The sequence below is a fragment of the Arthrobacter sp. Z1-9 genome (assembly GCF_054792695.1).
In genome coordinates, this window is record NZ_CP096456.1 from 1252162 (window position 1) to 1309832 (window position 57671).

Annotated in this window: 50 protein-coding genes and 2 pseudogenes (2 of these 52 only partly in view); 26 read left to right on the forward strand and 26 right to left on the reverse strand. The window is 65.4% G+C overall.

Annotated features, from left to right (window positions below; translation table 11 throughout):
- The 5 genes and pseudogenes from M1D93_RS05760 to M1D93_RS05780 all read left to right on the forward strand — a co-directional run.
- On the forward strand, positions 1-822 hold the 3' portion of the coding sequence (locus M1D93_RS05760; protein WP_461174195.1) for an aldo/keto reductase. 168 nt of this gene lie to the left of the window's left edge; 822 of the gene's 990 nt are visible here — the last part of the coding sequence; its start codon lies beyond the left edge, outside the window; the stop codon is at positions 820-822.
- Positions 823-876: 54 nt separating this feature from the next.
- Complete coding sequence (locus M1D93_RS05765; RefSeq protein WP_461174196.1) at positions 877-1653, forward strand: HpcH/HpaI aldolase family protein; 777 nt, start codon at positions 877-879, stop codon at positions 1651-1653.
- A 3-nt stretch (positions 1654-1656) separates the two neighbouring features.
- Positions 1657-2898: a sialidase family protein gene (locus M1D93_RS05770; RefSeq protein ID WP_461174197.1), complete on the forward strand. Its 1242-nt coding sequence runs from the start codon at positions 1657-1659 to the stop codon at positions 2896-2898.
- Positions 2895-3575, forward strand: coding sequence for an SDR family NAD(P)-dependent oxidoreductase (locus M1D93_RS05775; RefSeq protein WP_461174198.1), 681 nt, complete (start codon positions 2895-2897; stop codon positions 3573-3575). The genes M1D93_RS05770 and M1D93_RS05775 overlap by 4 nt, the downstream gene beginning before the upstream one ends.
- Before the next feature lie 300 nt (positions 3576-3875).
- Positions 3876-4822 (forward strand): annotated as a pseudogene (locus tag M1D93_RS05780) (IS110 family transposase).
- A gap of 164 nt (positions 4823-4986) precedes the next feature.
- On the opposite strand, the gene M1D93_RS05785 reads toward M1D93_RS05780, so the two are convergent.
- The 5 genes from M1D93_RS05785 to M1D93_RS05805 all read right to left on the reverse strand — a co-directional run bounded on the left by M1D93_RS05785 (position 4987) and on the right by M1D93_RS05805 (position 11439).
- Complete coding sequence (locus M1D93_RS05785) at positions 4987-6429, reverse strand: SLC13 family permease (protein ID WP_461174199.1); 1443 nt, start codon at positions 6427-6429, stop codon at positions 4987-4989.
- Between the two features lie 264 nt (positions 6430-6693).
- Positions 6694-7077 carry a universal stress protein gene (locus tag M1D93_RS05790; protein ID WP_461174200.1) on the reverse strand — a complete coding sequence of 128 codons (384 nt, stop codon included), beginning with the start codon at positions 7075-7077 and terminating at the stop codon, positions 6694-6696.
- Between the two features lie 41 nt (positions 7078-7118).
- Complete coding sequence (locus tag M1D93_RS05795; RefSeq protein WP_461174201.1) at positions 7119-9089, reverse strand: tripartite tricarboxylate transporter permease; 1971 nt, start codon at positions 9087-9089, stop codon at positions 7119-7121.
- Between the two features lie 8 nt (positions 9090-9097).
- Complete coding sequence (locus M1D93_RS05800) at positions 9098-10291, reverse strand: type 2 periplasmic-binding domain-containing protein (protein ID WP_461174202.1); 1194 nt, start codon at positions 10289-10291, stop codon at positions 9098-9100.
- A gap of 68 nt (positions 10292-10359) precedes the next feature.
- Positions 10360-11439 carry a PrpF domain-containing protein gene (locus M1D93_RS05805; protein WP_461174203.1) on the reverse strand — a complete coding sequence of 360 codons (1080 nt, stop codon included), beginning with the start codon at positions 11437-11439 and terminating at the stop codon, positions 10360-10362.
- A 276-nt stretch (positions 11440-11715) separates the two neighbouring features.
- Between M1D93_RS05805 and M1D93_RS05810 the strand changes: the two genes are divergently transcribed.
- Positions 11716-12630: a LysR substrate-binding domain-containing protein gene (locus tag M1D93_RS05810; protein WP_461174204.1), complete on the forward strand. Its 915-nt coding sequence runs from the start codon at positions 11716-11718 to the stop codon at positions 12628-12630.
- Positions 12631-12877: 247 nt separating this feature from the next.
- Here the strand turns inward: M1D93_RS05810 and M1D93_RS05815 are convergent, their stop codons facing one another.
- Positions 12878-14623 carry a S8 family serine peptidase gene (locus M1D93_RS05815; protein WP_461174205.1) on the reverse strand — a complete coding sequence of 582 codons (1746 nt, stop codon included), beginning with the start codon at positions 14621-14623 and terminating at the stop codon, positions 12878-12880.
- Positions 14624-15724: 1101 nt separating this feature from the next.
- Positions 15725-15892 (reverse strand): hypothetical protein, encoded by a 168-nt coding sequence (locus tag M1D93_RS05820; RefSeq protein ID WP_461174206.1) that lies wholly within the window; start codon positions 15890-15892, stop codon positions 15725-15727.
- On the opposite strand from M1D93_RS05820, the gene M1D93_RS05825 reads away from it, so the two are divergent.
- Together M1D93_RS05825 and M1D93_RS05830 are read left to right on the forward strand one after the other, a co-directional pair.
- A complete protein-coding gene (locus M1D93_RS05825) occupies positions 15891-16736 on the forward strand; it encodes a metallophosphoesterase family protein (protein WP_461174207.1) in 846 nt (281 codons plus the stop codon). The two genes, M1D93_RS05820 and M1D93_RS05825, sit on opposite strands and share 2 nt — an antisense overlap.
- A 451-nt stretch (positions 16737-17187) precedes the next feature.
- Entirely contained in the window at positions 17188-18444 is a 1257-nt protein-coding gene (locus M1D93_RS05830) for a S8 family serine peptidase (protein ID WP_461174208.1), read from the forward strand.
- A 138-nt stretch (positions 18445-18582) separates the two neighbouring features.
- Here M1D93_RS05830 and M1D93_RS05835 read toward each other — a convergent pair whose 3' ends face one another.
- The 7 genes from M1D93_RS05835 to M1D93_RS05865 form a co-directional block, all read right to left on the reverse strand.
- Positions 18583-19035, reverse strand: coding sequence for a DUF4383 domain-containing protein (locus tag M1D93_RS05835; protein ID WP_461174209.1), 453 nt, complete (start codon positions 19033-19035; stop codon positions 18583-18585).
- A gap of 176 nt (positions 19036-19211) precedes the next feature.
- Positions 19212-20333 (reverse strand): hypothetical protein, encoded by a 1122-nt coding sequence (locus M1D93_RS05840; RefSeq protein WP_461174210.1) that lies wholly within the window; start codon positions 20331-20333, stop codon positions 19212-19214.
- 80 nt (positions 20334-20413) lie between these two features.
- Complete coding sequence (locus tag M1D93_RS05845; protein WP_461174211.1) at positions 20414-21754, reverse strand: Wadjet anti-phage system protein JetD domain-containing protein; 1341 nt, start codon at positions 21752-21754, stop codon at positions 20414-20416.
- A complete protein-coding gene (locus M1D93_RS05850; protein WP_461174212.1) occupies positions 21747-25172 on the reverse strand; it encodes an ATP-binding protein in 3426 nt (1141 codons plus the stop codon). The genes M1D93_RS05845 and M1D93_RS05850 overlap by 8 nt, the downstream gene beginning before the upstream one ends.
- Positions 25169-25819, reverse strand: a complete 651-nt coding sequence (locus M1D93_RS05855; protein ID WP_461174213.1) for a DUF4194 domain-containing protein — start codon at positions 25817-25819, stop codon at positions 25169-25171. Before M1D93_RS05855 ends, M1D93_RS05850 begins: the two co-directional genes overlap by 4 nt.
- Positions 25816-27258, reverse strand: a complete 1443-nt coding sequence (locus tag M1D93_RS05860) for a DUF3375 domain-containing protein (RefSeq protein WP_461174214.1) — start codon at positions 27256-27258, stop codon at positions 25816-25818. Before M1D93_RS05860 ends, M1D93_RS05855 begins: the two co-directional genes overlap by 4 nt.
- Before the next feature lie 120 nt (positions 27259-27378).
- The gene (locus M1D93_RS05865; protein ID WP_461174215.1) at positions 27379-28233 is read right to left on the reverse strand and encodes an alpha/beta fold hydrolase; all 855 of its coding nucleotides are present in this window, start codon (positions 28231-28233) and stop codon (positions 27379-27381) included.
- Positions 28234-28558: 325 nt separating this feature from the next.
- Between M1D93_RS05865 and M1D93_RS05870 the strand changes: the two genes are divergently transcribed.
- Positions 28559-28762: a cold-shock protein gene (locus M1D93_RS05870; protein WP_066274236.1), complete on the forward strand. Its 204-nt coding sequence runs from the start codon at positions 28559-28561 to the stop codon at positions 28760-28762.
- Positions 28763-29038: 276 nt separating this feature from the next.
- Here M1D93_RS05870 and M1D93_RS05875 read toward each other — a convergent pair whose 3' ends face one another.
- The gene (locus M1D93_RS05875) at positions 29039-29773 is read right to left on the reverse strand and encodes a FadR/GntR family transcriptional regulator (RefSeq protein WP_461174216.1); all 735 of its coding nucleotides are present in this window, start codon (positions 29771-29773) and stop codon (positions 29039-29041) included.
- A gap of 189 nt (positions 29774-29962) precedes the next feature.
- On the opposite strand from M1D93_RS05875, the gene M1D93_RS05880 reads away from it, so the two are divergent.
- The 3 genes from M1D93_RS05880 (at position 29963) to M1D93_RS05890 (ending at position 32728) form a co-directional block, all read left to right on the forward strand.
- A complete protein-coding gene (locus M1D93_RS05880) occupies positions 29963-30499 on the forward strand; it encodes a gluconokinase (protein ID WP_461174217.1) in 537 nt (178 codons plus the stop codon).
- Positions 30500-30549: 50 nt separating this feature from the next.
- Positions 30550-31953: a GntP family permease gene (locus M1D93_RS05885; protein WP_461174218.1), complete on the forward strand. Its 1404-nt coding sequence runs from the start codon at positions 30550-30552 to the stop codon at positions 31951-31953.
- A 130-nt stretch (positions 31954-32083) separates the two neighbouring features.
- Positions 32084-32728 carry a LysE family translocator gene (locus M1D93_RS05890; RefSeq protein WP_461174219.1) on the forward strand — a complete coding sequence of 215 codons (645 nt, stop codon included), beginning with the start codon at positions 32084-32086 and terminating at the stop codon, positions 32726-32728.
- Between the two features lie 12 nt (positions 32729-32740).
- On the opposite strand, the gene M1D93_RS05895 is transcribed toward M1D93_RS05890, so the two are convergent.
- A complete protein-coding gene (locus M1D93_RS05895; protein WP_461174220.1) occupies positions 32741-33124 on the reverse strand; it encodes a TfoX/Sxy family protein in 384 nt (127 codons plus the stop codon).
- 144 nt (positions 33125-33268) lie between these two features.
- Between M1D93_RS05895 and M1D93_RS05900 the strand changes: the two genes are divergently transcribed.
- Complete coding sequence (locus tag M1D93_RS05900; protein ID WP_461174221.1) at positions 33269-34093, forward strand: SDR family NAD(P)-dependent oxidoreductase; 825 nt, start codon at positions 33269-33271, stop codon at positions 34091-34093.
- A 10-nt stretch (positions 34094-34103) separates the two neighbouring features.
- On the opposite strand, the gene M1D93_RS05905 is transcribed toward M1D93_RS05900, so the two are convergent.
- A complete protein-coding gene (locus tag M1D93_RS05905; RefSeq protein WP_461174222.1) occupies positions 34104-34523 on the reverse strand; it encodes a hypothetical protein in 420 nt (139 codons plus the stop codon).
- 430 nt (positions 34524-34953) lie between these two features.
- Positions 34954-36369, reverse strand: coding sequence for an aminotransferase-like domain-containing protein (locus tag M1D93_RS05910; RefSeq protein ID WP_461174223.1), 1416 nt, complete (start codon positions 36367-36369; stop codon positions 34954-34956).
- Here M1D93_RS05910 and M1D93_RS05915 point away from each other — a divergent pair.
- The 4 genes from M1D93_RS05915 to M1D93_RS05930 all read left to right on the forward strand — a co-directional run bounded on the left by M1D93_RS05915 (position 36368) and on the right by M1D93_RS05930 (position 40576).
- Complete coding sequence (locus tag M1D93_RS05915; protein WP_461174224.1) at positions 36368-37300, forward strand: DMT family transporter; 933 nt, start codon at positions 36368-36370, stop codon at positions 37298-37300. The two genes, M1D93_RS05910 and M1D93_RS05915, sit on opposite strands and share 2 nt — an antisense overlap.
- Before the next feature lie 17 nt (positions 37301-37317).
- A complete protein-coding gene (locus tag M1D93_RS05920) occupies positions 37318-37938 on the forward strand; it encodes an FMN-binding negative transcriptional regulator (protein WP_461174225.1) in 621 nt (206 codons plus the stop codon).
- A gap of 255 nt (positions 37939-38193) precedes the next feature.
- Complete coding sequence (locus tag M1D93_RS05925; RefSeq protein ID WP_461174226.1) at positions 38194-39633, forward strand: amino acid permease; 1440 nt, start codon at positions 38194-38196, stop codon at positions 39631-39633.
- 181 nt (positions 39634-39814) lie between these two features.
- Complete coding sequence (locus M1D93_RS05930) at positions 39815-40576, forward strand: IclR family transcriptional regulator (protein WP_461174940.1); 762 nt, start codon at positions 39815-39817, stop codon at positions 40574-40576.
- Here M1D93_RS05930 and M1D93_RS05935 read toward each other — a convergent pair.
- The 3 genes from M1D93_RS05935 to M1D93_RS05945 form a co-directional block, all read right to left on the reverse strand.
- A complete protein-coding gene (locus tag M1D93_RS05935) occupies positions 40573-41340 on the reverse strand; it encodes an IclR family transcriptional regulator (RefSeq protein WP_461174227.1) in 768 nt (255 codons plus the stop codon). The genes M1D93_RS05930 and M1D93_RS05935 overlap by 4 nt on opposite strands.
- 180 nt (positions 41341-41520) lie before the next feature.
- The gene (locus M1D93_RS05940) at positions 41521-42273 is read right to left on the reverse strand and encodes a cyclase family protein (RefSeq protein ID WP_461174228.1); all 753 of its coding nucleotides are present in this window, start codon (positions 42271-42273) and stop codon (positions 41521-41523) included.
- Complete coding sequence (locus tag M1D93_RS05945) at positions 42270-42713, reverse strand: hypothetical protein (RefSeq protein ID WP_461174229.1); 444 nt, start codon at positions 42711-42713, stop codon at positions 42270-42272. Before M1D93_RS05945 ends, M1D93_RS05940 begins: the two co-directional genes overlap by 4 nt.
- Before the next feature lie 99 nt (positions 42714-42812).
- Here M1D93_RS05945 and mmuM point away from each other — a divergent pair, with 99 nt between their 5' ends.
- Positions 42813-43787, forward strand: a complete 975-nt coding sequence (gene mmuM / locus M1D93_RS05950) for a homocysteine S-methyltransferase (protein ID WP_461174941.1) — start codon at positions 42813-42815, stop codon at positions 43785-43787.
- Here mmuM and M1D93_RS05955 read toward each other — a convergent pair.
- Complete coding sequence (locus M1D93_RS05955) at positions 43784-44335, reverse strand: dihydrofolate reductase family protein (RefSeq protein WP_461174230.1); 552 nt, start codon at positions 44333-44335, stop codon at positions 43784-43786. The genes mmuM and M1D93_RS05955 overlap by 4 nt on opposite strands.
- 242 nt (positions 44336-44577) lie before the next feature.
- Here M1D93_RS05955 and M1D93_RS05960 point away from each other — a divergent pair, with 242 nt between their 5' ends.
- Positions 44578-45021, forward strand: a complete 444-nt coding sequence (locus tag M1D93_RS05960) for a hypothetical protein (protein WP_461174231.1) — start codon at positions 44578-44580, stop codon at positions 45019-45021.
- 23 nt (positions 45022-45044) lie between these two features.
- Here the strand turns inward: M1D93_RS05960 and M1D93_RS05965 are convergent, their stop codons facing one another.
- Positions 45045-47198, reverse strand: coding sequence for a putative bifunctional diguanylate cyclase/phosphodiesterase (locus M1D93_RS05965; protein ID WP_461174232.1), 2154 nt, complete (start codon positions 47196-47198; stop codon positions 45045-45047).
- Between the two features lie 173 nt (positions 47199-47371).
- Positions 47372-47641, reverse strand: a complete 270-nt coding sequence (locus M1D93_RS05970) for a GlsB/YeaQ/YmgE family stress response membrane protein (protein WP_461174233.1) — start codon at positions 47639-47641, stop codon at positions 47372-47374.
- Positions 47642-47877: 236 nt separating this feature from the next.
- Between M1D93_RS05970 and M1D93_RS05975 the strand changes: the two genes are divergently transcribed.
- Positions 47878-48744 carry an HAD hydrolase family protein gene (locus tag M1D93_RS05975; protein WP_461174234.1) on the forward strand — a complete coding sequence of 289 codons (867 nt, stop codon included), beginning with the start codon at positions 47878-47880 and terminating at the stop codon, positions 48742-48744.
- 208 nt (positions 48745-48952) lie between these two features.
- On the opposite strand, the pseudogene M1D93_RS05980 reads toward M1D93_RS05975, so the two are convergent.
- Positions 48953-49549: pseudogene (locus M1D93_RS05980) on the reverse strand (glycosyltransferase); the annotation flags it as partial.
- Between the two features lie 239 nt (positions 49550-49788).
- Between M1D93_RS05980 and M1D93_RS05985 the strand changes: the two are divergent.
- The 6 genes from M1D93_RS05985 (at position 49789) to M1D93_RS06010 (ending at position 57280) form a co-directional block, all read left to right on the forward strand.
- Entirely contained in the window at positions 49789-51339 is a 1551-nt protein-coding gene (locus M1D93_RS05985; protein WP_461174235.1) for a sugar ABC transporter ATP-binding protein, read from the forward strand.
- A complete protein-coding gene (locus M1D93_RS05990; protein WP_461174236.1) occupies positions 51336-52385 on the forward strand; it encodes an ABC transporter permease in 1050 nt (349 codons plus the stop codon). Before M1D93_RS05985 ends, M1D93_RS05990 begins: the two co-directional genes overlap by 4 nt.
- The gene (locus tag M1D93_RS05995) at positions 52378-53505 is read left to right on the forward strand and encodes an ABC transporter permease (protein WP_461174237.1); all 1128 of its coding nucleotides are present in this window, start codon (positions 52378-52380) and stop codon (positions 53503-53505) included. The genes M1D93_RS05990 and M1D93_RS05995 overlap by 8 nt, the downstream gene beginning before the upstream one ends.
- A 63-nt stretch (positions 53506-53568) precedes the next feature.
- Positions 53569-54627, forward strand: a complete 1059-nt coding sequence (gene rhaS, locus M1D93_RS06000) for a rhamnose ABC transporter substrate-binding protein (protein WP_461174238.1) — start codon at positions 53569-53571, stop codon at positions 54625-54627.
- 92 nt (positions 54628-54719) lie between these two features.
- Complete coding sequence (locus tag M1D93_RS06005; protein WP_461174239.1) at positions 54720-56180, forward strand: arabinose isomerase; 1461 nt, start codon at positions 54720-54722, stop codon at positions 56178-56180.
- A 221-nt stretch (positions 56181-56401) separates the two neighbouring features.
- Positions 56402-57280 (forward strand): DUF2382 domain-containing protein, encoded by an 879-nt coding sequence (locus tag M1D93_RS06010; protein ID WP_461174240.1) that lies wholly within the window; start codon positions 56402-56404, stop codon positions 57278-57280.
- Between the two features lie 285 nt (positions 57281-57565).
- Here M1D93_RS06010 and M1D93_RS06015 read toward each other — a convergent pair whose 3' ends face one another.
- Positions 57566-57671, reverse strand: partial view of a DUF4383 domain-containing protein gene (locus M1D93_RS06015; protein ID WP_461174241.1) — the final stretch only. Its footprint extends 356 nt past the window's final position; 106 of the gene's 462 nt are visible here — the last part of the coding sequence; its start codon lies beyond the right edge, outside the window; its stop codon occupies positions 57566-57568.

Sequence of the window (57671 nt, forward strand, 5' to 3'; positions counted from 1 at the left end):
TACGTGGGCGGTGTGACCGAGGAGATGCTTGCGCGGCTTCTGAAGGGAAAGCGCGACGGCGTCATTCTGGCTTCCAAGGCCGGCATGCCGCATGCCGACGCCGGCTCCAATTCGCCGCTTTCGCCTGCGGGGTTGCGCGCCAGCGTCGAGGGGAGCCTGCGCAGGCTGGGCACGGACAGCATCGACCTGTTCTACCTGCACCAGCCGGACCGGGCCACACCGCTTTCTGACACCTTGTCCACGGTGGCCGAGCTGGTTTCGGAGGGGAAGATCGGCGCGCTGGGCGTGTCCAACTTCGCCGCCTGGCAGATCGCCGACGTCATCCACACGGCGCGGGAAGTGGGGGCGCCGCAGCCCGTCGTCGCGCAGCAGCTGTACAACCTGGTGGCGCGCCGGCTGGAGGAGGAATATCTCGAATTCGCCGCCACCCACAACGTGCACACCATGGTCTACAACCCGCTGGGCGGCGGCCTGCTCACCGGCAAGCACAGCTTCGAGGCCAAACCCACCGAGGGCCGCTACGGCGACTCGAAGCTCGCTGCCATGTACACGCAGCGGTACTGGGACAAGCAACTGTTCGACGCGATCGGTGAGCTGTCCCGCATTGCCTCTGATTTTGGGGTTTCCTTGGCGGAGCTGTCGCTGCGCTGGCTCGCCTACCGTGACGGCGTGGGGTCCATGCTCCTGGGCGGGTCCAAGGTGGAGCAACTGCGCGCCAACATCGCCGCCGTGGCCAACGGACCGCTGCCGGCCGACGTCGTGGAAGCCTGCGACGCCGTGGGCACTTCGCTGCGGGGACCGATGCCCGCCTACAACCGCTGACCTCTTTCCTTACTGACTGAACCCTTTGCTGAACCGACTGACTGAAGGACTCTGATGACCTCCGAACTGGCCACCGAATTCGCCCGCAAGATCCGCGCCCGTGAGCAGGCGGTGGGCTACTGGGCAGTGCTGGACGCGCCCGTGGCCACTGAACGCATCGGCCGGCTCGGGTACGACTACGTCGCACTCGACGCGCAGCACGGACTGCTCGGCTACTCGGGCGTGCTCAACGGGCTGATGGCCATCGACGCCGGGCACACCGCCGTCGGCATGGTCCGGGTGGAGGCCAACGACTTTACCGCTATCGGCAAGGCACTCGACGCCGGCGCCGTGGGAGTCATCGTCCCGCTCATCAACAACGCCGCAGACGCTGCCGCCGCCGTGGCCGCCGCCAAGTACCCGCCCCTGGGCGGCCGCTCCTACGGGCCCATGCGCTCCGCCCTGCGGATCGGCCCCAAGCCGGCCGACGCCAACGCCACCACCTTGGTGTTCGCCATGATCGAGACGCCGGAGGGGCTGGCCAACGTCAAGGAAATCTGCGCCACTCCGGGCCTGGACGGCATCTACGTCGGACCGTCTGACCTGTCGATCGCCGTGGGCGGGGCGTTCCCCGGGGATCCCGCCGTCGACGCCGAATTCAACGCCGCACTGGAGGCCATTGCCGAGGCCGCCGCCTCCGCCGGGATCGCTGCAGGCATCCACACTCCTGCCGGCACTGTGGCCAACCAGCGGCTGGACCAGGGCTACACGTTCGCCACCATCGCTTCCGATCTGACGCACCTGGAACAGATTGCGAAGTCCCACCTCGACGCTGCCACCACCAAGGACTGAATCATGCAGAACACCACGACAGACGCCTACAGCACCATCACACCGGACGGCCAGGTAAAGCGGGCCGACGGCGCCGACTACGCCTACCTGCCGGCCCCCACCGTCCAAAGCCACGCCGCCAACCTGCTCACCCTGCCCGACGGCCGGCTCGGCTGCGTCTGGTTCGGCGGCACCCAGGAAGGCGTGCCGGACATCTCCATCTGGTTCTCCGCGCTGGAACCGGGCAGCAGCCAGTGGTCCGAGCCGCAGCAGCTCTCCAACGACTCCACGCGCTCCGAGCAGAACCCCATCCTGTTCACGGCCCCGGACCAGACGCTCTGGCTGCTGTACACCGCGCAGAAGGCGGGCAACCAGGACACCGCCGAGGTCCGCCGTCGTGTTTCCACGGACAGCGGCCGCACCTGGGGCGAGGTGGAAACGCTGTTCTCGGCCAACGAAACCGGTGGCGTGTTTGTGCGCCAGCTGCCGATGGTGCTGCCGTCCGGCCGGCTGATGGTGCCCATTTTCCGCTGCATCACCGTGCCGGGGGAGAAGTGGGTGGGCAACAGCGACGACAGCGCCGTGATGATCTCCGACGACGCCGGCGCCACCTGGACCGAGAAGGTCCTGCCGGGCAGCCTGGGCTGCGTCCACATGAACATCCAGCCCGTGGCCGACGGTTCGCTGCTGGCGCTGTTCCGCAGCCGCTGGGCGGACTCAATCTACGAGTCCCGCTCCACCGACGACGGCTCCACCTGGAGCGAGCCGGTCCCCACCGAGCTTCCCAACAACAACTCCTCCATCCAATTCACCGCGCTCGCCGACGGACGCCTGGCCCTTGTGTACAACCACAGCCGGGCGGAGGAGAACACCGAACGCCGGCTGTCCCTCTATGACGAAATTGACGACGACGGCCTGGCCGAGGAGCAGGGGCAGGTCGCCGAACCGGATGCTGCTGCCGTTGCTGATGACGGTTCGCGCAAGGCGTTCTGGGGGACACCGCGCTCGCCGATGACACTGGCCATCTCCGAGGACTCGGGCCGGTCATGGCCCATCCGCCGGAACCTGGACGTGGGGGACGGGTACTGCCTGTCCAACAACTCCCGCGACGGGCTCAACCGCGAGTACTCCTACCCGTCCATCCACCAGGGCCCCGACGGTTCCTTGAACATCGCGTACACGTACTTCCGGCAGGCCATCAAGTTCGTACGGGTGGACCCGCAGTGGGCTTACGACGGCACCACCACTCCTGGCGGGGACGAATGACCGGAGCAAAACACGCCGTTGTCACCGGCACGAGCTCGGGTATCGGCAAGGCGATCGCTGAACGCCTGCTCGCCGACGGGTGGCGGGTGACCGGGCTGAGCCGGAGCGAGTCGTCCCTGGACGGAAAGTTCGAGTGGCTGCAGGCTGATCTTTCACAACCGGAATTGTTGGATGGCGTTGTTGAGGCCATTGCGCCGGCCGACGCCCTGGTGCACGCCGCCGGCTTCCAGCGGACCGCGCCGCTGGGGGAGCTGGATCCCGCGGCCTTCGCCGGAATGTTCGCTGTGCACGTGGCAGCGGTCTCCATGCTGGCCAATGCTTTGGTGCCGTCCATGCCCGACGGCGGCCGGATCGTCCTGCTGGGCAGCCGCACCTCCACGGGGTCGCCGGGCAAGAGCCAGTACGCGGCCACCAAGGCTGCGCTAATGGGGCTGGGCCGGACCTGGGCGCAGGAGCTCGCGCCGCGGGGGATTACGGTCAACGTGCTGTCGCCGGGTCCGACCGACACCCCGATGCTGAATGATCCAGGCCGGGCAGCAACCCCGGTGCGGATGCCGGCTCTCGGTGCCCTGGTGGATCCGGAGGACGTGGCCGCGCTGGCCGCATTTTTGGTGGGACCCCACGGCAAGTCGATTACGGGCCAGAACTACGTGATCTGCGGAGGCGCCTCCCTCTAGCCCAACGCCCCACGGGACGCTCTCTCACTTGACGCGGCTTTTCTCAGGACGCTCGTTACCTTTTTCGTAGCCCGTTTCCTGTTGCAGGATGTGGGTGTGCTGGCCTGCCGGTCCCGGGCATGATTTCGACGCTCTGTTGATCGATGATCCTGAGAGTGTTGTCACCTGGGGCTGGTAGGTGCCGGGGAGACCGCTGATAGGGGCAGGACAGTCTGGGAACGTCGTGCGTAACGTGGGTGCCGGGCCCTGACACCTTGGTGGGCCAGTACGTGAGTTAGGGGCTACGACTGGAGGTGCCAGGTGATCGGAAACCACGACGACGTTGACGTGTTCATTGGTGTGGATGTTGGCAAGGGTGAGCATCATGCTGTTGCCCTGGACCGGGCCGGGAAGAGGCTGCTGGACCGGGCCCTGCCCAATGACGAGGCCCGGATCCGGGAGATCCTTGCCGAGCTTGAACACCGTGGCAGGATCCTGGTCGTGGTCGATCAGCCAGCGACGATCGGTGCACTCCCGGTTGCCGTGGCCCAGGCCGCTGGGACCCTGATCGGCTATCTTCCGGGTTTGGCGATGCGCAGGATCGCTGACCTGCACCCCGGGGAAGCGAAGACGGACGCGCGGGATGCGTTCATCATCGCCGACGCCGCCCGCACCATGCCCCATACCTTGCGCTCGGTCCAGCTCGTTGATGCCCAGCTCGCAGAGTTGAGCATGCTGTGCGGTTTCGATGACGATCTGGCCAAGCAGGCCACCGCCACCTCGAACCGGATCCGCGGGCTGCTAACCCAGATCCACCCTGCGTTGGAGCGTGTCCTGGGCCCTCGGCTGGATCATGCCGCGGTCCTGGATCTGCTGCGGACCTGGCCCACGCCCGAAGCGCTCCGCCACGCCGGCCGGCGCCGGACGCGAACCGGCTGACCAAACTCGCGCCCCGGATGGGTGAACGCCTCGCCGAGGACATCATCGAAGCACTGGGCAAACAATCAGGGACATGGCGTTCAGGGACCTCCATCCGCGGTGACCGCGCCTCCCGAAGAGGCAACAAAGTCCTTAAACGCACCCTCTACCTATCCGCGTTCGCAGCCCTGAAAGACCCGATCTCCCGCGCCTACTACGACCGCAAACGAGCCGAAGGAAAACGCCACAACCAAGCTCTCATAGCCCTCGCCCGACGCCGCTGCGACACCCTCTACGCCATGCTCCGCGACGGCACCCTCTACCAGGCAAAATCACCCGCAGCAGCTTGACGAAAAACATAGGGACACTCTCACTTGACGCGGCTTTTCCCGGAACGCCCCATCACCTCCGACAGGCGGAAACTACGAACACAAGTCCGACGGCGAACGGCTGGCACCAAAGCCAGCCCGCCCGCCGTCGGACGCCCCAACCCTGCGGGGATGCAAGATGAGGGTTACATGATGCCCGTGGGCACCAGCAGCGCCCATGCAAGAACCGGGGCGGCCAGGACAATGGCCCCGGCGTAGAACATAAGCTGCCGATACACGCGCTGCCTGTCTGCTTCCGGTGCGTTGGCCACTACCAGCGCGCCGTCGGTGGAGAAGGGGGAAACGTCGACGACGGTCGCGGCGATGGCCAGGGCGGCTACGGTTCCGGAGGCGCTGAGGCTGCTGGTGGCAAGAAGGGGTCCGGCGAGCGGGATAAAGGCGGTGAGCAGCGCCGTGGAGGAAGCGAAGGCAGAGCCGATGCCGATCACGTAGCAGAGAACGAGGGCGATGAGCAGCGGAGCGCCGAGGGCAAGGGCCTGCTCGGCGAGCGTGTCGATGACGCCCACATGCTGGAGCAGCGACACGTAGGTGATCATGCCGGCCACCAGCAAAACTGTGGACCAGGAGATGCCGCCGATGAAGGTCTGGTGCTCCTTGATATTGATCAGCGCCAGCAGGAGCCCGGCGGAGAGGGCGACGAAGCCGATGGGCATGTGGAAGCCCAGGGTGCACACGAGCATGGTCAGGATCAGCACCAGGGTGAGGATCTGCTGCCCGTGGGGGCGGGTGGTCTTCGAAATATCCAGGTCAATGAGCTGACCGGTTCCGCCCTCGCGCAGCCGCCCCAGCAGGGCGAAGACAACGATGGTGAGGACGGACAGGATGAAGTTGACGGCGAAGCTGGCGACGAACAGCCCGCCCTGGGAAATGGGGAACCCGTTCTCCTCGGCGATGTTGTGCACCAGGACGCCGGCCACGGACAGCGGCGAGAAGCCACCGGCGTGGGCTCCGTTGATGATGAATGCGCCCATCACCACGGGGTGGATGCGGGATTCGTAGGCGAATCCGATGGCCGCCGGCGCGAGAAGCGCGACGGCGGCGGGCGAGAAAGTGCCCAACGACGTCAGTGCGGCGGCCAGCAGGAAGAACACCCAGGGCAGCACCATGGTCTTGCCTCTGACCAGGCGCACACAGGACTGGACGATGATGTCGATGGTGCCGTTCTTCTGGGCCATGCTGAAGAAGTAGGTGACACCGATGATGGTCAGCACAATGCTGGCGGGGAAGTCCGCGAGGATCTCCCGGTCGGTCATTCCGAGCATGAAGTATCCGACACCGAAGGATGCCACCAGGCCCATCACGCCGATGTTCAGCGGCCATTTGGTGGCGATGATGAACATCAGTACGAGGATCACGAGCGGGATGATCTGGGTGGCGGTCAAGGTCGGCTCCGAGGTCGTGGCGGCCGCCGGGGTGAAGAGGCTCCCTCCCAGCACGACGGCGGCCAGGCTCAAGATCACAAAAGCGGCCACCGCAATGAGTAGGATACGGCGGCGCGGACTGCGCCGGGGGGATTGCTTCGTGGTCCCGGCTTCGGAAGCCGTGGTGCGTTGTGCTGTCTCAGTCATGGGTTTCCTCGGGAGTTCAGGTGGTGGCGCCGGTTTCGGGCGCCGGTATACCGTGGCGCCGTCGCTGCGCAGGAAGGGGGCACGGATGTTTGGGAAGGAGGCAGGGGGACCGCGGGGGTTCCCCTGCCTCCTTCTTGTGCGTGGTCCCGTCCCGCGCCCGTCCTTCGGGGTTCCTGTTGCGATGGAATGCGGGGTTGGGCACGCCTGCCGGCCGAGACCGGCAGCCACAGCGGGGACCAGGTCAGATCCGGTCCCGCTGGGTGGCTAGTTGAGCCGGTCCGGGCGGACTGCCAGGACCGGGCAGGTGGCGTCAAGCAGGATGCGCTGCACAGTGCTTCCCAGGATGAGTTTTCCCACCATGGAGCGGTGCCGCAGGCCGACGACGATCATGGCAACGTTCCGGTCCTGCGCGATCTGGATCACCGCATCGCCGGGGTCCGAAAGGATGGAGGACTCGATGGACAGCTCCCGCCCCGCCGCCTGCAGCTGGTTTTCAATGTCCCGCATTTCTGCCGGCTCCAGGCCGTGATGGCCGCGGCCGACGTGGACGATCAGGAGGTCCGAGGTCCGAAGGACTGCTTCATTGATGCCCTGGGTGAGGGCTTCGCGGCCCTCGGGCGAGGGGAGGTAGGCAACGAGAACCGTCATGGTTTTGCTTCTTTCCTGTGGTGTTTGAGGGCGCGGAACGCCTAGACAAGGGTGTTCAGCCAGCCCTGCGGCAGGTCGATGGGAAGGAGCGACGGGAGCGCGAGAAGTACGACGTACAGCGCCACTGTGTAAATCAGTGCCACCTTGAGGCGCGCCCTGGCGACGATGAGCAGGAACGCCGGGATAAAGACCGTCACGGCAATCAGGTAGCCGAAGGCAGCCGTGAGAGCGAGGAACCCTGTCATCCAGAGGAAGGTCTTCATGGCGAAGCCGGCATCCAGTGTCCAGCCGGCCGAGGCTGTCCTGGCGCGGAGCCGTGTCCTGAGCTCCGTGAAGAGCAGGATCCCCGAGAAGACCAGGCCGCCGATGCTCACCAGCTGCGGCACCAGGCGTGCCTCCGGTGAGAATGACGCGGAGGAAATCAGTGCAGCGGCAAAGGCGACGGCGAAGATTCCGGCTGCGGCGAGGGACCAGGTGGAGTTCTTCAGCGGGCTCTCGTCATCTTCCGGGCGCTCGTTGCGGTGGCCGTCGTCGAAGTTGGTGTTCCTGCGGGCGCGGACGAACTTGATGAAGGCCCAGACGATGGGCAGGACCAGGATCGCAAGGAAGACCAGCACACCGGGCCGTGCCATCCAGTCCAGCCCGTTGTACAGGCTGTCCGTCAGGAAGTAGTAGCGCTCCAGCGGGATGGCCAGAACGAATCCGATCAGGAACGGTGCCCGGGGGAACCCGGTGGACTTCAGCAGCCAGCCGAAGACGCCGAGGATGATCATGACCCAGAGGTCCCCAAGCTGGCCGCCCTCCTGGAAGGATCCGAGGAGCATCACGGCCACGAGGCCCGCAGCCAGGACGGCGAAGGGAACCTTGGTGAGCTTGGCGAGCTGCTTGACGCTGAGGAAGCAGAACAGGGCGCCAAGGATCGAAGCGATCGCAAACGACCACACAATCAGGTACATCAGGTCCAGGTGCTCGGTGATGATGGAGGGGCCCGGCTGGATGCCGTAGGTGAGCAGCATGCCCAGAAGCATCGCCGAGGGGACGCCGCCGGGGATGCCGAACAGCAGGGTGGGGATGAGGTCGCCGGCTTCCACGGAGTTGTTGGCGCTTTCCGGGCCCACGATGCCGCGGGGGTCGCCCTTGCCAAACTGCCGCTTGTCCTTTGCCGTGGCCACTGCCTGTCCGTAGGCCAGCCAGGTTCCCGCGGTGGCGCCGACGCCTGGCAGGACCCCTGCCCAGATGCCGATGAGGGCGCCGCGGATCACCTGGGTCCAATGCGACAGCCATTCACGGATGCCCTTGCCCCAGCCGCCGCCGAGGGTGATGTTTTCCGTCTGGCCGCGCCGCTGGCTGGCGCGGGAGGCGATTTCGGCCAAGCCGAAGATGCCCAGGGCCACGGCCACCAGTGAGAGGCCATCGCCCAGGAACAGGCTGCCGAAAGTGAACCTCTCCTCGGCCGTCGTTGGCGAAGTGCCCACCATGCCGAGTACCAGGCCAAGCAGGCCCGCCGAGACGCCCTTGATGATGTTGCCGCGGGAGAGGACGGCAGCGAGGGCGACGCCGAGCACTGTCAGCATAAACAGTTCCGGGCTTGCGAAGGACAGCACCAGGGGACGGGCCAGCGGGATGGCGAGCGTCAGGCCGACGGCACCGATGATGCCGCCGGCCATGGAGGACAGGAAGGCCAGCGTCAGTGCCCTGGCGGCCTGGCCCTTCTTGGCCATGGAATAGCCGTCCAGCATCGTCACGCTGGCCGAGGCTGAACCGGGGGCGCCCAGCAGGACAGCCGAGACCGTATCTGAGGTATGGACGACGGCGAGGGCACCGATGAGGAGCGCCAGGGCCTGGGGTGGTTCCATGCCGAAGGTAATGGGCAGCAGGATGGCGACGGCGCCGGTGCCGCCCAGGCCGGGAATGAGGCCCATGATCAGGCCTGCGACGGTGCCGATCAGGAGCATGAGGAGCAGGGACGGGTCAGCGAGTGATGCCAGCGCTGCCATAGCGGAGTCAAGCATGATGGTCCTTATTCAACGTGGATGTTGTATTTGGTCTCCAGCAGTTCCTTGACGTAGGACCTGACGGAGTTGCTGACGGTGTAGGCGTCCCGCACGCGGTCAGCCATACCGGCGTCCGCTACGAGGGGGTAGCCGCCGAGGACTTTGGCGGCCTTGGTTTGGAATTCCTTGTCGGTACCGAGCTTCTCGCTTGATTCACGCAGCAGCGTCACGGCTTTCTCGGGCGTCTCCTGCGGGACCCAGAGCCCTTTTTGGTAGGTATAGGTCAGCCCGAGCAGCGTCTTGTAGGCCTCGAACTTCTCACCCGACGGCTTACTGCCGTGCAGTTGCTCGTAGGCTTCGGCGACCGTGGGGACGTCCGGGAAGTTGGGGTCCCGGACCACGTCCCCTGATGCGTCCAGCTGCCCGAAGGACATCAGGACAGTTGCTTTGCCTTCTTTGGCTATGCCTGCGACTGCGGAGCTGTAAGCGGAGGTGGTCTGGTAGTCCAGGTCGATTTCGCCGCGCTGGAGTGCCAGGTTGACCGGGCCGCGCCCTTCGAAGCCGAAGGTGGACGTCACGTCAGCCTCCAACAGGTCGAAGGCGACCAGGGTGGTGATGTCCAGGCCTGTGGCGCTGATGCCGCCGAATTCGAGGGGCTTGTCCCTGTTGACGAGGTCGCCGACACCGTTGACGCCTGCTTCGGTGCGGGCGTAGATAACGCCGCCGGTGCCGTTGACCACCACCGGTTTGAGGTCCTCAAACGAGTACTTCACCGCGGAGCGGCCCAGGACCCAGGGCACCACGGTGGAAGCAGTTCCCACCAGGATTTCCGTGCCGTCGGTCTTCGCCGAGCGGGCGAACTTGTTGGTGCCGGAGATTCCCTCGCCGCCGGGTTCGTTGACGGGGGCGAAGCCGGGACGGCCCGGGATGTAGTTGGTCAGCTCGGTACCGATGAAGCGCGCCCAGGTGTCGGTGCCGCCGCCTGAGGCCAGGGGAATCAGGAATTCAAGGGTTTCACCGCTGAAGTTCCCGTCCTCGGTGCTGGACGGCGGGTTGAGGAGGCCTTCGCCCAGGACGGTGGTGGCCAGGCCCAGTACGGCGAAGGAAGCGACTGCTCCCAGCACGGTCCGGCGGCTGTGTTGCGGCGGATCAGGCAATTCGGTAGCCGCTGCTTCTTCGAAGCCCAGGGGAGGCTCCAGGGAAGACTTTTGACTCGTCATTGAGGTGTCCTTCGGTTGTGCCGTTCCGGTGTACGGGTGTCACCGGAGCGGCGTGCTGTGGTTTGGCGCTACCAGGTGTCCGGCAGCAGGAGTTCTGCATCGGCAAGCCGGCGGGCACTGCGGAGGGCGCCGACAACGGGGGTTCCTTCCCTGGTCTCAGACCAGGTCTGGACCAGGCCTGCAGGCGTCCGCATGGTGACCCCGGAGGCGACGTCGCCGCTGATCAGGTCCGCCACGACAGTGCCCTGGTACTGGGCCGCCATGGTCAGGGCAACACTCCCCGTGATGGCGAGGGCCGGGTGCAGCCGGCCCATCGAGAGCATCCTGACCACCACGTCGGCGTCGTCGTCCTCATCCGCTTTGGCAACCAGGGCCAGTTTGGGGATTGCGCGCTCGGCGTCCGCGCGGCTTTCCGCCAGGCCCATGCGCACGGCGGCGTCCCTCCGGACATCGTCAAGATGCACCAGCAGATCTGCCCGGCCGTCGATTTCCGCTGCCGTCTCGTGCCCGGTCAGGCCAACGGCTTCAGCCTCCAGCACGATCACCGGTGCGCCGGCGTCGATAAGGGTTGCGGTTACCAGGCGTCCGTCAAAGGTCACCTTGTCCACCGGGTCCCCGGTAGGGAAGAGCCGGCCCGTCGTCCTGCCGGCAGGGTCAAAAAAGCCCATTCCCACCGCAAGGCCGGGGAAGGGAACGCCAGGAATCATCTGGTCTCCGGAGTCGGCAAGTACACCGCCGGGGGTGGAGACCTTCTGCAGGATGAGCTGGTTGGTGTTGGTATTCAGTGCCCGGACGGCGGTACTGTCCTGGCCGGCGGTCACCCAGCCGCGCTGGATGGCATAGGGTGCGACGACGGCGGAACAGTTGCCGCAGTTGCTGCCCCAGTCCACGCGCTGTTCCTCGATGCCCACCTGGGCGAACGTGTAATCCACATCCGCTTCGTCCGAGTTCGAGGGGGAAAGGATGACGGCTTTGCTCGTGGTGGAGGTACCGCCGCCGACGCCATCGATCTGGCGGTTGTCCGGGCTTCCGAACAGACGCAGGAGAACCTCATCCACGGTCTTTCCTGGAACCTGCAGGTTGTCCCATTCGAAGACCCAGCACTTGCTGGTGCCTCCGCGCATCCACGCGGCAGGGATCTTTAACATTTGCTTCCACACCTTTCCCGGAGGCTCATCGGGGGTTACTTGCCACCTCGGATAACCCAGTGTGATGCCGCTCGCAGATGAATTACAAACGCCAAAAAATGCACCAGTATGCACTTTTACTTCAGATGCTCATGCGAATTTGGAGCAGTTCGCGGCGCTTGTGTGGCAAGGGGGTGAATTGCGCCGGTGCGGCAACTCGGGAATCATGCCGCATCTGAAGTCCAGTGCATAGAATTGTGAGGGGGGTTGAAGGAAAACTTCAGGGAGGAGCAGGCTGTGCTGAACGTCAGAAGGCTGGAACTGCTGTTGGATGTGGTGGAACTTGGTTCCATCACGGCCGCGGCGGACAAGCACGTCTATTCGCCGTCGGGTGTTTCGCAGCAGCTCCGGCGGCTCGAGGCGGAGGTGGGGCAGCCGCTCCTGCAGCGTACGGCCCGGGGGATGGTGCCCACCGATGCCGGTCATGTCCTCACAGCCCACACGCGCAGGATCCTCCGGCAGATGGCGGCGGCCGAAGCGGATCTGGCCGAAATTGCGGGCCTCAACCGGGGGAGCCTCACCATGGGGACTTTTCCCACTCTGGGTGGATCATTCCTCCCGCTGGTGATCAGCAGGTTCAAGGCCCAGTACCCGGCCATAAACCTGCACGTGCGCAGCAGCCGTTTCAACGACCTGATTGAAATGCTGGAAAACGGGCAGGTGGGGATGTCCCTGCTGTGGGATTACGAATGGAACCGGATCAGCCCCGAAAACTTCGCCCTCACCACGGTCTTTGAAGATGCCACAGCCCTCATCGTGGGCAAGGACCACAGGCTTGCCCGGCGCAAACAGGTGGACATGGCGGACCTGGCCAACGAGGAATGGATTGTCCGGGAGGAGGAACACCCCGTGGTCGAGGTCCTGCATCGCAGCGCCCAGTCTGCAGGTTTCTCGCCCCGAATCTCATTCCACGCCAACGACTACCAGGAAGCCCAGGCCATGGTCAGTGTTGGATTGGGCGTTGCCCTTGCCCCGCGGACGGCTGTGGTGAACAAACACCCGGGCGTCAGCATCGTCTCCCTGGGCCCCAGTGCCCCCTCGCGGCGGGTCCTGCTGGCCCACCGGCATGACAGGGTCCGCGCTGCCGCTGAAATTGCCTTCCAGGCCACGCTCCTTGAGGTAGCGAAAGACAGCAGCGTCGACTTCCGATGACAGGCGCCGCAGGTGATCCTACGGACGTCGGAAAAGTCCGGCGGCGTCGCGAACCTCCGCCCGACGCTCACCGCGCGTCCAAGGCCGGCACGGTCCGCTCAACCTAGTGGCCCAGCGGTGCGAACTCCGGCTGTGCGAGGGCGGAATCAGGGCGTATTCGAGTTGGCACCCGGGCACAGGACGACTTGGTTTTCCCTGTGGGCATCTCCCGGGGGTGAGTTCCTGGCTTGGGTGCCTCCCGGTGTTCTCAGCTGATGGCTGTCATGATGCTCCAGCCGTCGCCGACTTTGATGCGGCGGTCGTAGAGGCCGGTGCCGGTGCCGGTGTAGGTCCAGAGAATCCCGTCCCGGTCGCGGGCAGTGAGGTCAGCTTTGCCGTCACCGTTGAGGTCTCCGGCGGAACTGATGGCGGTCATGACGTTCCAGCCTGGGCCGACCTGGATCCGGCGGTCGTAGAGGCCGGTGCCGGTGCCGGTGTAGGTCCAGAGGATTCCGTCCCGGTCGCGGGCAGTGAGGTCAGCTTTGCCGTCGCCGGTAAGGTCTCCCGCAGCGCTGATTGCGGTCATGACGTTCCAGCCCGGGCCGACTTGGATCCGGCGGTCGTAGAGGCCGGTGCCGGTGCCGGTGTAGGTCCAGAGGGTTCCGTTGCTGTCGCGGGCCGTCAGGTCGGCTTTGCCGTCACCGGTAAGGTCTCCGGCGGAACTGATGGCGGTCATGACGTTCCAGCCTGGGCCCACCTGGATCCGGCGGTCGTAGAGGCCGGTGCCGGTGCCGGTGTAGGTCCAGAGAACCCCGTCCCGATCGCGGGCAGTCAAGTCGGCTCTGCCGTCGCCCGTAAGGTCCCTTGCAGCGCTGATCACGGTCATAACGTTCCAGCCGTCGCCGACTTTGATACGCCGGTCGTAGAGGCCGGTGCCGGTGCCGGTGTAGGTCCAGAGGGTTCCGTTGCTGTCGCGGGCAGTCAGGTCAGCCTTGCCATCACCGGTCACGTCCCCCGCTACTGCGGCCGGAGTGAACATTTGAGGGACTTGCACGGTGTTGAGGAGACGATTCGGGGTGCCGGCTGACGGGTTTGTGATAACGCCGGGGATGGCGGTGGATATCAACTCGGCGGTTACACCAGCCGGAGCCAGTCCAGGGTTCCGGGACAGGGCCAGGACCGCGGCGCCTGCGGCGTGCGGAGTCGCCATCGACGTCCCGTCCAAAGTGGCTACGGCCGTCGTCGAGGTGAGCCCGGCGGACTGGATGCGGACACCAGGCGCATACAGATCCACGCAGCTTCCGTGGTTCGAGAACGACGCCTGCCGATCCGAGGAATCGCTCGCTGCGACAGTCAAAGCCTCCGAAACCCGTGCCGGGGAAGCGTTGCAGGCGTCCCCTGCGGAGTTGCCCGCAGCCACGATAGCTGTAACACCGTCGCTGATAACTCCCCGGACAGCAGCGTCCAACACACTGCTGACGGGACCGCCAACGCTCAGGTTGACGACGGCAGGTGTTCCTTCGGCATGGTGGGACGCAACCCAGTCGAGGCCAGCGATGATGTCGGAGTAGAAACCGGAGCCGTCGCAGGTGACGGTACGGACCGGAATGATGGTCGCGGCTTTGGCCACGCCATAGGTTTTGCCGGCGATCGTTCCGGCGACGTGCGTGCCGTGGCCGTTGCAGTCGCTGTTGCCCGGGCCGTCGGCAAGTGCAGTCCAGCCTGCTGCTACCCGACCGCCGAAATCGTTGTGTGCGGCGAAGACGCCAGAATCGACAACATATGCACTGATGCCGGCCCCGGAGGACGGCGGCGTAAAGGTGCCCGAGAACGGAAGGGCACTCTGGTCGATTCTGTCCAAACCCCATGGTGGCGACTGCTGGGTCTCAGCCACCGACACGGGCGCGTCCAGTTCGATAGCCGAAACGCGTTTAGAACGCGCCAGGGAAGCTGCCTGCCCTCGGGTGGCTGTGACAACCGCGCCCTTCAAGGCTGCTGAAAAAGTTTTTCTCACGCCCACCCCCTGGGACCGAAGCGACGCGGCCTCCTCAGCAACGTTGGCTCCCTGGTGAAAGCTAACCAGATACCTGTCGCTGTCACCGGCAAGGTCGTTGTCACCGGTCAGGGGGACAGCAGGTAGCAGCCGTTCGAGAGGCCCGGACGGTAACTGTGAGAGAGTCTCGCTGCTTCCTCCTGCCACGGACGGCGGTTCAACCGCCACCGTGGAAGTGGCTGCCACAGCCGGCGGGGCCGCCAGCACAACGGCTCCGGTGACAACCAGCACGGCACCAAGAGAGCCCTTAAAGTGTTTTGGGAATGACATGGTGTCCTTCTATCGGTAGATGCGGGAGGGGCTGAGCAGACCGATAGTTAGCCAGGGAAAGTTCGCCGCCGCAGCCAGGCACGGGTCCCTGAGGTCCATCCGAGGGTTTTTCTGCCGGCTTCTGCCATGGCCAACATTCCGGCACCGAGGATTTTCGTGCCTACTGCCCGGCGGGGCGAGTGTCCGGCTCTGGACATGCGGACCCGCGGGCAACACTGAGCGCCTCGGCCAGCCAGCACCCCGGTGGCCCCCCAGCCGCCCGTTGCGCCTCCGCCATTGAACGGCGGAAAAGAAAACTCGTCCGTTGTCACGCGATCTTGGTCTTTCCCCCAGGGACTCCGGCTGAGCCCGAAGCCCGTACCCCAACGCCGGGCTCCGAAGTCAGGACCCGGACGTTGTGGGTGGGACGAGTTTACAAGAGCGGACCGGAAGAACAAACAGACAAAGCAGATAGGTGTGAGTACGACGGCGCGGCCCGGCCTTGGAGTTCCTCACACCGCATCAACAAGTTAGGGCACCCACGGTGGAGCCTGTTAGCGGCAGTCTCTAGTTCGCTTCCTTGAGGCCTGCCTCCGTGACGGCCGTTCCCCTGTAAAACCTTGGGGTTAGGGTAGGGATCTGCTGCAAAATGCCCCCTACGTCATTGCTTTCGCAGGTCAGGGGCCACACGCCCTTGACAGCCAGTCTCGGCCTGAAGGAATATCAAGGTGCCGCGGAGCTTGGCTGCCTCTTGGAAGCCGGACTGCGGTCCGGCTTCTCGAAGGGTTATCGGATGCAAGCAGCACTCCCTCGTCACAGATCCTTCCGCAGTGTGGCCGCAGCCGCCGCTGCCCTCCTGGCGTTCTCTATTGCGGGCTGCACCAGCCCTCCGGAGCCGCCTGAGCCGCCGTCCCCAACGGCCACCACGACGGGTCCGCCACCGTCCCCTGGTGACGTTCGCATCGCTGCTGTCGGTGACATGAACGGTCCCAAGACCACGAAGACCGACAGCCCGTCCGGCCTGAACGGCGCGGCGATCACCCGGCTCGTGCAGAACAACGAGATTGACGCTTTCCTGGGACTCGGGGACTTCCAGTACGACATCGCGCAGTGCGAGGACTACGTGGACTACTGGGCGAAGCTGTGGGGTGGCACGATGCCCAAGCTGTACTGGGTGTCCGGCCCCAGCCATGACTGGAGGCCCGGCCGGAACGAAGACCTCGACAACTTCATGAACGGCGAATGCCCCGGGTCTGAGGCGAAAGCTGCGATCAACCAGGAGCGTGGGTTCATCGAGAACGGGCAACCGTACTCCAAGGACTTCGGGAACTGGCACTTCGCGTTCCTGTCCTCCGCGCAGTGGCGGTACGACACCACGAAGGCCATGGAGACCACGAAATGGCTGGACGAGGACCTTGCTGCTGCCAAGGCGGCCGGAAAGCACCTGGCAGTGGTGCACCACGAACCGTACTTCACGTCGGACACGAACGAACATGAGCGGGCCAAAAACCATAAGCCGTGGATCGATGTGATGTGGAAGCACCGGGTCCGTCTGACCCTGTCAGGGTCACAACACAACTATGAACGGTCCTGTCCGGTGAACAACGAGGACGAGTGCGTGGATGACGGGATGACAGCGTTCCAGGTTTCCACGGGAGGTATCGGTCTCCGCTCCTTTCTCAGCGATCCGTCGTACATCGAGGAGCGGTTGAGCGACACCCACGGGTTCCTTCGGCTGACACTGCGGGAGGACGGGTCCTTTGACTGGAACTTCGTTCCAACGTCGGGCGAGGGCACGGATTCGGGTACGCGTTCGGCGCAGTAGCAAGACCCACCGCCCGGCCCCGGACGAGGGAGCGGTGACGCATAACAGCAAGGCGGCCGCCGCCGTCGTCCTTTAGGATCCAAGGGCACGGCGGAGGCAGCCTGGCCCTGAGCCTAAAAGCCGCAGCGCGGACTAAAGCGTCTCGGGAACCGGGCGTCCCGGGAAGAGCGTCGAATACTGCTTCCGGTACATCCTGCGTCCGATGAGACGGTAGGCCAGGCGGACCGGCGCGGGGATCTCCCTGAACAGTTCCTTCCGGTCTGCCTGCGGATTTCGTGGCCAGCACCTTCCCGAGGCAGCCGACCAGGAACTTGTTGCCGACCTGGCTGCCCGGCAGCCTCGTAGCGTGTGCCCTAGGCCGCACAATTGCACCTGGTTAGGGCGGGATTAGGTAGGGGAGCGTGCCGAACTCCCCTACCCCGGCCGGTGCGGGTAGGGGCAAGATTGCGAAATGAAACGACGTATAGTGGCTAGCTTCGCAGCAGCAATGATGTCGCTTGGCGGAATCGCACTGGCTTCCCCCGGCAATGCAGCACCTGAGTCATCCCCAGACACGGGGCAGATTGTGGTCAAGTTTCGTGACAATGCTGCTGCACCGGGCCTGCTTCGCCAAAAAGGCCTTAACTCGAGCGCGACCATCGGAAGCACCGGCGCCGTCGTCGTGAAAGCGCCCCGTGGGAAAAAGGCACAACTCATCCAGGAGTTGAGCAGCAATCCGGACGTTGAGTACGCCGAGCCGGACGAGGTGGTTACTGCCGCCACGGGCGATCCCTACTTCGAACGCCAATACGCTCTTCACAACGTTGGGCAGTCGTTTACGGATACCGCCAACACGCTGACTGTGCCGGCGGGCACCAGGGACGCCGACGTGGACGCGGTCGCAGCGTGGAACATCACCAGGGGAAGCGGTACCAGGGTGGCCATCATTGACTCAGGGGTGGCGATCGACCACGAGGACATCTCGCACAAGGTGGTTGCGCGGGCCAACTTCAGCGGCACCATCATCGATGAGGCAGCGGACTACGACAGGTACGGCCACGGCACCCATGTCGCCGGCATCGTTGCCGCCGAACACAACGCTGCCGGCGTGGCCGGTGTGTGTCCGGAGTGCACCATCCTGGACGCCAAAGTGCTCGATGACAGCGGGGCCGGTTCCAGCTCCGCCGTTGCCGCGGGCATCGACTGGGCGGTGGCAAACGGCGCCAAGGTGATCAACATGAGCCTCGGGCAGCGCGTCTCGTCACGCACCCTCGAAACCGCCGTCCAGAACGCCTGGAGCAAGGGCGTGGTCATCGTGGCCGCAGCGGGCAATGCCGGTACCGCCGAGCGGATTTATCCAGCGGCCTATCCCAAGGTCATCGCTGTGGCGGCAACCGACAATAATGACCTGAAGGCCCCCTTCTCAACCTACGGAACGTGGGTGGATGTGGCGGCGCCGGGGGTCGACGTCTATTCAACGTTCCCCAACCATGAGTTTGTGCTGGGCATCCAGAGCGGCAGCCAGCCCGGTTATGACCTCGCCAGTGGAACGTCCATGGCCTCGCCGATTGTTGCCGGTGTTGCTGCGCTTGTCTGGAGCTCGCATCCCGGCACCACGAATGAGTCGGTCCGGGACGATATCGAATCCACCGCCGAGCCGATCGAAGGCACCGGCACTTACTGGGAGCACGGCCGCGTGGATGCGGACGATGCGGTCAGCGAGCGGTGAGCTGGAAGGCCCGTCGAAACCGTTGTAACCGGACGCGCCGCCAGGTTCCCCGGGATATGACAATGGCCCCGACCACAGCCGAAGCTGTGGTCGGGGCTATTGCATGAGTCCGGCGTCTGATAGCGCCGATGCGCGGCCTTAGGCGCGTGCCTTGGTGTGGCCCTTGGTGAGGACGAGTGCCAGGGCCACCATGCCGACGCCGAGCAGCAGGTGCAGGATGTTGTCAGCACCGTTCACCGGGACGAAGTTCCCGGCGGTGTCCTGCGGGATTACCAGGCCGTAGACGAAGAGGACCAGGTAGATGATGCCGCCGTAGAGCAGGAAAGACCGGGCGCCGCCAGCGGTCTTGGCCAGGACGATGCCGGCCACGCCGAAGAGCAGGTGGACAACGTTGTGCAGGGCCGAGACCTGGAAGATGCCCAGCAGCAGGGCCTCGGAGTGGTGGCCGGCGAAGTGCAGTTGGTCAAAGTTCGCTGTGATGCCTGGAACGAAGCCCAGGACGCCGACCAGCAGGAACACTGCGCCCACTGCCATCGATGCCTTTTGCACGGCGGTGCGGGTGGCCATGCCGGTGTTTGTGTGTGTTGCCATGGTGATCTCCTGAATGCGATATATGTGTCTGGATCAGGTGGTTATGCCTGCCAACCCCAAGGGGTTATGCCAGCTATTCGGGCGCTATCGCAATTCGGATGGGTAATTTCTAAAGCAATTTTGAAGCGAGGGCCAGTGGAATGCCGCGCTTGCCGGCGCCACACTTTGTCCGGGTGCTAGCGCACTCGAATGTTTGACGGCTTCCCCGCGACGTCCCGCGGCTTCATGCCTGCCGCTTCTGCTTGGAGGATGCACCATTTACGCAGCTGCATTCCGAGCACCTTTGACAGCGAACCGTGTTTTTCCTTAACCAAGGGTGATCCCGCAGAGCCGAACGACGTAACGCTGATACTCGTGGCGCCGTGCAGCAGTGGATCGGCCAGCACCGCGGCCCAGGCCTTCTCCAGGGCCTTTGCTGCGGCGTCAGCGCTTCCGTTGACGCCCTGGAAGCTGCGCGACACGTGGGCTTGCATCCGCTGCTGCTCCGTCAGGGCCGGCGCGGGCTTCGGTGCTTTTACGACGGCGGCAGCCGGTGCTGGTGGCTTTGGCTGCGGTTGCGGTTCTGCGTGGCGGGAATTGCCGCCGGCTCCGGCCAGCATCAGATCCGCGAGTTCTACGTGAAGCGCAGCGATCTGCCGATGGATTTCGCTGATCCGCTGCACCGCGTCGATGCCCGCGTCGTGCCTCGGCACGCCCAGCCTGGCCTTCAGGTCAGCCGGGCAGCTGGTGCGGAACAGGGCGCAGAGCGCTTTCGCTACAGCAAGGCGCGCGTGGGCGCCGGGCAGGTGCAGCGGCGCAGGGCTGGTTGACGTGCCGATCACCGCAGCGAGGTCCGGCAGGCTTCCATACACCTTGCCCCACCGAATCCGTTCAATCTCCGTCCGCTCATCCACCTGCGGGGAGTACACGCTTTGCATCAGCAGTAGTTGACGCGGGTCAAAGTCAGGAAAGTGCTGAGGGAGGATCCCGTTGCGCAGGGCCAGGCGTACGGCGTCGAGCTGTTTTGAAACCTGCTCTATGGGGTTGGCAACCAGCAGTCCGCCCTCCAGCTGCCATCCGGTACCGGTATCGGTCGCCGAGACCACGCGGTGGGGGAATGCCTTCCATTCGCTGACCATCAGCGTCCCGTGCCGGACGTTATAGAAGAACCAGTCGATCTCGGCCACCGGCCTGCCCGGGGCGTCCACCCTGCAATTGCTGAACGCCCACACGTCGTCGTCGAGCAGTTCACCCAGCCTTGCGACGTCGCGCGGGGAGGGACGGTGCGCCGCCGAGTTGGCGGAAGGAAAATGAAGCAACGAAGGCCTTCTGGGGCGCCGGGGCCAGCGAAGGGAACCCCACGCCCCAAGCCAGTCGCGCCTCATGCGCTACGCCATCATCACCGGCCGCGTGGTCCAGCCGCAAGTCCATCCAGCGCCCAGTCCCAGCGGATCAACTCCTGCTCGAGTCGCACTGCCGGGCCATAGGTGTCTTTCACCAGCCCTTCGTAAAGTCCTGCCTCATCCGCCGTCAACCGGGTCAGCCCGGTCCTGGCTGGCGACGGCTCAGTGCCCCACACATCCCGGTGGGCCAGGAGCGTTGCCTCGTCCATCAGCAGACTGACCACGTGCGGGTGCACTGCACGGAGCTGGTCAAGAATCTGGAACCCGTGCGTGTCCAGATCGCCCCAGTAGAAAACTTCGCAGGACCGGAGCCATTCGGCGTCCCGCAAGGAGGAGAACCCGTAACCGCCGCCGTAGATCGCCAGCGTGTCCCGGCGTTCCGGGAGGGCCAGGAAGTTGACCAGGTTCTCGGTGATCAGCACTTTTGTGACGGGCAGGCGCAGGGTGCTGAACGCACCGGCCGTCACTGTGACATCCCGCGCGTTGCCTAGCAAAGGGACAACAGCATCCAGCGAACGGAACCGCACGAGCTCCGGCGGGTGCAGGAATCCATGCCTGGCGGCAAAACGGGCGGCAGGAGTCCGCGGCGCCGCCTGCCCCAGGAGGGAGCCGGCTTCAGCGGCCACGTCAGCCAACTGTTGAGCGGCAGCTTCCGGCGCATCGCCGGCAGCTGTCTGCGGGGACAGGGTTCCGAGTAGTTCGTCAATCACTGGCCGGTTGCCCTCGATAAACTTGGTATGCACGCCGGACAGGCTCAGCTGGCGGACGTAGACCCCGGGTTCCGGGTTGTCCCGCAGCCACAACGCAATCCGGCCTGCTGTGAGTGCGCCGGCGCCCAGGTCCAGCAGCTTCAGGGGCCGCCGCAGCGCCCAGGCACGGAACATCGGATCCAGCCCGGCCAGCCCCTCAGCCAGTTCCTGGAACCGAGCGGCATCTTTGGTCTTGCCCGCAAAGGCAATCTCGTCCTCCGCAGAGGCAAAAACAACCGCTGCGGGCAGCTGGTTCGGCCCAATCGTGTTGCGGCCCACCTCGGCGGTCTCCAGCGTGAACGGCCCGACGGCGGCAAACAGGTGCTCTGCCCACGCGCGCGCCGCCGCGTAATCGCGCAGGAGGGCCGCCGCCGTCGGCCGCTTCAGCGAACGACGGCGGGGGTAGGCGCCGCTGGGCTCCAGCAGTTCGCGGAGGAGGGCGCCGCTGTTCCACGCCTTCAGGGACAGGGTGCGAAGGTCAGGCAGGGTGGTCCACCCCTGTGCCTGGCCTGCAGAGCTGTCAGCGCGGAGGTCCCTTCCCGAACCTCGCAAGCTCGCTTCGGGCCCCTCGGGACGCCGCTTAGGCACGCCGGTCCCGTTCGTCCCGGTACTCCTGGATGGTCATGTTCCGCAGCTGTGAATCGTTGCCGTTGGTGTTGGCCACGAAGCCCACGTGTGCCACAAACGGCTCGATCACGTGGATCTTCTGCAGGGGAGTGACAATCAGCAGCTGCAGCTTCATGCGTTGGAACAGCTCCAGCCCGTAGCGGGCAGACTCGTCGGAGCCGCGGCCGAACGCCTCGTCGATCACCACGAAGCGGAAGCTGCGGCCCTTGCCCGCGCTCCTCCCGGCCCCCGAAGCGCCCTGCCCCCCGCCCAGGCCGAACTGGAACGCGAGCGCGGCCGCAAGGATGGTGTAGGCCAGCTTTTCCTTCTGCCCGCCGGACTTGCCGCCGGAATCGGTGAAGTGCTCAAACTCCTCACCCGTCTCGGTCCACTTCTCGGAGGCGGAGAACGTGAACCAGTTCCGCACGTCCGTGACTTTCGCGGTCCATCGCTCGTCCAGGGCGGTGAAGCCGTCGCGGCCGCGGAACCGTTCAATCAGGCGCTCCACCTGGAGGTACTTCTGTTCGGAGTACTGGTCCTCGTCCCCGATGGTTCCCTCCGAGCAGGCCCGCAGGTCCGTTCCGAACTGCCGTACGTCCAGGTCCGTGGTGTTCTGGTGCTCCAGCTGGATGTGCCGGCCGCGGTTGTACTCGATGGTGGCCAGGGATTCGTTGATCTTGGTGATCCGGCTGACGATGTCCTGGCGGCGGCTGTCCAGGAAGGCGTTGAACGCCACCACCTCGTGGATGGTGTTCTGGTTCAGGGACTCCTTGAAATGCGCCTCGAACTTGGGCAGATCGTTCTTTTCCAGCTGCTCGAGCAGGCGGTCGTAGTCTCCGGCGGCGTCGAGCGAAGCGTCGATCTCCGTGGTTTCGTTCGGATACTTGTTCCGGAAATCCGCCATCAGACGCACCGTGCCTGCCTCCGCCGTGGCCAGACGCTTGGACAGCGCATCGATGGTTTTCGTCAGCTCCTGCCGCACCGCGCTCTCAACAGCCACGGTGTTCCGGTAGGTGAGGACTCTCTCCCCGGGCGCCGCCGCGGCGAGGCCCGCGACGGAAGCTAGCAACCCGGCGTCGTCCGTGAGCGGCTCCTCCGCCAGCGCGGCACGGCACTCGGCGATGGCCTCCGCGAGGTTCTCGGTGTCCTTCTCATTCGCTCCGAGCCGCTGCTGGATCTTGTTGGCCCGCTCTTCGAAACGCTGCAGGTCAGTTTTCATGGCGGCCTCGCGGGCAGCCAGCTCCTGGAGGATGTTGCTGGCTGACTCCAGCACCCGCCGCTCCTCCTTGAACTCCTCGATCCGCCGGGAAGTGAGCTCCCAGTTGACCTCGCCGAAATCCGCCACCGAGCGCACGGTGCCTAGTTGCTGGTTCTTCCGGCCGAGGTCGCCCAGCTGGCGGTCGACGTTGGCCAGCTGCGTCGCGGCCACCTGGAGCTGGCCCTTTGCCGCGTCCAGCTCGGCGAGGAACCGGTTGACCTTGTCCTGGTTGTCCCAGCCGAGCACGAAGTTCCGCCGGTCCCCGATGTCCCTGCGGTCATCCTTTTCGTGCCGGCCGCGGCCGCCCTTGAGCTGTCCGTTGGCGGTCAGCGCCTTGGGGAAGCGCCGGAAGTCGGCCAGCGTGTCACAGCAGACGTAGTCGAAACGGCCCGCCAGTTCCTCCAGCAGAAAATCGCGGAACGGTGTGCCCTGCTTGATGGCGATCTTGGCAGCCAGGGTTCCGGGTTCAGCACTGCGGGCAGAGTAAGAGTCGCCCACCCTCAGGTAGACGAGCTTGCCCTTGAGGTTGTTCGAGTCCACCCAGCTGCTCACCGCAGCATAATGTTCAGCCGGCACCAGCAGGGACAGTGCGAAGCCCCTCAGGGTCCGTTCGGCTGCGCCTTCCCAGGCGGCTTCGCCGTCGCGGACGCGCAGCAGCTCTCCGGCGAACGGCAGCGCCTTCTCCGGCACGCCGGTTCCCTCGCACAGCCGGCGGCGGATCCCCACCTGGTCAAGCGGCAGCAGGTTCCGGCGGGACTGGAGGCTGGTGAGTTCCGCTGTGAGTCCGGCGGCGCGTTCGGTCAGGACAGTGCGCGTCATGGTCAGCTCGGTGCGCTGCTCCTGCAGGTCCCTGTTCTGCTCCGCCAGTCCGGATTCGACGGCGGCCAGCCCGTCACGGTTGGCGTCGAACAGCACCCGGTCCTCCGGTGCCCGCAGGCCCAGCTCCGCCGCGGCGGCCGCGTAGGTCTGGTACCGGGTGCGCTGTACGGCTGCTTCGCGCTCCAGGCGGGCGATGTCCGCGTCGATTGCCGCGAGCCGGCCGCCGCCGTTGGAACGGATGTCCTCCGCTACGGCGCCAAGATCGTGCCGAAGTTCGGTGATGCGGGCGGTCACGGAGGCGTTGTCCTCGCGCAGCCGCTGGCCGGTGCTGTCCAGCTCGGCGGCATGTTCGAGGCTGAGGATCAGCTTCTGGTTGGTGAACCAGGGGTGCAGCTGGTCCCGCTGGTCCCTGGCTTTCTGGTCCTGGAGCGTGAGTTTGGCGTGCCTGGCGGCCCCCTCGCGGATTGGGGTCAGCATGGCGATCTGGTCCTTGGCGCGCAGCACTGCGCCGTGGGCCTTTTTGAGGTCATCGAAGTGGTGGATCAGGTTCTTGATCCGGCTCTCCACGTCGTCCTCGTCCAGCATGTTGGTGCGGACAAAGGAGGTGATGTTTTCCACCTGCTTCATGGACACCGTCCGGTGGAACAGCTCCATGGCCTGGTTCCCGCTGATGCCGAACTGGCGCTTAAACGCTGCCGCATAGGGCTCGAAGGTGTCGTGGACGGTGGCGCCAGCGGCCTTGAGTTTCTTTTTCAGTTTGAAAGGGTCCTGGCCGAAGTTTGAAAAATCCTCCGCAATGGACTGGTCGGTCTCGGCCAGGGAGTAGAAACGGCTCGGCTGGCCGGCTTCCTGCACCGCCCATAACGTGACGGCCAGGGTGACCGACTTGTCCAGCACGGCGTTGTGGAACACCGCGAGCACCACGGTGAGCGCCCCGGTTCCACGCAGCGACACGGGCCTGGAGTTTTCACCGCCGGTGCTGCGGGTGCTCTTGTGGTAGCCCCGTACATAGGACATGAGGCTGCGTTCCTTCTTCTGCGCCCCTGCGGCCTTGTTGTATTCGATCTTGTTGGCCGGCAGCAGGAGCGTGGTGATGGCATCCACCACCGTCGACTTTCCCGAACCGATGTCCCCGGTCAGCAGGCTGTTAGCGCCGTCCAGACGGAACGTGCGCACACCCTGGTGAAACGTGCCCCAGTTGAGCAGCTCCAGACGGTGCAGCCGGTAGCCCGGGGGAGTGCCGGCGTCGTCCGCTGGGTATCCTTCCGGCTGGTCCACGGGGTCCTCCAGGCTGAACAGGCTGTCCTGCAGATCCGCGGTCACGGCAGTTCCCCTTCGGTGGTGCTTTCAGGCGTTTTCGGTCGAGCACCTGCCGGTTCCTCCAGGGACGCCCGGTAGTCCGCAAGGCGGGCGTCAAACTCCTCCAGCCACTGGGCGTCAACGTACGCCTTCAGGATCCTGGCCACCTCATAGGTGTCCGCCTGGCCGCGGAGCCTGCGGAGGAAGCCCAGCTCCACCACCTTTTTGATGGTGGCGCCCAGCTTGTCCAGGATCTTGGCCTGGTTGCTGGATTCCGGCAGGAAAACCGCCACCATGTCCACGATTTCCTGCTCCGTCATGATGAGGCGGAGCTCGCTGCTGTTGGTATCGAACTCAAGCATCCGGCCGCGCAGCAGGGCCAGCAGGAGACTGACGTCGAAGGTGAGCCGGCGTCGCGGGATAAGCCGGGGCAGGTTGCCTTCAGGATCCTCCTTGGACCGGAGGAATGCGTAGCCCTCGGACTCATCCAGGATCAGGTCCAGCCCGAGCACGGCAACATAATCCCGGGCCTGGGATTCGAGGGTGAGCAGGGACTGCCAGACCTTCTCATCCGACTCGGCGTACAGGACGCCCCTGAAGAGGCGGGTGACGACGCCGGGAAGTTCCTCGGGCGTCCGGGCTGCAGTTTCGATGATGTCAGGGGAATTCATGCCGGCCTCACAAAAATGATCTGGTCTATGGTGGCTTCGCGGATGCTGCCGTCGGGGAGCTGCCACTGCAGTTGCTGGGGCACGTCGTCGTGGATGCTGGCCCATTCGGACTCGCTGGCCAGCTGGTAGTACGCAACAATCTCGGCCAGTCCCTGCTGCAGCGGATGTGCTTTGGTGACTTCAATGAGGGTTGCCTGTTCGGCGTCGGCCAGGACGGAATCGATGTTCGCCTGCAGGCGCTCCTTATCCACGTGGAACTGGCTGAACAGGGCGCCGGCGTCAACCTCCGAATCATCGGCGGCCAGGACGTCGTCGTCCACCATCATCTTCCGGCTTGGCTCGTACAGTGGCCGCTCGAAAGGCAGCGCGACGTCCACGGACTGCGCGGCGATGTCCATAAAGATGCCCGACGGCGGCGCCTCCCGGGTGCCCAGGGCGCCGGATTCGATACTGCGGATCAGCCGCATGATGCGCTTGTTTTCCAGGAACACCTTGTCGTCGAGGAGCCGGCGCATCTGCTCGGACAGCTGGCGGACGGTGGACTGGGTCTGGTCCACTGCGGGCAGCCAGTCCTGGTGCAGCCTGGTCACGGACTGCAGGTCCTTAATGCCGGCCAGCGCCTCAATCTCCGTGGCCCGCTGCAGGAGGTCCTGCAGTTCGGTGCGCAGCTGCGGGGACATGAGATAGTCCCAGAACCCCTGGAAGGTGCGGCCCTGGAGGGAGCTGCTGATGCCCTGCTGGTTGGCGAAGATGGTTTCCAGGAGCTCTCCCTGAGTGCCGTCCCAGGTGGCGATCTGCTCCCGTACCTGCCGGTCAAGCTTCCGGAAGTTCTGCTCCACCTCGCGGAAATCGGCGAGGAGGTCTTTGGCGAGGGTGGTCAACTGCTGGAAGTGGTCCAGCGCCTCCGGGGCGGTCATCACCCTGACGTTGCCGTCCCTGATCCGCTGCATCTCGGCGTCAATCCCGTCCCGCTGGCGCTGCAGCTCGGCCAGCCGGACCTCAGGATCGGTCTCGGACTGCTGGACCAGGGCCTTGAGGACCGCGAAGATGCTGGTGAGCCGTGACTGAGTGGCCACGAAGTCCCGGCCGCGGAGGTTCTCCACCCACCGGACCACGTCCTCGGCGGCTGGGGTGAGGTCGTAGTGCGGTTCATCCTGGCCCGCTACGTAGTACTTGCGCAGCCACGCCTTCTCGCTGGCAGCCCAATCGTCCAGGTACTCGCCGGCAAGGCGCGGGAACTTGTCCTCACCGTAGACGTCGCGCAGGCCGAACAGGATGTCATCCAAATGGTCGATGAGCTCCTGCCGGCCGATGTCCCGCTGGTTCGGGCCGGTGAAGGCTTTGATAAAGAAACTGATGGCCAGCGGGGCGTTCTGCGCACGCAGCAGGGACCAGCCTGCGTGGTTCTCACGCAGGGCGTTGACGGCGTAGAAATCCAAGGCGTCCTAAAGCGGGTTTTGCGGCGGGATGATTTATCAGCCCAAGCTACACGCCGCCGCCGACAATTTCTCTGGCGGACGAGCGAATTGCTGCCTGATGACGCCCCGGTGCGTAGCCGATCAGCGGTCGCCGCGGACGTCGTCCAGGTTTTGCACCGTGCCGGCTTCTGCGGTGACCCTCGGCAGGGGGACGTCCGTAGGGCTGGCGGCCTGGCCGGCTTCCGCCTGCTCCCAGTGCCGCCGGAGCAACCCGGCCAACCGCCCGGGCTCGATCCGATGCGGGGGATCGAAGTGGTGGCGCTTGGGGAACACTTCCAGATGGAAGTCCGGGAAGAACACCCTTGCCAGCCGACTGGCAATCTCGCCGTAGGCATCCGGGTTGCTTAGGCCGCCCAAGGCGTAGAACACCGGCCGCGGAAACGCCGCCAGACGCTCTCTCTCCAGGTCGTAGTCCTTGAAGGACCGCAGGAAGGCCTTGGTGCCCGCGGGCCGTTTCGCCATCCACGGCGGCGGGGGAACCGGCGGTGGTGGCGGAAGGACGGCGTCGGGCTTGACTCCCAGCCTCATGAAGGCGGGGAGGAACTGTTCCGGCGGGAGCGCTTGGAGCTGCTCGTACTTCTTCCAGAGCTCCGTATGCCCGGCGCTCCAGTCCCAGTTCCCGGCCCAGGCAGGCTCTAGCAGCGCCAGGCTGAGCAGTCTGTCAGGGTGCCTGGCGGCGAACGCCAGGGCGGCTGCGCCGCCACCGGAGTGTCCGGCCAGGTGGAAGGTCTCCCAACCGAGGGCGTCGGCCTCGCGCAGCACGCCGTCAATCTCCGTGTCCAGGCTCCAGCCAGGCGGAGGCTCGTTGTCCGCGTAGAGTTCGAGGTCCTTGGCGACGGCCTGTACCCCGGGACCCAGGGCTTCAATCAGGGCGTCGTAGGCCGGCCGGGCCGGGAGAATGGAGCCCGGAAGCAGAATGGCTCGAATCCGATCCATAAACGAACCATACGCCCGGTCCGGTTGTTCCTGACAGCCCCGTGGCGAGGCCCGCTGAATCCCCGAAGGGGACGGCCCGCTCAGCACTTTGCCCGGGGAGTGACAGGCTGAATTTGGTGGCAAAATGTGCCGACTGAAGCCGATGGTAATTAGTGCTCCAAATCTCCTGTAGGGTTGATCCTGTTGTTGTGTTTATGCAGTTGGTAGTTCAGGCAGTACGCGGGGTCGAAAGTCCTCGTTCTTCTGAAGTAGCGGTTTTGAACACCCCACACCGGAGGACCCGAAAGTCGGGACTTTTCCTCCACCTTCACGAAGGACAAAAATAATGGCTACTGGTACCGTCAAATGGTTTAACGCTGAAAAGGGCTTCGGCTTCATTTCCCCCGATGACTCCTCACAGGACGTTTTCGCACACTACTCTGCGATCGCTTCCTCCGGCTTCCGCTCACTCGAAGAGAACCAGAAGGTCTCCTTCGAAACCGAGCAGGGCCCCAAGGGTCCCCAGGCCGTAAACATCCAGTCCCTCTAATTTTTTAGAGAAACTGGGGCCTTAGGGTTTCAAAGTTTGAAAGCAGGGCCGGTCACTGACCGGCCCTGCTTTTTGTTAATCCACGTGTGCTTCTTCGGCGGCTCTCGGCCGGTTGTCAGGCGTGCCGACCAGTGCGGCGGGTTAGCGGCTTGGGTCTTTGCAGGCCCAGCCACCCGCTTCTGGCCGCAGCATTGGCGGCCGTGGCCCGCTTGGGCGGCGCTGGCCAGCACCGTCTAAGCGGGCCCGGGCCGCCTTAAACAGAAAGCAGCAGCTGACTTAGTGGAGCCCCATCGCGTTTCGCACCTCATCGAGGATGTGGTGCATCGCGTTCTCGGCAGCAACAGCGTCCCCGCCAGCGACGGCAGCAGCAACATCCTCGTGCGCCTGCAGTGCCTCGTTCCGCGGCTTGAAGGGCATCAGCCCCTGCTTGGTACGGCTGGTGAGCACCTCGGCCACCATGCCCTCCAGCGCAAGGAACATCTCATTGCCGCAGCTCTCCAGCAGCAGGCAATGGAATTCGATGTCCGCCGCCAGGAAGGCCTCAAGCTCCCCGGCCTCGCCGAGCCGGCGGAGGTCGGCAGCGAGCGACGTCAGCTTCGCCCGCTCAGCGGCGCTCGCCCGGCGTGCGGCGCCGGCAGCAGCAATAGGTTCGACGGCGATGCGCAGCTCCGTGAGGCTGCTGTACTGGATCTCGCGCCGGTCCGAGGCGAGCCGCCAGCGCACCAGCTTGGGGTCAAAGACATTCCAGAGCCGGCGCTCCTGCACCACGATGCCCACCCGCCTGCGCGAGTACACCAGGTTCATGGACTCAAGGACCTTCATGGTGTCGCGGGCTACAGTCCGGGAGATGCCGTATTCCTGCTGGAGCCCCTCCAGAGTGAGCCGGCTTCCGGGTGGTAATTCACCGGAAGCAATGGCTACGCCGACCGCCTCCAAAACGCGTTCATGCATGGCGGGGGAGGCCCCGCCGTCGTGCGCGGTGTCCGCGTCCTGTGGTGTCGCCCTCGACATCTTTCCTGCCTTCCTCTGCGCCTGCGCGCATTTCCAGCTTACTCAAAAACACCTAAAGGTATGACTTGTGACACGGAAAGATAGTATCTGTCGTGCCAAAAGGTGCTACCTTATTTCCAGCGCACCTCCTCGGGAGATGCGCGACGAGCTTTCTTCACTAAGCCAACGGCGTCTTCTTCGGAGGTAAACATGCAGTATCCCGCCACGCATCTGGTGGTGATGGGGGTTGCCGGTTCCGGCAAGTCCACCATTGCGGCAGCGCTTTCCCAACAGCTGGGCTGGGCATGCGCCGAAGCGGACGAGTTCCATCCGCAGTCCAACATCCAGAAGATGAGCCAGGGCATTCCCTTGCAGGACGAGGACCGCTGGCCCTGGCTGCAGGAGATCCAGAAGTGGATGACCACCCAGGCCCAGGCCGGCAAGAGCACAGTGCTCACCTGCTCCGCCCTCAAGCAGAGCTACCGGCAGCTGCTTGCCCAGGCGGACGGCCGCGTCCTGTTCCTGCACCTCCACGGCGAAGCCGACCTGATCGGCCAGCGCATGCAGGGCCGCGAAGGCCACTTCATGCCGCCCACGCTCCTGCCCAGCCAGCTGGCAACGCTGGAACCACTGAGCGACGACGAACTCGCTGCCGGCAGCCTCCGCCTGGACATCTCCAAGTCCCCGGAAGAGCTCGTGAAAACCATCATCGCCTCGCTGAAGCTTTCCGCCGGCCAGGCGTCCTAAACACTTCCGTTTCCCCAAACCCCAACAAAACTCTGTTTCAAAGGAGAACCATGACCATCGAAGGATGGACTCAAACGATGGGTGCAGGCCCCCTGCTGCTCATCGCCGCGGCCGCGATCGCCGCGCTGCTGTTCCTGATCATCAAGCTGCGCATGCACGCGCTGCTCGCCCTGATCGTGATCAGCCTCGCCACCGCCTTCGCCACCGGCATCCCCGCCAACCAGGTGGTGCCCGTACTAATCAACGGCTTCGGCACGACCCTGGGCACCGTGGCACTCCTCGTGGGCCTGGGCGCCATGCTCGGCCGCATCGTCGAAACCAGCGGCGGCGCCAAGGTCCTGGCCGACTACCTCATCGGCATCTTCGGTGAGAAGCGTGCCCCCTTCGCCCTTGGCCTTGCCTCGCTGATCTTCGGCTTCCCCATCTTCTTCGACGCCGGCCTGGTGGTCATGCTGCCCGTCGTCTTCGCCGTCGCCCACCGCCTGGGCGGGGGAGTGCTCCGCTACGGCCTCCCGGCCGCCGGCGCGTTCTCCGTGATGCACATCTTCCTGCCGCCGCACCCGGGCCCGGTGTCCGCGTCCGCCTTCTTTGAGGCCAACGTTGGCCTGGTAATGATCGCCGGCCTCATTGTGGCCATCCCCACCTGGTACGTCACCGCCTACCTCTTCGGCCTCTACACGGGCCGGAAGCTCGTTCTGCCCGTGCCGGAACTGCTGGGCCATGCAACGGCCGACGCCGAGTCCCACCCGCCGCGCTTCCGCACCATCGTGGGGCTGCTGCTCCTGCCGCTGGTCCTGATCTTCATGAACACCGGCCTGAACACGCTGGCCTCCTCCGGCGTGTTGAGCGAAGGCGTCAAGGACGAGCAGTGGTTCCAGGTCCTGCGCACTATCGGTGAAACGCCGGTTGCGCTGCTGATCGCCGTGATCGTGGCGATGTTCGTCCTGGGTGCCAAGCGCGGCAAGGACGCCGGAGCGCTGGAGAAACTGCTCGAATCCTCCCTGGGCCCGGTCTGCTCCGTCATCCTGATCACCGGTGCCGGCGGCATGTTCGGCGGCGTCCTGCGCACGTCCGGCATCGGCACCGCACTCGCCGATGTCCTGGGCGACCTGGGCATCCCGCTCATCCTGGCAGGCTTCCTGATCTCGGCCATCCTCCGCATCGCCCAGGGTTCCGCCACTGTGGCACTCACCACCACCGCAGGCCTGATCGCCCCGGCCGTGGCGTTGGCAGGACTGAACGGCATGCAGGTCGCGTCCCTGGTCATCGCCGTGGCCGCCGGCTCCGTGGTGGTCTCCCACGTCAACGACTCCGGCTTCTGGCTGGTTGGCCGCTTCTTCGGCATGGACGTCAAGACCACCCTGAAGACCTGGACCGTGATGGAAACCCTCATCGGCGTGATGGGCTTCGCGATCGCCGCAGTGATCTTCCTGCTCGCCGGCCTGGCGGGTTAGCTTTCCCCAGCTGGCCCCTCCCAACCAAGTAGCGCCAGGTGTCGTTTTGAGCCCCCAAAACGACACCTGGCGCTACTTGCTTTAAGTGGCGGCCGATTTCCCCGTGTCCTGGCCCCCATATCCTTGGACGGTGACTCTCCTTCAAGCTGTTTTTTCGTTTGCTTTGGTTGCCGGGCTTCTGACGCTGGTCCCCGGCTTGGACACCGCTCTTGTCCTGCGCTCGTCCATCTCCAAATCGCGCCGTTTCGCCTTCGCCACAGCACTGGGAATCAGCACTGGCGCGATGATCTGGGGAGTTGCTGCGGCGGTTGGCGTCTCCGCACTCCTGGCTGCCTCTGAATTCGCCTACCGGATGCTGACCATCGCCGGGGCGGCGTACATGATGTGGCTGGGACTGTCGCTGCTGTGGAAGAGCCTGCGCCAGGGCACGGCTGCGCCGACGGGCGACAATTTGGTGCCTGCGGGCGGGGATGGCATGGTCAAGGGCTGGCTGACCGGGACCGGCACCAATCTGCTCAACCCGAAAGTGGGCGTCTTCTATATCGCGACCATCCCGCAGTTCATTCCGGCAGGGGCATCACCCTTGCTGGTGGGCATCCTGCTGGCAGGCATCCACTGCATCCTGGCGATGGCCTGGTTCACCCTTCTGATCTTCGCCACCGGCTATGCCTCCCGCTGGCTCAAAGGGACCCGCAGCATCCGCATCATCGACAGCATCACCGGAACCGTCCTCGTGGGCTTCGGTCTCAAGCTCGCCCTCGAACCTGCCCATTAGCCTTACCCGCTGCTACTTCGCTGCTCGGGCTTTCGGAGTCTTGGGTTCCTTGGGCGGCAGCCCCGCCACGTACTCGAAGGCTTTGTGGATCCAGGCTTTCGCCCGTGCGTCGTCGCCGTCGCCCTCTTCGTTCCACATCTCCGGGAGGCCGGTGTAGTCGCCCATGGGGCGCTCGGCAGGCCCGAATGGGACCGTCCGCTCCGCGCTTTCGAGTTCCTGCCGGTCCTCGGGAGACAGCTTGATGCCGATGGTGGGCCCAAACAGCCCGGCGAACATGTTGCCGTTTACAAACGCGCCCAGGTTCCCGAACATCGGCTTGACCACCACGTCCGCGTGGTCCGGAACCAGGGACTTGAAGCGCTCCTTGTCCCCGGCCGTTGCTTTTGGCATCTCCATGACGGTCCTCCCTCGGCTCGGCTGGTGTCTGCAGGATATGCCGTGGCAGGGGCGGCAGGGAACACCTGGCCTGCCGGCGTCGTTGTGCCAAGGGCGGCATGCTTCAGCGTGGCGCGTGACGTTCCACTGACCAAAGGACAATCCTTGACTCCTCGCACCATCGTGATCACCGGCGCCAGCGACGGCATTGGCGCAGCAGCCGCGCGGACGCTGGTGAAGGCAGGGGAGCAGGTGGTCGTCGTCGGCCGTTCCGAAGAGAAGACCCGCGCCATCGCCAAGGAGTTGAACGCCGACTACTTCGTCAGCGACTTCTCCAAGCTTGCGCAGGTCCGCACCCTGGCCGCGCAGCTGCAGTCCGACTACCCGCGCATCGATGTCCTGGCCAACAACGCCGGTGGAATTATGGGAAAGCGCACCCTCACCGTGGACGGCAACGAATCCACGTTCCAGATCAACCACCTGGCGCCGTTCCTGCTCACCACCCTGCTGATGGACACGCTCGTTGCCAGCAACGCTAAGGTGATCAACACCTCCAGTGCCGCCAATGGCTTCGGCAGGCTGGACCTCGCGGACCTCACCGCCGAACGCAGCTACTCCACCAACCGGGCGTACGGCACCGGCAAGCTTGCCAACATCCTGTTCACCGCCGAGCTGCACCGCCGGTATGCGGACCAGGGCATCACGACGGCGGCGTTCCACCCTGGCGTGGTCCGCACCAACTTCGCGGCCGAGTCCACCAGCCCCTTCCGCCATGCGTACAAAACCATATTGAACCGGTTCATGCTCACCCCGGACCAGGGCGCCGACACCCTGCTCTGGCTTGTCAACGGCACCCCGGGCAAGGACTGGTTCTCCGGCGCCTTCTACGCGAAACGCGCCCTGTCCAAGGCCAATCCCCAGGCTTACGACGCCGAGCTGGCGCGCGGGCTGTGGGAGAAGAGCGAAGAGCTGGTTCGGGCTTCTTCGTAAAACGCGGCTGTCACTCGCAGCCGAGGCCGTCGTTGTCCTTGCCGTCCAGCTCATAGATGTCGTCGCCGATGACGCGAACGGGTCCCTGCACGTAGGCGGGTCCGTTGCCGCTTCCGCCGGCGCAGTCGACATCTGAAGCGATGGGAACACAGCCGGAGTAGTTCGGGTCGCAGCCTGAAGGAGCCGGTGGAGCCGCGGGAGCAACGTATTGCGGTGCAGGTGGTGCTGCCCTTGCGGCGGCTTCCTGCGCAGCCTTGGCCTCTGCTGCCTTGGCCGCTTCAGCAGCCTTTTCAGCAGCGGCGGCTTCTGCAGCTGCTTTCTCCGCGGCGGCTTTGTCGGCGGCTGCCTTTTCGGCGGCCGCCTTTGCTGCAGCGACCTCCGCAAGCTTGGCGGTAAGGCGCTTTGACTCGGAAGCTTCAAGCCAGATCAACGTTCCCGCCTCATCGGCGGTGCAGACAAAGGTGAGCCCGGTGACCTCTTCTTGACTCTGCAGCGAAGCGCAAGCAGTTCCTGCGATTGGTGTGGGAGTGGACGTAGCAGTTGCCGCGTTGGTAGTGGGTTCTTCTCGGCCAGCACTGCTCGTATTTCCAGCGTTGCTGCATGACGGCAGCACGACGGCCGCAGCGGTCACGGCCGCAAACACAGCAATTCTTGGCCATCTCCCCTGGGTGATTGGCTTAGGCGATGACTCTGCGTCCCGGGAATGGAGCTGCCGGTATTTATTGCGACTTGTGTTCATTGGTGCCCCGCATATTGCGCAACGCTGGGACTTGCAAGGCGAGCCTAGCACCGGTCTTTCTGTGGAGGAAGAGTCGAATCAAAGCCCAGTCCCGACCCTCGTTGAAAACTTCCCAAAGAGGCTAGCGGCTGCCGTTCCGGGCCAGCGCCTCGCCGATAATTCGCGCACCTTCCGGGTAGGCGCCCGGATTCGGGCCGGAGTAGTTCAGCCGCACGAACGGACCGGCGGGCTCGGCCGGGAACCACTCGGTGCCGGCGGCAATCATCACGCCGGCGTCCTCGCAGTCCCGGGTCAGCCGCGGCAGGTCCGTGCCGTCCGGCATCCGCAGCCACAGGTTCAGCCCGCCCTTGGGCAGCAGCTCGATATGGGCCTGCGGAACATGCTCCCGGACGCTGGTGACCAGCAGGTCCCGCCGCGACTGAAGCTGCTGCCGCAGGCTCCGCAGGTGCGTCTGCCACCCCGGCTGCGTCACCACATCCAGCGCCGCGGCCTGCAGCAGACCGCTGACGTACATCGACTCCGCCGCCCGCTGGCCCAGGATCCGTTCCCGTGCCGGACCGCGCGCGATGACCGCGGCGATCCTGATGGCGGTGGAAACGCTCTTGGTCAGGGACCGGACATAAACGACGTGCCCAGAGTCGTCCCGCGCGGCAACCGGGACAGGATCGGACGTGATCCCGAAATCATGCGCCCAGTCGTCCTCCGCAAGAAACGCGCCGTGCCGCCGGACCACCTCGAGGACCTCCTCGCCGCGCCCCGGAGCCCACTGCGCTCCCGTGGGATTCGCGTAGTTGGGCTGCGCGTAGAAAGCCCGGGCGCCGGTCTCCTCAAAGGCGCGGGCCAAAGCCACAGGATCAGGACCCTCGGGCCCGCTGGGTACGGGGACAACCCGGACCCCCGTCTGGGCCGCGGCCAAAATAGCACCCCAGTACGTGGGCGACTCCATCAGCAGCGGCTGCCCGCTTCCCACCAGCGCCCGGAAAATCGAACTGAGTCCGCTCTGGCTGCCCGGCAGCACAATCACATCACTCGGCGTCGGGGGAGAGACCCCGGCCGGTGTGGCGGAACCCAACTCATGCGCAAACCACTGCTGCAGCTCCGGCATCCCGGCCGCGGGCGGGCGGGACAGCGCGGCATCGCCGCGGGCGGCACGGGTCAGGGCTGCGCGGACAAGGCGCTCCGGCAGCAGTTCCCGGTCCGGATAGCCGGAGTGGAACGGGATGACGCTGTTGGGGACGTCCCGCATGGTGCCGGAAGCGGAGGGAAGGGCCGACGGCGGCGCCCCCAGTGCCGCCGTCTGCCAGCCATAGTCGGCGGGCCGCGCCGTCCGGACCGCCCGCACGAACGTCCCCACTCCGGGCCTGCTCTCAACCAGTCCCTGTGCCGTCAGTGTCTGCAAAGCCTTCTGCACCGTCACCGGGCTCGCCTGGTACTCCGCCACCAGCGATCGGGTGGACGGCAGCCTGGCACCAGGCGCAGCTGCAGAAATCCACTGCCGAAGTGCCGAAACGATCCGGGAACTGCTATCGTTGTTCATGAAAGAACATAGTAGCGCTACTGTCGCTGAACGGCCAGTGATACTGCCGCGGACCCCGACCGGGGTCTGGTGGGGACTCCTGGGCGTGATTGCCTTTTCCTTCACGGTACCATTCACCCGCGTGGCGGTGGCCGGCCTGTCCCCGCTGTTCATCGGCTCCGGCCGCGCTGTCATCGCAGCAACCCTCGCCGCCGCAGCGCTGGCAATAACCCGGCAGGGACTCCCGTCCGCCCGCACCTGGGCAAGGCTGGCGCTCGTGGCCGGCGGCGTCGTCGTCGGCTTTCCGCTACTCACTTCGTATGCCCTCACCGCCGTCCCCGCCGGGCACGGCGCCGTGGTCATCGCCCTCCTGCCCGCCGCGACGGCCACGGCCGCCGTGCTCCGCACCCGTGAGCGTCCACCCGCAGCCTTCTGGGCTGTCATGGTGCTCGGCTCACTGGCGGCCATCGCGTTTGCGTTCCTGCAGTCCGGCGGGATCGGCCACCTGCACTGGGCCGACCTGCTGCTGCTGGGCGCCGTCATCTGCGCCGCCGTCGGGTACGCCGAGGGCGGCCTGCTGGCGAGGGAGCTCGGCTCCTGGCAGACCATCGCCTGGGCGCTCGTCCTCTCCTTGCCGCTGATGCTGGTCCTCGCCGTCCTTTCGGTTGCGGCCCGGCCGCCCTCAGCCACGCCGGCTGAATGGGCCGCGTTTGCCTACCTCGCCGTGGTCAGCATGTTCCTCGGCTTCTTCGCCTGGTACCGCGGTCTCGCCATCGGACCCATCGCACAGGTCAGCCAGATCCAGCTCCTCCAGCCCGTCCTGAGCATCTGCTGGGCGGCACTCCTGCTGGGCGAAGCCCTGACTCGGACCACCGTCATCGGCGGCCTGGCCGTGGTCGCGTGCGCCGGCGCCGCGGTCCGTGTCCGCCTCCGCCCCGCCCTCATCTCCTGAACCGAAAGGACCCCATCATGTACATCCCCGCCCACTTCGCAGCAGACGCCGACGCCGTCCACCACCTCCTCGCGCGGCCCGCCGCGGCCAACCTGGTCACCATGACGGACCAGGGCCTGCTGGCCACACTGCTGCCCTTCGTCTATGAACCCTCCGTGGGGGAATACGGCGCACTCCACGCCCACATGGCCCGGAACAATCCGCAGTGGTCCAGCGCCATAAAAGGGGAAGCGCTCGCCATCATTGAAGGTCCGGATGCCTACATCTCGCCGTCCTGGTACCCCTCCAAAGCTGAGCACGGCCGCGTGGTACCCACCTGGAACTACTCCACCGCCCATGTCTACGGTGAGCTCGTCATCCAGGACGACGCCGACTGGCTGGGCCGGCACGTCCGGCGCCTGACAGGGCTGCATGAGGACGGCCGGGAACATCCCTGGGCCGCTGACGACGCCCCCGAGCGGTTCATCGCCGGGCAGCTGCGCGCCATCGTGGGCGTCGAGCTGGTGATCACGCGGATCGAGGCCAAGGAAAAGCTCAGCCAGAACCGCTCCGCCGAGGACGCCGCAGGGGTGGTGGCGGGACTTCGGGCAGGCGGGCAGGAAGCCAGTGCCGCCGCGGTGGAGCGCGTGCGCGGCTGAGCCGCGAGGGACGTACGACGGCGTTGGCCCGCCTCCCAGCGGCAGGCGGGCGGCGCCGTCGTACCTTATCCCTGGGCGGTCACCGGAAGTAACAGCGTGCAATATAAGCATGTCTTTATGTCTTTGATGACTGGAAATTCGGCGCGCGTGCTACTTTCAGCACTGTCGACGTGCATTTCTTCGTTTCCCGGAAGCGGGACCAGGGAGACTGCGCGCGCCCAATCGCACCTATCGACCCCCACATTGGAGACGCCCGTGGAACCCTCAGCACCGCTCACGCTGGATGAGCAGCCAACTGGCACGGCAAGGCAACAGGCAGAGTCCGGACTTCGCCGCTCGATGGGCCCGCGCCACCTGGTGATGATCGCCATGGGCGGCGTCATCGGCTCCGGCCTGTTCCTCAGCTCCGGCTACACCATCTCTCAGGCCGGCCCGCTCGGCGCGGTGATTGCCTACCTGGTGGGCGCCTTCGTGGTGTACCTGGTCATGGCCTGCCTGGGTGAACTCGCCATCGCCTACCCGGTGTCCGGCGCGTTCCACATCTACGCCGCCCGCTCCATCGGCCCCGCCACCGGCTTTGCCACCGCCTGGCTGTACTGGCTCTGCTGGGCGGTGGCCATCGGCTCGGAATTCACCGCCTCCGGCCTGCTCATGCAGCGCTGGTTCCCGGATGTGGACGTCTGGGTCTGGTGCCTGGTGTTCGCCGCGGTCCTCTTCGGCTTCAACGCCGTCTCCTCCAAGTTCTTCGGCGAGTCCGAGTTCTGGTTCGCCATCGTGAAGGTGGCCGCCATCATCGTCCTCATCGTGCTCGGCGGTGCCGCCCTCTTCGGTTTCCGCCCGCTCAGCGGCGAGGGAGAGCACCCGTTCTTGTTCGAGGACTTCGCCACCGACGCAGGCTTGTTTCCGAATGGTTTCACCGGTGTCCTGGTCACAGTCCTCGCCGTCTTCTACGCCTTCTCCGGCTCGGAACTCATCGGCGTGGCGGCAGGCGAAACCAGGGACCCCGCCACGAGCATCCCCAAAGCCATGCGCACCACCGTGCTCCGGCTGCTCATCTTCTTCGTTGGGGCCATCGCCGTCATCGCCGCCACCATCCCGTACAACGAGGTGGGCCTGGACGAAAGCCCGTTCGTGACGGTCTTCTCCGCCATCGGCCTCCCCTTCGCCGCCGACATCATGAACTTCGTCATCATCACCGCGCTCCTGTCCGCCGGCAACAGCGGCCTCTTCTCCTGCGCCCGCATGCTCTACTCCCTCTCCGACGAAGGCCACGCACCCCGCGCCTTCAAAAAACTGACCCGCCGCGGCATCCCGTTAATCGCGCTCTCGGTGAGCATGGTGGGCGGCGTCGCGTCGCTGATCAGCAGCGTGGTTGCCCCGGAAACGGTCTACCTGGTGCTGGTCTCGGTGGCGGGCTTCGCCGTGGTGGGCGTGTGGATGTCCATCACCGCCTCGCATTTCTTCCACCGCCGCGCCTTCGTCCGCAACGGCGGCGATGTGTCCGCCCTCGCATACAAAGCGCCGCTGTTCCCACTGGTACCCATCCTGGCGTTCTCGCTCTGCGTGGTCTCCCTGATCGGCATCGCCCTCGACCCCACCCAAGCCGCCGCGCTCTACTTCGGCATCCCGTTTGTGGCCGCCTGCTACATCTGGTTCCACTTCCGCCACGGCCGGAAGGCGCTGCCCGCCAAATAACTGCCCGCCAGGTAACTGTCCGCCACGTAACGGCAGCGGACGACGGCGGCAGCCGGGTTGGGCGCGTCACGCACCTTCCCGGGCGGCCGCCGTCGTTCATTCCTATGCCCTTGCTTCCGCGCCTTTGCGGGGCGGGACCGTGGAAGAATAGGGCGAGGTTTCCGGGGAGGGGCAGATGAGCGTGGATTCGTCCGCTGAGGCGTCGTCAATGGCGCAGGGGCTCCGCATTGTGCGGCTGGTGGCCGACCGGGAGAAACGGGGCCGCCAACTGCTGGGTGTTTCCCAACTGGCGGCCGAATTGGACATGGACCAAAGCCGCGTGTCCCGGCTGACCCAGGAACTGTGCGATCTCGGGCTGCTCGAGCGTGTGGACCGCGGCCCGTTCCGCACCGGTCAGCGGTTCTTCAGCCTGGCCGCCGCGCTGAACACCGGCTGGGTCCGGGAAGCCAAAACGGAACTCGAAGCGCTGGTGGCATCGCTGGGTCTCCGGGCACGGCTCTCGGTCCGGGACGGCTACCGCGTGATCCTGGTCAGGAGTTCAAGCAACGACGCCGTACCCGGAAGCTTCGTGAAGCCCGGCATGGTGACTCCGGCCTGGTGCACCGGCGCCGGCCGGGCGCTGCTCTGGGATCATGACCGGCCTTCCTTGGATGCGCTGCTCCGGGACGTGAACTACATCGGCATCGGCGGTCCTGGTGCTGCCCATTCCACCGATGAGGTCTGGGACCTGATGGTCCGGGACCATGCCGCTGGCTACGTTGCCGCCGTCGAAGAATTTGAGCACGATGTGGTGGAACTTGCGGTGCCTGTGCGCGATGCCGGCGGGGCAATCCTTGCCTCGCTCAGCGTGCTGGGAAGCCGTGCCGGGATCGGGTCTGATGCGGGCTCTTTTGCAGCAGTGCTTGGCCAGGCGGCGGAACGGCTCGGAGCTTCCCGGGCCTAGTCCTGCGGCTGGTAACCGAGCCTTTGTTCGAGCCACCGGCCCTGTGCCATCAGCGCTGCCGCGCACGCTTCCCGGCGCGGCTCCAGTCGGGCCTTGATGCCCACGATCTGCAGCGCCGCCACCACGTCGCCCTTGAAGTCCCGGACGGGGGCGGCCAGGGAGTAGAGCCCTGGTTCGGCCTCCTCGTCCACGATCGTATAACCGCGTTCACGGGCCGCTTCCCGCCGTGCCAGGAAGTCGTTCACGTCTGAGGGCGAGTTCGGGCCGTGGCGGACGAAGTCGACCTCCGCGAAGACGGTCCGCACTTCTGCCTCCGACGCCTCCCAGAGCACTGCCTGGCCTGCATCACTGCAGTAGGCAGGGTAGGGCCGGCCCAGCCAGGAGCCCACCAGGTTGCTGCTGGCCGGGACGCTTTCACCGATGGTCACTGTGCTGTCGCCATGGAGGACCCCAAGGAAGCACGCCTCGTCGGTTTCGCGGGCCAGCGTGTCCAAGGCGGTGCCGCCGTCGGACTGTAAACGGCGTTCCGTCAGCAGTTGCGCGTCGGTGAGGAGGGACCAGTCCAGTGTGTAGGTGCGCTGGCCGGTCCGGGTAAGGAAGCCCTCCTGCTCGCCGCTGCGCAGGTTGCGCGACACCTGGCTGCGGTCCTTGCCCAGGTCCGCGGCGACGTCGGCCACTGTCCCGCCGGGGTGTCCGGCTGCGTGGCGGGCGCCAACAGCAAGGACGGCCATGATTCCGCGGCCCATGCTGGAGGTTTTTGACATGGAGTCGAGTCTAGTGGAGGGCTTTCCTGGCCGTGCGCTGGCAGGGTGGCTGCGGGCAGCGGCGCCAGGACGCCGTCGGAATCGCCGGAACAGTGCCCGCTCGCTGAAGCGTTTCCGCGACCCCGCACTTTTCAGGCGACCACGGCGCAGCTGAGCGGGACGTCGGGCCGCAAAGCCGCATCAGCAGATGGCAAACACCCGTGCCGGGAAACCGCTGCCGCCCAGTGGCCTGGCCCAGGTTGCGACGACGACGGCGCCGGATTCCGGAAGCCCGTCCAGGTTCGCCAGCAGTTCAATCTGCCAGCGGTCCTGCTCCAGGACATAGGTTTCCAGGCTGAAGTCCTGGCGGGAGGTGGCGAGGCCCGGGTCTGTGTCCGTCTGCTCGTGGCCTACCGCCGCAATGGACCGCTCGTTGACCAGGAAGGACAGCACCTCGCGGGACCACCCAGGCGTGTGGCTCAACCCGTCGCTGTCCCGGTTGGCCATGGCGTCCGGGACCGGCCAGCGGCTGCTCCAGCCGGTGCGCAGGGCCACGAAAGCGCCCGCCGGGATGGTGCCGTTCCGGCGTTCCCAGTCCTGCACGTCCTGCAAGGTGGGGGTGGCATCCGGGTTGCCGGCCACGCGGGAGGTGATGTCCAAAACCACCAGCGGAAGGATCATCTCCTCCACCGGGATCTGGTCCAGGGTCCTGCCGCCGCGAATGAAGTGGGACGGCGGATCCACGTGGGTGCCCCATTGGCCCACGATCGTGTACCGATGGGCGGTGAACCCGTCACCCTTCTCCAGGTCAAAGAGGGCCTCCCGCTCCTCATCCGGGAAGGCGGCGAAGTGTGGCTGGCCGGGGTGGAAGGCGTGCGTCAGGTCAACGAATTGCCTGCCCGAGAGCAGCGGCTGCAGGCTCTCCCAGAGGGAAACGGTGGCGGTGTTCGTCATGATGCAGCAGCTCCTTGGGGCACCAGCGCACTGCTGGAAACACTGAGGGGTCCGGTGAGTTCGATGACCGGCACTTCCCACGGGTGGATCTCCACGATCTGGCGCAGAAAGCGTTCCACCGCGGCGTCCTCCAGGGACGCGTCGAAATAGGTAGTGAAAACGAAGGTTGGTGACAGGGTCTGCTCGCCGACGCGGCCCAAGGTGGGGTTGGCGCCCTCGGCCGTGGTGAACCCTTCGAAACCCAGGCCGGATTCGAAAACGTGCTTGTAGTTGCCGAAGTCGCCCAGCTCCCGGAACTGCGTCAGTGCCTGCAGGAGATGGGCGATGCCCGGGTCATCGCGGAAGGCGCTCGCTTTGCCTTTGGCCAGCTGGGCAAAGGTGGTGCCGCTGATGGGCCAATGCACGCGCAGCTTGCGTACCGGGTGCAGTTGAACGTCCAAAGCCTGTCCTCTTTCCTCCCGCCGGGCTGGCGGTTGCCTGCCATCGTGACAGAAAGAAATAATCATTACAATCATAAAGAAATGCGTATTATGACTGACATGCCTTTCACTGCTCCGCTGTCGTCCCTGCTGGAAGCCAGCGGGCACCTGCCTGCTGACGGCGCCCTGGCCACCGAGCTCGAGGCCCGCGGCTGCAACCTCAACGATCCCCTGTGGTCGGCCAAGGTCCTGCTCGAACAGCCCCACTTGATCAAGGACGTCCACCGCGACTACTTCGCGGCAGGTGCCAGGATTGCCACCACCGCCAGCTACCAGGCCACGCCCCAGGGCTTTGCCGCGCGGGGGATGGGGGAGCAGGAGGCGCTGGAGCTCGTGGCGTTGTCTGTCCGGCTGGCGGACGAGGCCCGCCGGGAGCACCTGGACGCCGCCCCCGACGCCGGACCCCTGCTGATTGCCGGATCGATCGGCCCATACGGGGCCTACCTCGCGGACGGCTCCGAATACCGCGGGGACTACGTCCTGACACCCACCGAGTTCCGGAACTTCCACCGTCCCCGCCTTGCCGCGCTGGTGGAAGCCGGCGCCGATTTCCTCGCGTGCGAAACGCTCCCGTCCTTTGCTGAAGCACAGGCTCTGCTGGCACTGGCCCGGGAATACGGCGTCGAATCCTGGTTTTCCTTTTCCCTGCGGGATGGCACCCATATCAGTGACGGCACCCCGCTGACGGCCGTGGCCGAACTCCTTGCCGCGGAGCCCCTGGTTGCCGCGATCGGCGTAAACTGCGTGCCGCTGGAACTGGTGAGCCCAGCGCTCGTGGCCCTGGGCCAAGCCACGGACAAGCCGCTGCTGGCCTATCCCAACTCCGGTGAAACTTACGATCCCGTCGCGAAGACCTGGGCACCTGCCGCAGCATGGGCGAGCAGCAGCCCCGCGGCAGAGAATACCGCCCGGCCCGGCAGCCTTGCCGCGGGAACCGCCAGCTGGATGAAGGCCGGTGCCCGCATCATCGGCGGCTGCTGCCGGACGACGCCCGGCGACATTGCCGCCGTCGCAGCCGCTATCAGTGCCGCTTAGCTCTCGAGGCGCCCATAGGTGCTGATCACGTTGCCCTTGCTGGTCCGGTACTGGTCCTGCAGGACCAGCCGGGTGGCGGGGTCACCGTCCTCAAAGAGGCGGCGGCCGCTCCCTGCGATCACTGGGTGGGTCATCAGCGTGAGGGAATCAAGCAGCCCGGCAAACAACAGGTGCCGCGTCACCGAGATACTGCCGCACACGGCGATCTCACCGCCGTCGCCCGACTTCAGCTTGGCCACGAACTCTTCCAGCGGGGCGTCCATCAGCTGCGAATTCTGCCATTCCAGCGGTTCCGACAACGTCCGGGAAGCCACGAACTTCTCCACGGAATTGATGAAGCCGGCGAAGTCCTCATCCACCGAGGCGTTGGGCCAGTAGGCCGCCCATTCCTGGTAGCTCACGCGGCCCAGCACCACGGTGTCCACGGTTTCCATCATCCGGGTCAGGCCCACGCCGAGTTCATCATCGAAGCTGTCGAACTGGAACTTGTAGGGATCCGACACCACGCCGTCCACGGAGTGAAACAGGCCGGCTGTGACTTTACGCATGGGAACCTCCAGTTGGCACCAACGGTGCGGGCAAGCCGGCGCCAGGTGGCCGGACAGGCCCACCCTATTAGCTGCATGGGCGGCAGGGAAGGGGCCTGCTGGTGAAGCGCGGGCCGAATCCACGGCAGCCAGGCGTTAGGTTCATCACCACCCCCTGCGTGTTGCCCAAATTCCTGGCCCGGCAGCCCCATACTGGTTTTGAGCGGCTGTTGCCGCGCCCCCGGCCAGGCAGGAGGAAGTGCATGGAAACCCTGAAAAAAATCGTGTCCAACCAGTATTTCCCGGCCGCCGCGGTCCTCGCCGCAGTGGTCCTTTTCTGGGCCGTCGGCCTTCTGGGCGGCCTGTCGCTCCTGCACAACAACCAGCCCCCGCTGACCACCCTGACCTGGATGCTGTTTGTCTACGGCGCAGCCGTCCTCACCCCGCTGGCCGGCGCCCTGGCCGCCGTCGACCTGGTCCGGCGCTGGAAGCGCAACCGCGCCGCCGAAGCAGCCTACGCTGCTGAAGCAGCGTACGCCGTTGAGGAAACGTACACTCCTGGAGCAGCAGCCCACGACGCTGAAGAAGCCAACTTCACGGAACCCGCACCCGCCCGGCAGGGCACGACGCCGTCATCCCCTCAGCAGCCGGCACCCGCCGCACCGAAAAAGAGTGCGAAGCAGCCCGGACGTAAGCAGGCCGCGTAGTTCCGATTGCCGGTTGAGGCGCCCTACCGGGCCTTCAGCGCATGGAGGGCTTCTTCCGCATGGTGCAGGGCATACTCCAGCCGCTCGCCGGGTTCCGGTAGCGAGAACAGGTAACCCTGCAGCGAATCGCACTCGAGCGCGGTCAGGTAATCGGCCTGCGCGGCCGTTTCCACGCCTTCAGCCGTCACGGTGAGCCCCAGGCTGTGGGCCATATTGATCATCGAGCTGAGGATGGGCAGCCGCTCGGCGCCCGTGCGGACCATTGAGACAAACGTCTTGTCGATCTTCACGGTGTCCACCGGCAGGTCCTGCAGCCGGCCCAGTGAGGAATAGCCGGTCCCGAAATCGTCCAAGGCAACCCGGGCTCCGGCCTCCCGCAGCGTGCTGAGCTGTTTGATCAGGCTGCAGTCGGCGTCGAAAAAAACGCTTTCCGTCACCTCAAGCACCAGCTGGTACGCGGCCACGCCGCTGGCTTCGGCGAGGCGGAGGACCTGCTCGGCGAAATCCGCTTCCTGCAGCTGGACGCCTGAAACGTTCACGGACAGGGACCGGGACGGGTCCTCGCTGAGCCACGGCGCCAGCTGCACCATGCCCAGGGCCATCACCTCGGCGCCGATTTCACTGATCAGCCCGGTGCGTTCAGCCAGCGGGATAAATACCGACGGCGGGACGCGCTCGCCGCCCCTGTCCCACCTCGCCAGTGCCTCGAACTTAACAACCTGGCCCATGCGGTGCGAGACAATCGGCTGGAAGTCCACCGAGATTTCCCCACGCGCCACGGCCAACTGCAACCCGCTTTCCATGTCCGTCCTTTGCACCAGGGCCGCCATCATGTCCGGGTGGAACCGCAGGAACCGGTTCTTGCCCGCAGCCTTGGCAGCGTACATGGCAATATCGGCGTGCCGCAGCAGCTCCGAGGCCCCTACACTTTGCTGGCCCAGCGACGCGAGCCCCAGGCTGAGGCTTGGCCGGAGGAGGGTGCCGTTGATGGTCACGGGCACGTGCAGGCACCGCACAATGCAGGCCGCGATCGCGTCTGCGTCCGGACAGGCCGTCAGCAGCACCACGAACTCGTCACCCCCGAGCCTGGCCACCACATCCGCAGTGGGTGCGCAACCGCGCAGCCGGCGGGCCACCTCAATCAGCATCTCGTCGCCGGCCTGGTGCCCCAGGATGTCGTTGACTTCCTTGAAATCGTCCAGGTCCAGCAGCAGGACGTCCACTGTCTTTAGCCGCGGCTCTGTCAGTGCTTCCAGCAGTCCGTCGTTAAAGACGGCCCTGTTGGCGAGCCCGGTGAGCGGATCCTGGAAGGCCATGGTGCGCAGTTTCTCCGCCTGGGCGGCGAGGTCGAGCATCGCCTGGTGCGCCTGTTCCTGCGCCTTGCGCCGCGGGGTCACGTCCCGGAAGCTCCACACCCTGCCAACGATGTTCTCGCCCACCCGTTGCGGGCGCGAATAGCGCTCGAAGGTCCGGCCGTCCTTAAAATCCAGTACGTCGTGGCTTTCTGCCGCCGGGTTGTCCTCCAACTCGGTGATCCGGCCCATAAAGGCAACTGGATCCGCCACTTGGGCAATGACCAGCCGCATGATCGGGTCCTCACTGTCACCCTTCAGCAGTTCCGGCGGGATGCCCCACATGCGCAGGAACTGGTCGTTGAACCCGGCCACGCGGCCCTCAGCACTCATGACCAGGATGCCATCTGCCGTGGATTCCAGGGTTGCAGTCAGCAGAGACATCGCCTCGCGCAGGTCCTCGTCCGCTGCTTTCCGGTGCGAGGTGCCGCGGACGGACAACAGCAGCTGCGGTGCTGTTTGGCTGCCGGTAGGGCCGTCGGCAGCAAGGTCCGGGAGCAGCGATGCTGCCACCTCCGCCGAAAACTCTGTGCCGCTGCTGTGGACCCCGTAAACCTCCCGCGGCTGCGGATGTATCCCGGGCTGGGCGAGCAGCTGGCGGAAGAGCTGGTCCACCTCGCCGCGGAAACCCTCCGCAAGCAGCACCTGATGGTTCCGGCCCGTCAATTCTTCCCGGCTCGCTCCGAAAAGCCTCTCGGCAGCGGCGTTGGCCATGGTGATGGTGCCGTCCGCCGCCAGTGCGAGGAGTGCATCGGGGCTGGCATCCAGCACTGCGCCAAACGCATCCCCTGCAACACTGTTGCTGTGGCCCTGAGAATCAGCCATGTCACACCCCCCTCGCACATCATAAAGTGCCGACGACCGAAATTCAGGCTCCTGCGGAAGCAGTTTTTCGAAACTAAAGTTTTGCCGGTGAGCGCCTTGGCATGCCGGCAAGCAAAAGCGCCGTCCTCCGCGTGCGGAGAACGGCGCCAGCCCTTACAAAATTTGTTGGGTGGCTACACCCGGCGGTGGCTGCGGTTGGTGACTGCCCCGTAAACCAGCAGGACGATAATCGCGCCCAGAATTGCCAGGAGCCAGGTGCGGAGATCGAAGAATTCAGCCAGTCCGCCACCGAAGACCAGGGAGCCGATCCAGCCGCCCAGAAGAGCGCCGACAACGCCGAGGACCATGGTGATCACCCAGCCTCCGCCCTGACGGCCAGGCAGGATGGCCTTTGCAATAGCGCCGGCGATCAGGCCCAAAATGAGAAATCCGAGAATGCCCATGTTGTCACTCCTTAATCAGTTAAGTTGTGCCGGGCCCCCAATTCCGGTTCCATAATTCAAGCAGTGTGCCTACTACACTTCAAGGCTTGTTTATTACGGGATGGCTGTCAGTTTGGCGGTGGGAATGTGGGCTCTTTTAGCCAGGCCGTGGAAGCAGCAGCGGAATCGGGGACACCGGCGCAGTGAACGCTCTTCGATAGAGTTGGCTTCCCCGCCATCTACCCAGGAGCTCCGGCATGTCCAGCCAGCAGACCGTCCGCCCTCGCGCCATCTTCCTCGATATCGACGGCACCTACGCTGACCACGGGCTTGCCCCGGAAGCCCATGTGGAGGCCGTCCGCACCGCCCGTCGGCTGGGGCACCTGGTCTTCGTCTGCACGGGGCGGCCGCTCTCGATGGTCCCCGGCCACATCCTGGAAGCCGGTTTCGACGGCAGCATCACCGGAGCCGGTGCCCGGGTGGAGTGTGGGGGAGAGGTCTTGAAGGACACGCGCTTCGAACCGGATCTGGCCGCCAGGATTGTGGAGACGCTGGACGCACATAACGCCGCCTACATCCTGGAAGCACCCGAGGCCCTGCATGGCCGCACGGGCGTGGACCAGAGGCTGAGGGAGGTGCTTGGACCCATTTTCGCCGGGCGGCCACAGCACGACGGAATCCTCAGCACCGATGTGGATCCCCTCGAGGACATCCTGGGGCCCATGCAATACAGCGATGACCTGCGCTCCACGTCGTACGCCAAAATATCCTGCTTCGATTCGCCGGTGCCGTTGCAGCAACTGGTGGACGGGCTGGGGCCGCAGGTTGGACTGATCCCCAGTTCCCTTTCCGCCCTGGGCGAGAGGGCCGGCGAGATCTTCATGGCCGGAACGCACAAGGCGGTAGGCATCCAGGTGGTGGAGGCGCACCTCGGCCTCGACCGTGCGGACATCGTGGCCATCGGAGACAGCGCCAACGACATTGAGATGCTTGAGTACGCCGCTGTGGGGATCGCCGTGGAAGGCGGGCACCCGGCTGTGCTGGCGGTTGCTGACCGCATTACCGCCGCTCCATCTGGAAACGGAGTGGCGCTCGCCTTCGCCGAGCTCGGCCTCCTGAACTAGCCCTCCTTCCTGAGCTAGGCCTCCTTCCTGAACTAAACCCGGGGGAGTGCCCGCTCCAACGCCTGTTGATCCGCGCTTCGTGTCCCGAGGCTGATCACCGAGTGGTAATGCCCGACCAGTTCGCTGCAGAGAGCAGGCCACGTCCTGTCCTGGACCGAGGCGTGGGCCGCCGCGGCAAACGCGCGGCGCTTGGCGTGATCCGCCTGACGGGAGCCACGGCAGCCCGCCACCCGCCGTCGCGCTTTTCCGGCGAGAACCTTGCCGTGTCCACGCCCCGGCGCCACATCTGCACTCTCGGGACGCCGCGGCCGCGCAACTGGTTCAGCGCGAACGTGGACGGTACCAGGGTGCGGGTGGCGAGCAAATGGATGTTCTCCACCCGGTTCCAGGCCCAGTTTTCCAGGAACGGCACGCCGTACCGTGCCGCGTAGCTGGGAACTTCGGTCTGGTAGATGGCCACGGTGGGGATTCCCAACTGGCGGGCCGCCTGGATCGCCCGCCAGTTGAGGACGAACGATGAGGCCAGGTGGACCACGTCCGGTGCGTAGCCGGCAAGGATTCGCTTGACCCGGTACACACCGCCCATCGCCACCCTGACGTTCGCGTAGCCGGCCAGCGGCACGGCAGGCAGCCGTTGGATCCCGGCGCCCCTTACGCGCTCCGGGGCTTCCCCGTCCTGCGTGGAGGGCGCGATGACCAGGACGTCGTCGCCCCGGTCCTCGAGGTGCTCCAGCACGCGCAGGATGGAATGCGTTACGCCGTTCATCAGCGGCAGGAATGATTCGGCGACAATTGCGATCCTCACCCCTCCACGGTGGGCGGAGGGCGTTGCCGCGCGGGGGACCGGATGTGACGCCGGGGGACAGGTTTGGGAAACATCAGGACCCTGCTCCTGCAGGAGTTTGAACACAGATCAATCACGAATGCTCCGCGGCCCGTAAATTCTATTGACCGTGCTGTTCAACGGGAATTATGATTCAAATCACTTGGACGTTATGAAACGATTCATTGGCGAAGCATAAACCTCAGAGACGCGGTTTCCAGATGCAGCAGGATCGCAGTGAAATTCCGGAGCCCGGGCAAGGGCTCCAGCAAGGTGCTCCGGTGCTCTCACTGACGGGGGCGGCGAAGACCTTTGGCCCGGTGGTGGCTCTGGCAGACGGCACTGTGGAGATCCGGGCGGGGGAAATCCACGCGCTTGTCGGGGAGAACGGCGCCGGCAAGTCCACCCTCGTAAAGATCCTCGCGGGCCTTTACCACCCCGACTCCGGGGACTTCCGGCTCAGCGGCGAGCCTGTCCACTTTCGGAACGTGGCGGAAAGCAAGGGTGCTGGAATCTCGGTGATCTACCAGGAACCCACCCTGTTCCCGGACCTCACGGTGGCGGAAAACATTTTCATTGGCCGCCAGCCCAAGGGCCGGTCACGGCTGATCAGCCGTGCCGAGATGCGGCGGCAGGCCACAGAACTGTTCGACCGGCTGGGGGTGCCTATCGACCCGTCGCGGGTGGCGGAAGGGCTCTCCATCGCGGACCAGCAGATCATCGAAATCGCCAAGGCCATCTCGCTCGATGCCAAAGTGCTGGTCATGGACGAGCCCACTGCCGCGCTCAGCGGGGTGGAAGTGGACCGGCTGTTTGCCGTGGCCCGGGCTTTGCGGGACAAGGGGACCGGAATCCTGTTCATTTCGCACCGCTTCGATGAAGTGTTCGATCTCTGCGACCGGATTACCGTGATGCGGGACGGGCGCTACATCGCAACACACCGGACCTCAGAGGTCACCGTTGAGAGGATTGTCCGGGAGATGGTGGGCCGGGACATCGGAACCCTGTTCCCCAAGGCCGAGGCCGACATCGGACGCACCGTCCTCAACGTTGACGGGCTCAGCAGGTCCGGGGTTTTCCGTGACATCAGCTTTGAAGTCCGTGCCGGAGAAATTGTTGCCCTCGCCGGCCTGGTGGGCGCCGGCAGGACCGAAGTGGCCCGCGCCGTCTTCGGCATCGACCCCTACGATTCGGGACAGGTTTCTGTCGAGGGAAAGCCGCTGAAGGCCCGGAGCCCCCAGGCTGCCATCGCTGCCGGGCTGGGCTTTGTCCCGGAGGACCGGCGCAAGCAGGGGCTGGTGATGAACCTGTCGGTGGCCCGGAACGTCACACTCACTCTCCGGAACAAATTCGTGACCGCCGGGCTCATCAACGGCGCCAAAGAGCGTGCCGCCGCGAAGGAGTGGAGCAAGCGGCTGCAGGTGAAGGCCGGCTCCCAGGAGCACGCCGTCTCCACGCTCTCCGGCGGCAACCAGCAGAAGGTGGTGCTCGCCAAGTGGCTGGCCACCGATCCGAAGCTGCTCATCATCGACGAACCCACCCGCGGCATCGACGTGGGCACCAAGAGCGAAGTCCATCGCCTCATTTCCGACCTCGCCGGCCGGGGCATCGCCATCCTGATGATCTCCTCCGAGCTTCCGGAGGTCCTGGGCATGGCGGACCGAGTCCTCGTGATGCGGGAGGGCCGAATTACCGCCCAGCTGGACAGGGCGGATGCGGATCCCGAATCCGTCATGCACGCGGCAACCTCCCCGGCAGGAGTTCTGGAATGAGTTCCACGGTGAAACACGAGGAAAAAGGCACGACGGCGGCCCGCAACGGCGGCGGCAGCGGCGGGTTCGGCCCGCTGCTGCGGCTCCGTGAACTTCCCGTCCTGATTGCCCTTGCGTTGCTGGTGCTGATCACGTTCCTGAACAATCCGCTGTTCCTGTCCCCGCAGGGCATCAAGGACCTGCTTCTCAACGCCACCATCATTGTGATCCTGGCGGCCGGGCAGACCCTGCTCATCATCACCCGGAACATCGATCTGTCGGTCGGCTCCATGCTGGGGCTGGTGGCTTTCGGCACCGGATCGATTTTCGCCGCAATGCCCGACCTTCCCATCCTGGCGGTCCTGCTCCTTGGCATGGCCTTCGGCGCCCTGCTGGGCATGGTCAACGGCTTCCTGGTCACGGTGGCCAAGGTGCCGGCACTGGTCATCACCCTGGGCACCCTGTACGTGTTCCGCGGACTTAACAACGCCTGGGCCGGCGGCAAACAGTACTTCGCCGGAGACCGGCCGGAGGCCTTCGGGGCCCTGTCCGTGGATACCGTGCTGGGCTTCCCCATCATCACCCTGCTGGCGATCGCGGTGGTCGCTGCGGTTGCGGTCTACATGGCGGGCACCCGACCCGGCCGGGACCTGTATGCCATCGGATCAGATCCGGAAGCGGCGAAGGTCCTCGGGATCAAAGTGTCCAAACGCGTGTTCCTGGCCTTCCTCGCCAACGGAGCCCTCGCCGGCCTGGCCGGAGTGCTCTACGCCAGCCGCTTCAACTCGGTGGGCGCCACCACCGGGACCGGGATGGAGCTGGACGTGGTGGCCGCCGCGGTTGTTGGCGGAGTGGCGATTTTCGGCGGCAGCGGGACGGTTGCCGGCGCCGCCCTCGGAGCCCTCCTGCTGACCACCATCACCAGCTCCCTGACAGCTCTTCGGGTGGACAAGTTCTGGCAACAGGCGATTGTGGGCATCCTGATCCTCACGGCCATCGTCATTGACCGCCTGGCCAGCCTGCGGACGGCCCGTAAACTGCGGATAAGCGAGGCTCGGAATGTCTGAGACCACTACTCCCAGCAGTACCCCCAGTACCCCCACCGCCGCGCCGGTTGCCGACAGCACCAAGCCGCTGGCCACCGAGCCAAAAGGCAGGACGGGCGCTGCCCGCATCCTGGCCAGCCGTGACGCCATCACCATTTACGTCCTGCTGGCGTTCCTGGCCTACGCTGCCATCGCCATCCCGCGCTTCGCCTCACCGGTGACCACGGGCTTCCTGCTCCTGGACGTCATCCCCGTCCTGCTGATCGCAATGCCCATGACGCTGATCATCATCACAGGAGAAATTGACCTTTCGGTGGCGAGCATCGCGGGGCTGACCAGCGCCTTGATGGGCGTGCTCTGGGCGGCCGGGCTGGATATTTGGCTGGTGCTGGCCCTTTGCCTGCTGGCGGGGATAGCTGCCGGCATGTTCAACGGCTTCCTGATTGCCGTCCTTGGACTGCCCTCGCTGGCGGTCACCATCGGAACGCTGGCCCTCTTCCGGGGCCTTGCCCTGGTGGTCATCGGGGACAACGCGGTAGCCAACTTCCCCAAGCCGCTGACAGCCTTCTTCACCTCCAAGCTCGGCGCCACCGGCATCCCCACGGTGATGATCGGCGTCGTACTCATCATGGTGCTCTTCGGAGTGCTGCTGCATTTCACGCCGTTTGGGCGCGGCCTGTACGCGATGGGCTACAGCAAGGAGGCGGCCAACTTCGTAGGCATCAACGTGGCGCGGAGCAAATTCTGGCTTTATGTGGCCTCCGGCGCCGTGTCAGCCCTGGCCGGGATCTACTGGACCCTGCGCTACACCAGCGCACGCAGCGACAACGCATCGGGGCTGGAACTGGCCGTCATCGCTGCTGTGCTCCTTGGCGGTGTCTCGATCTTCGGCGGCAAGGGCACCATTCCCGGGGTGGTTGCCGGTGTGCTGCTGATCGGCAGCCTGAACTATGCCCTGCGCCTGGGAAGGGTGTCCGACGTCGTCCTCATCACCGTGACCGGCCTGCTGCTCATTTTCTCTGTAGTGGCACCAAGCATCGGCGCCGCCGTCCGGGAATGGCGGCACACCAGGAGGGTCCGGCAGAGCTTCAGCCAGGGCGCATCCGCCGGCAGCAAGACACCACCTGACCGTGTCCAGTAAACCGACCGCACAAGCCCACCGACCGCAAAAGCCCACCGACCGCAAAAGGGAAAAGGAAAAACAATGATGTTGAACCGAAAAAGCACCGGCAGACGCGCGCCACTTGCCCCGCTGGTGGCCATCACGGCGGCAGCAGTCATGGCCCTGACGGCGTGCAGCGGCGGCTCGGGAACAACGGGGGAGACCTCCGCTGCGGTTGAGGACCAGAAAATCACGTTCATTCCCAAACAGCTGAACAACCCGTACACGGACGTCGTCCTCGGTGGCGGCAAGGACGGCGCGCAGGAGGCAGGCTTCGCTTCGTCCCAGGTGGTTGGCCCGCTCGAAGCGTCGGCGTCCAGCCAGGTGTCGTTCATCAACGCTGAAACCCAGGCGGGGACCAACGTCATCGTCATCGCCGCCAACGATCCCGACGCCGTCTGCACAGCTTTGGGTGAGGCCCGCTCCGCCGGCGCCAAGATCGTGGCTTTTGACTCCGACGCCAACCCGGACTGCCGCGATGTTTTCATCAGCCAGGTTGTGGCCAAGGAAGTGGCCCTGATCCAGACGAAGCTGATCGCCGAGCAGATTGGCGGTTCCGGTGAAATCGCCATCCTGTCCGCCACCGCCAACGCCACCAACCAGAACGAGTGGATCAAGTTCATGGAAGAGGACCTGGCGTCCAACCCGGCCTACAAGGACATCAAGCTCGTGGCCAAGGTCTACGGCGACGATGATGACACCAAGTCGTTCCAGGAAGCCCAGGGCCTGCTGCAGGCACACCCGAACCTGAAGGGCATCATTTCACCCACCACGGTGGGTATCGCCGCCACTGCACGGTACCTTTCCACTTCTGCCTACAAGGGCAAGGTTGCGTTGACCGGGCTGGGATTGCCTAACGAGATGCGGCCGTTCGTCAAGGACGGCACCGTCAAGGAGTTCGCCCTCTGGGATCCCGCCCAGCTCGGTTACGTCGCGGCGTTCGCCGGCAAGGCCCTGGTGGAGGGAAAGATCACCGGCGCCGCGGGCGACAAGTTCACTGCAGGGGAACTGGGTGACCGGACGATTGAAGAAGGCGGCCTGGTCATTGTTGGGCCGCCGACAGTCTTCAACGCCCAGAACATCGACCAGTACGACTTCTAGCGCTCTGCGGGGCCCGGACCGGACGGGCTCCTCCGGCCCGCCCGGTCTTTGGTGCCTCACGCCGGCTTGAGTCCGCGGAATGGAAGGTTGTTATGCCGCCCACCAAGAGGAATGCTGCTGCCTTACTGGAGCCCCACCGGCGGCGGCCCACCCGGCTCGGACTGGTGTCCGGGGGGCTGGGGGCCTACTGGCCCCAGTTCCCCGGACTCCTGCCGCAGCTGGAGGAGTCAGCACGGTACGTCACGGCGCGCTTGAAGGAGCTGGACGCGGAGGTAATCGACGCCGGCTTCATTTCCGATGCCGCGCAGGCCGTTACGGCCGGGGAGAAGCTTCGGCAGGCTGACTGCGACCTGATCGTCATCTTCCTCGCCACCTACCTGACCTCCTCGATGGTTCTGCCGGTGGCCCAGCGCTCCGGAAGTCCGGTACTGGTCATCGACCTCCAGCCCACCGAAGCGATGGACCACGCAAACTTTGATACGGGCGCCTGGCTCGCCTACTGCGGCCAGTGCCCGGTGCCGGAGGTAGCCAATGTCTTCCGCCGGGCCGGGATCGACTTCCGGTCTGTCTCCGGGCATCTGAAGCAGGAGTCGGCCTGGGAACGGATTGAGCAGTGGGTGCATGCCGCCGGGGTGCGCGCCAGGCTTCGGAACGCACGGCACGGCCTGATGGGCCACCTGTATCCAGGCATGCTGGACGTCGCCACCGACCTGACCACGGTCTCCACGACTTTCGGATCGCACGTCGAAGTGCTCGAGTTCGACGACCTGCGTGAGCGGGTCAAAGCGGTGACGGACAACGAGGTGTCAGAACGGCTCGGCCTGGCACGGGAGCTGTTTGTGCTTGATGAGTCCGTCAACGACGACGACTTCGCCTGGGGTGCCAGGGTCTCCGTAGGCCTGGACCGGCTGGTGGCGGACTTCGACCTGGACTCGGTGGCCTATTACCACCGCGGACTTGCAGGGGAACAACACGAGCGGCTGGGCGCCGGAATGATCCTGGGCTCGTCCATCCTCACGGCGCGGGGTATCCCCATGGCGGGGGAGTACGAGCTGCGGACATCAATCGCCATGCTGGCTGCCCAGGCCATAGGCGCCGGCGGTTCCTTCACGGAAATCCAGGCGCTGAACTTCTTCGACAATGTGGTGGAGATGGGCCATGACGGACCCGCGCACCTGGCCGTCTCCTCGAAGGATCCACTCCTGCGCGGCCTCGGCGTCTACCACGGCAAGCGCGGCTGGGGAGTGTCAGTGGAGTTCGACGTCCAGCCCGGACCGGTCACCACTCTCGGCTTGGGCCAGGACCCTGACGGCAGCTATGTCTTCGTAACTTCGGAAGGAACTGTGGTTCCGGGCCCGCTGCTGGCCATTGGCAACACCACTTCCCGCGTGGATTTTGGTGGCGATCCGGGCCTCTGGGTGGACCGCTGGAGCCGGACCGGAACCGGCCACCACTGGGCCTTGTGCCTTGGCCACCGGGCGGCTGATATCAAGGCGGCGGCGTCCCTTTTGGGCCTCGAACACCGGCACGTCTCGCTCCCCGGGATGGCCTGAATTTTTTCTCGGCAAAATCCCTCGTCAGGGCCGGTTGACCGGCCTGGCACGGAAAAAATTACTAAGCAGACTTCCCTTTTGATGCTAAGCATGCTTACGGTAGGGGGGCAGCTAGCCCGAAGCCTTCAGCAGAGAGGGCGGAGGCCGAGTGCCGGGACAACCGGTGCCGGGGCATCCACGGCTGGCTATGCCCAGCGCAACGACACATCCAAGGAGACGTCATGCTCAACAGGGAAAACATTGAAAGCTTGCTTAACAAGGGCGGCAACGTCGTCGGTTCCGATGGCGAGAAGATCGGCTCAATCGGTCAGCTTTACGCAGACGACGACACGGGTGAGCCCACATGGGTCACCGTCAAAACGGGACTTTTCGGCACTTCCCAGTCCTTTGTCCCCGTTGAAGGCGCCCACAGCCAGGGCGACGACCTGGTGGTTCCTTACACGAAGGACCACGTCAAGGACGCCCCCCGCGTCGACGTCGACGGACACCTCACCCCCGAGGAAGAGGACCGCCTGTACACCTACTACGACCGCGGCGCCAGGACCTACTCCGACACCCGTGACGACAGCCGCGGTGACGTCGACCTGCAGGGCGACGCCGACCTGAACGCCGGCACCCCCAACGCCGGTACTGCCGGCTACGCATCCGGCACCGGCACCGCGGGTTACTCGTCCGACCGGGATACCGTGGGCCACGACACCTCCGGCCCCACCACCGATGACGCCATGACCCGCTCTGAGGAACAGCTCCGCGTCGGCACCGAACGTGAAGCTGCCGGCCGGGCCCGGCTCCGGAAGTACGTCACCACGGAAAACGTCACCAAGACGGTTCCCGTGCAGCGTGAAGAGGTCCGCCTGGAGCGGGAGCCCATCACGGACGCCAACCGCGGGCAGGCCATGAGCGGTCCGGACATCAGTGAAGAGGAACACGAGGTGACCCTGCACGAGGAACGCCCCGTGGTGCAGAAGGAAACGGTTCCGGTGGAGCGCGTGCGTTTGGACAAGGATGTTGTCCAGGAAGACGTCACGGTCAACGAGGAAGTCCGCAAGGAGCACATCGAGGCCGATGGCGACGGCGTCGACCGCGACCAGCGCCGCTGATCCTTGCCGCTGAAATTCTGCTAAGGCGCCGCTGAACGGACCGGCGCCAAAGCAGCCGCACAGCGAACGACGCCGGGAGTCCACTTGGGGGCTCCCGGCGCCGCTGTGCATGCGGGACTTTTCTTTTTTGCCGGGCCGGCCTGCTGCTGGTGCCGGCCGGCCACGGAGATGCTGGTACAGCCGCGCTGAAAGCGGCGACTGCACCCGCCAGTAGGACGAATATCTTCAGAACTTAGGGTTCTTCTCTCATTCGCGGCTCCTGTTTCCCGGGTTACGGATTCCGGGCTATGTCCTGTCTGCGGTCATATTCCGCGAGAACAGCCAGCCAGCAACAATCATCACGATGCCCAGCACCAGGTGGGTCCAGTTGTCCATCATGTTCAGCGACAGG

Bases quoted from the DNA above. Each gene is read 5' to 3' on its own strand.
- M1D93_RS05960 (WP_461174231.1), top strand. From the start codon at position 44,578: ATGGAAACCCTGAAAAAAATCGTGTCCAACCAGTATTTCCCGGCCGCC.
- M1D93_RS05995 (WP_461174237.1), top strand. From the start codon at position 52,378: ATGTCTGAGACCACTACTCCCAGCAGTACCCCCAGTACCCCCACCGCC.
- M1D93_RS05775 (WP_461174198.1), top strand. From the start codon at position 2,895: ATGACCGGAGCAAAACACGCCGTTGTCACCGGCACGAGCTCGGGTATC.
- M1D93_RS05785 (WP_461174199.1), bottom strand. From the start codon at position 6,429: ATGACTGAGACAGCACAACGCACCACGGCTTCCGAAGCCGGGACCACG.
- mmuM (WP_461174941.1), top strand. From the start codon at position 42,813: ATGCCTTTCACTGCTCCGCTGTCGTCCCTGCTGGAAGCCAGCGGGCAC.
- M1D93_RS05830 (WP_461174208.1), top strand. From the start codon at position 17,188: ATGAAACGACGTATAGTGGCTAGCTTCGCAGCAGCAATGATGTCGCTT.
- M1D93_RS05990 (WP_461174236.1), top strand. From the start codon at position 51,336: ATGAGTTCCACGGTGAAACACGAGGAAAAAGGCACGACGGCGGCCCGC.
- M1D93_RS05965 (WP_461174232.1), bottom strand. From the start codon at position 47,198: ATGGCTGATTCTCAGGGCCACAGCAACAGTGTTGCAGGGGATGCGTTT.
- M1D93_RS05835 (WP_461174209.1), bottom strand. From the start codon at position 19,035: ATGGCAACACACACAAACACCGGCATGGCCACCCGCACCGCCGTGCAA.
- M1D93_RS05955 (WP_461174230.1), bottom strand. From the start codon at position 44,335: ATGCGTAAAGTCACAGCCGGCCTGTTTCACTCCGTGGACGGCGTGGTG.
- M1D93_RS05920 (WP_461174225.1), top strand. From the start codon at position 37,318: ATGTACATCCCCGCCCACTTCGCAGCAGACGCCGACGCCGTCCACCAC.
- M1D93_RS05985 (WP_461174235.1), top strand. From the start codon at position 49,789: ATGCAGCAGGATCGCAGTGAAATTCCGGAGCCCGGGCAAGGGCTCCAG.
- M1D93_RS05795 (WP_461174201.1), bottom strand. From the start codon at position 9,089: ATGCTTGACTCCGCTATGGCAGCGCTGGCATCACTCGCTGACCCGTCC.
- M1D93_RS05895 (WP_461174220.1), bottom strand. From the start codon at position 33,124: ATGGAGATGCCAAAAGCAACGGCCGGGGACAAGGAGCGCTTCAAGTCC.
- M1D93_RS05790 (WP_461174200.1), bottom strand. From the start codon at position 7,077: ATGACGGTTCTCGTTGCCTACCTCCCCTCGCCCGAGGGCCGCGAAGCC.
- M1D93_RS05765 (WP_461174196.1), top strand. From the start codon at position 877: ATGACCTCCGAACTGGCCACCGAATTCGCCCGCAAGATCCGCGCCCGT.
- M1D93_RS05885 (WP_461174218.1), top strand. From the start codon at position 30,550: ATGACCATCGAAGGATGGACTCAAACGATGGGTGCAGGCCCCCTGCTG.
- M1D93_RS06005 (WP_461174239.1), top strand. From the start codon at position 54,720: ATGCCGCCCACCAAGAGGAATGCTGCTGCCTTACTGGAGCCCCACCGG.
- M1D93_RS06010 (WP_461174240.1), top strand. From the start codon at position 56,402: ATGCTCAACAGGGAAAACATTGAAAGCTTGCTTAACAAGGGCGGCAAC.
- M1D93_RS05915 (WP_461174224.1), top strand. From the start codon at position 36,368: ATGAAAGAACATAGTAGCGCTACTGTCGCTGAACGGCCAGTGATACTG.
- M1D93_RS05870 (WP_066274236.1), top strand. From the start codon at position 28,559: ATGGCTACTGGTACCGTCAAATGGTTTAACGCTGAAAAGGGCTTCGGC.
- M1D93_RS05975 (WP_461174234.1), top strand. From the start codon at position 47,878: ATGTCCAGCCAGCAGACCGTCCGCCCTCGCGCCATCTTCCTCGATATC.
- M1D93_RS05970 (WP_461174233.1), bottom strand. From the start codon at position 47,641: ATGGGCATTCTCGGATTTCTCATTTTGGGCCTGATCGCCGGCGCTATT.
- M1D93_RS05910 (WP_461174223.1), bottom strand. From the start codon at position 36,369: ATGAACAACGATAGCAGTTCCCGGATCGTTTCGGCACTTCGGCAGTGG.
- rhaS (WP_461174238.1), top strand. From the start codon at position 53,569: ATGATGTTGAACCGAAAAAGCACCGGCAGACGCGCGCCACTTGCCCCG.
- M1D93_RS05940 (WP_461174228.1), bottom strand. From the start codon at position 42,273: ATGACGAACACCGCCACCGTTTCCCTCTGGGAGAGCCTGCAGCCGCTG.
- M1D93_RS05865 (WP_461174215.1), bottom strand. From the start codon at position 28,233: ATGGATCGGATTCGAGCCATTCTGCTTCCGGGCTCCATTCTCCCGGCC.
- M1D93_RS05855 (WP_461174213.1), bottom strand. From the start codon at position 25,819: ATGAATTCCCCTGACATCATCGAAACTGCAGCCCGGACGCCCGAGGAA.
- M1D93_RS05880 (WP_461174217.1), top strand. From the start codon at position 29,963: ATGCAGTATCCCGCCACGCATCTGGTGGTGATGGGGGTTGCCGGTTCC.
- M1D93_RS05875 (WP_461174216.1), bottom strand. From the start codon at position 29,773: ATGTCGAGGGCGACACCACAGGACGCGGACACCGCGCACGACGGCGGG.
- M1D93_RS05825 (WP_461174207.1), top strand. From the start codon at position 15,891: ATGAACGGTCCCAAGACCACGAAGACCGACAGCCCGTCCGGCCTGAAC.
- M1D93_RS05805 (WP_461174203.1), bottom strand. From the start codon at position 11,439: ATGTTAAAGATCCCTGCCGCGTGGATGCGCGGAGGCACCAGCAAGTGC.
- M1D93_RS05935 (WP_461174227.1), bottom strand. From the start codon at position 41,340: ATGTCAAAAACCTCCAGCATGGGCCGCGGAATCATGGCCGTCCTTGCT.
- M1D93_RS05820 (WP_461174206.1), bottom strand. From the start codon at position 15,892: ATGTCACCGACAGCAGCGATGCGAACGTCACCAGGGGACGGTGGCGGA.
- M1D93_RS05770 (WP_461174197.1), top strand. From the start codon at position 1,657: ATGCAGAACACCACGACAGACGCCTACAGCACCATCACACCGGACGGC.
- M1D93_RS05800 (WP_461174202.1), bottom strand. From the start codon at position 10,291: ATGACGAGTCAAAAGTCTTCCCTGGAGCCTCCCCTGGGCTTCGAAGAA.